This window comes from Rhizobium sp. Leaf453 (assembly GCF_001425605.1).
Taxonomy (GTDB): domain Bacteria; phylum Pseudomonadota; class Alphaproteobacteria; order Rhizobiales; family Rhizobiaceae; genus Pararhizobium.
On record NZ_LMRG01000003.1, the window covers coordinates 115,343 to 172,368 of the forward strand.

55 protein-coding genes and 1 riboswitch (1 of these 56 cut by a window edge) are annotated in these 57,026 nt (G+C 62.1%); of the genes, 19 read left to right on the forward strand and 36 right to left on the reverse strand.

Translation table 11 applies throughout. The features are described 5' to 3' along the window. On the forward strand, positions 1-486 hold the final stretch of the coding sequence (locus ASG68_RS06180) for a TraB/GumN family protein (protein ID WP_162243610.1). Its footprint begins 573 nt before the window's first position; only the last 486 of its 1,059 coding nucleotides appear in the window; its start codon lies beyond the left edge, outside the window; the stop codon is at positions 484-486. Between the two features lie 93 nt (positions 487-579). Next, positions 580-1,665 (forward strand): TraB/GumN family protein, encoded by a 1,086-nt coding sequence (locus ASG68_RS06185; protein ID WP_062577635.1) that lies wholly within the window; start codon positions 580-582, stop codon positions 1,663-1,665. A 423-nt stretch (positions 1,666-2,088) separates the two neighbouring features. Here ASG68_RS06185 and ASG68_RS30240 read toward each other — a convergent pair whose 3' ends face one another. Both ASG68_RS30240 and ASG68_RS06195 read right to left on the reverse strand, forming a co-directional pair. Then, entirely contained in the window at positions 2,089-2,589 is a 501-nt protein-coding gene (locus tag ASG68_RS30240; RefSeq protein ID WP_082478562.1) for a thermonuclease family protein, read from the reverse strand. A 514-nt stretch (positions 2,590-3,103) separates the two neighbouring features. Beyond that, positions 3,104-4,159, reverse strand: a complete 1,056-nt coding sequence (locus ASG68_RS06195; RefSeq protein ID WP_062577639.1) for an AraC family transcriptional regulator — start codon at positions 4,157-4,159, stop codon at positions 3,104-3,106. 195 nt (positions 4,160-4,354) lie between these two features. Here ASG68_RS06195 and ASG68_RS31715 point away from each other — a divergent pair, with 195 nt between their 5' ends. Further along, positions 4,355-4,783: a DUF1761 domain-containing protein gene (locus ASG68_RS31715; RefSeq protein WP_062577642.1), complete on the forward strand. Its 429-nt coding sequence runs from the start codon at positions 4,355-4,357 to the stop codon at positions 4,781-4,783. 324 nt (positions 4,784-5,107) lie between these two features. Further along, positions 5,108-6,112 carry a cell division protein FtsZ gene (gene ftsZ, locus ASG68_RS06205; protein ID WP_062577644.1) on the forward strand — a complete coding sequence of 335 codons (1,005 nt, stop codon included), beginning with the start codon at positions 5,108-5,110 and terminating at the stop codon, positions 6,110-6,112. 194 nt (positions 6,113-6,306) lie between these two features. On the opposite strand, the gene ASG68_RS06210 is transcribed toward ftsZ, so the two are convergent. From ASG68_RS06210 to sdhC, 19 genes are all read right to left on the reverse strand, one after another. Further along, entirely contained in the window at positions 6,307-7,575 is a 1,269-nt protein-coding gene (locus ASG68_RS06210; protein WP_062577646.1) for a CHASE3 domain-containing protein, read from the reverse strand. Between the two features lie 122 nt (positions 7,576-7,697). Beyond that, entirely contained in the window at positions 7,698-8,189 is a 492-nt protein-coding gene (locus ASG68_RS06215; RefSeq protein WP_062577648.1) for a DUF2867 domain-containing protein, read from the reverse strand. Between the two features lie 86 nt (positions 8,190-8,275). After that, a complete protein-coding gene (gene lpdA, locus ASG68_RS06220) occupies positions 8,276-9,679 on the reverse strand; it encodes a dihydrolipoyl dehydrogenase (protein WP_062577650.1) in 1,404 nt (467 codons plus the stop codon). A gap of 23 nt (positions 9,680-9,702) precedes the next feature. After that, positions 9,703-10,461, reverse strand: a complete 759-nt coding sequence (locus ASG68_RS06225) for an SDR family oxidoreductase (RefSeq protein ID WP_062577652.1) — start codon at positions 10,459-10,461, stop codon at positions 9,703-9,705. Further along, a complete protein-coding gene (locus ASG68_RS06230; protein WP_062577654.1) occupies positions 10,458-10,952 on the reverse strand; it encodes a hypothetical protein in 495 nt (164 codons plus the stop codon). Before ASG68_RS06230 ends, ASG68_RS06225 begins: the two co-directional genes overlap by 4 nt. Before the next feature lie 2 nt (positions 10,953-10,954). Next, complete coding sequence (locus tag ASG68_RS06235; RefSeq protein WP_062577656.1) at positions 10,955-11,596, reverse strand: LysE family transporter; 642 nt, start codon at positions 11,594-11,596, stop codon at positions 10,955-10,957. 26 nt (positions 11,597-11,622) lie between these two features. After that, on the reverse strand, positions 11,623-12,036 hold the full coding sequence (locus ASG68_RS06240) for an MAPEG family protein (protein ID WP_062603957.1): 414 nt from the start codon (positions 12,034-12,036) through the stop codon (positions 11,623-11,625). Positions 12,037-12,248: 212 nt separating this feature from the next. Beyond that, positions 12,249-13,487 (reverse strand): 2-oxoglutarate dehydrogenase complex dihydrolipoyllysine-residue succinyltransferase, encoded by a 1,239-nt coding sequence (gene odhB, locus ASG68_RS06245; protein ID WP_062577660.1) that lies wholly within the window; start codon positions 13,485-13,487, stop codon positions 12,249-12,251. A gap of 72 nt (positions 13,488-13,559) precedes the next feature. Then, complete coding sequence (locus ASG68_RS06250; RefSeq protein ID WP_062577662.1) at positions 13,560-16,556, reverse strand: 2-oxoglutarate dehydrogenase E1 component; 2,997 nt, start codon at positions 16,554-16,556, stop codon at positions 13,560-13,562. Between the two features lie 158 nt (positions 16,557-16,714). Beyond that, positions 16,715-17,617, reverse strand: coding sequence for a succinate--CoA ligase subunit alpha (gene sucD, locus ASG68_RS06255; protein ID WP_062577664.1), 903 nt, complete (start codon positions 17,615-17,617; stop codon positions 16,715-16,717). Positions 17,618-17,633: 16 nt separating this feature from the next. Next, on the reverse strand, positions 17,634-18,827 hold the full coding sequence (gene sucC / locus ASG68_RS06260; RefSeq protein WP_062577665.1) for an ADP-forming succinate--CoA ligase subunit beta: 1,194 nt from the start codon (positions 18,825-18,827) through the stop codon (positions 17,634-17,636). A gap of 30 nt (positions 18,828-18,857) precedes the next feature. Continuing rightward, on the reverse strand, positions 18,858-19,820 hold the full coding sequence (gene mdh / locus ASG68_RS06265; protein WP_060502748.1) for a malate dehydrogenase: 963 nt from the start codon (positions 19,818-19,820) through the stop codon (positions 18,858-18,860). 197 nt (positions 19,821-20,017) lie between these two features. Continuing rightward, a complete protein-coding gene (zapE, locus tag ASG68_RS06270) occupies positions 20,018-21,172 on the reverse strand; it encodes a cell division protein ZapE (RefSeq protein ID WP_082478564.1) in 1,155 nt (384 codons plus the stop codon). A 68-nt stretch (positions 21,173-21,240) separates the two neighbouring features. After that, positions 21,241-21,786 (reverse strand): protease inhibitor Inh/omp19 family protein, encoded by a 546-nt coding sequence (locus ASG68_RS06275; protein ID WP_062577670.1) that lies wholly within the window; start codon positions 21,784-21,786, stop codon positions 21,241-21,243. Between the two features lie 412 nt (positions 21,787-22,198). Next, positions 22,199-22,978 (reverse strand): succinate dehydrogenase iron-sulfur subunit, encoded by a 780-nt coding sequence (locus ASG68_RS06280; RefSeq protein ID WP_062577672.1) that lies wholly within the window; start codon positions 22,976-22,978, stop codon positions 22,199-22,201. Next, positions 22,971-23,435: a hypothetical protein gene (locus ASG68_RS06285; protein WP_062577756.1), complete on the reverse strand. Its 465-nt coding sequence runs from the start codon at positions 23,433-23,435 to the stop codon at positions 22,971-22,973. The genes ASG68_RS06280 and ASG68_RS06285 overlap by 8 nt, the downstream gene beginning before the upstream one ends. Positions 23,436-23,437: 2 nt before the next feature. After that, the gene (sdhA, locus tag ASG68_RS06290; protein WP_062577674.1) at positions 23,438-25,282 is read right to left on the reverse strand and encodes a succinate dehydrogenase flavoprotein subunit; all 1,845 of its coding nucleotides are present in this window, start codon (positions 25,280-25,282) and stop codon (positions 23,438-23,440) included. Positions 25,283-25,288: 6 nt separating this feature from the next. Beyond that, on the reverse strand, positions 25,289-25,669 hold the full coding sequence (gene sdhD / locus ASG68_RS06295) for a succinate dehydrogenase, hydrophobic membrane anchor protein (RefSeq protein WP_062577676.1): 381 nt from the start codon (positions 25,667-25,669) through the stop codon (positions 25,289-25,291). 14 nt (positions 25,670-25,683) lie between these two features. After that, entirely contained in the window at positions 25,684-26,076 is a 393-nt protein-coding gene (gene sdhC, locus ASG68_RS06300; protein WP_062577678.1) for a succinate dehydrogenase, cytochrome b556 subunit, read from the reverse strand. 303 nt (positions 26,077-26,379) lie between these two features. Between sdhC and ASG68_RS06305 the strand changes: the two genes are divergently transcribed. Then, on the forward strand, positions 26,380-27,009 hold the full coding sequence (locus ASG68_RS06305; protein WP_062577680.1) for a hypothetical protein: 630 nt from the start codon (positions 26,380-26,382) through the stop codon (positions 27,007-27,009). Here ASG68_RS06305 and ASG68_RS06310 read toward each other — a convergent pair. Together ASG68_RS06310 and ASG68_RS06315 are read right to left on the reverse strand one after the other, a co-directional pair. After that, positions 26,996-27,658 carry a class I SAM-dependent methyltransferase gene (locus ASG68_RS06310; protein ID WP_062577682.1) on the reverse strand — a complete coding sequence of 221 codons (663 nt, stop codon included), beginning with the start codon at positions 27,656-27,658 and terminating at the stop codon, positions 26,996-26,998. The genes ASG68_RS06305 and ASG68_RS06310 overlap by 14 nt on opposite strands. Before the next feature lie 96 nt (positions 27,659-27,754). After that, positions 27,755-28,300: a MarR family winged helix-turn-helix transcriptional regulator gene (locus tag ASG68_RS06315; protein ID WP_062577684.1), complete on the reverse strand. Its 546-nt coding sequence runs from the start codon at positions 28,298-28,300 to the stop codon at positions 27,755-27,757. 125 nt (positions 28,301-28,425) lie between these two features. On the opposite strand from ASG68_RS06315, the gene ASG68_RS06320 reads away from it, so the two are divergent. Continuing rightward, complete coding sequence (locus ASG68_RS06320) at positions 28,426-29,928, forward strand: MDR family MFS transporter (protein ID WP_062577686.1); 1,503 nt, start codon at positions 28,426-28,428, stop codon at positions 29,926-29,928. A gap of 42 nt (positions 29,929-29,970) precedes the next feature. On the opposite strand, the gene ASG68_RS06325 is transcribed toward ASG68_RS06320, so the two are convergent. Further along, positions 29,971-30,261 carry a type II toxin-antitoxin system RelE/ParE family toxin gene (locus tag ASG68_RS06325; RefSeq protein WP_082478565.1) on the reverse strand — a complete coding sequence of 97 codons (291 nt, stop codon included), beginning with the start codon at positions 30,259-30,261 and terminating at the stop codon, positions 29,971-29,973. Beyond that, positions 30,254-30,511: a type II toxin-antitoxin system ParD family antitoxin gene (locus ASG68_RS06330; protein ID WP_062577689.1), complete on the reverse strand. Its 258-nt coding sequence runs from the start codon at positions 30,509-30,511 to the stop codon at positions 30,254-30,256. The genes ASG68_RS06325 and ASG68_RS06330 overlap by 8 nt, the downstream gene beginning before the upstream one ends. Before the next feature lie 147 nt (positions 30,512-30,658). Continuing rightward, positions 30,659-30,772, forward strand: a riboswitch (TPP riboswitch). Between the two features lie 39 nt (positions 30,773-30,811). Between ASG68_RS06330 and thiB the strand changes: the two genes are divergently transcribed. The 4 genes from thiB (at position 30,812) to ASG68_RS06350 (ending at position 36,265) form a co-directional block, all read left to right on the forward strand. Then, entirely contained in the window at positions 30,812-31,822 is a 1,011-nt protein-coding gene (gene thiB / locus ASG68_RS06335) for a thiamine ABC transporter substrate binding subunit (protein ID WP_062609171.1), read from the forward strand. Positions 31,823-32,118: 296 nt separating this feature from the next. Further along, the gene (thiP, locus tag ASG68_RS06340) at positions 32,119-33,759 is read left to right on the forward strand and encodes a thiamine/thiamine pyrophosphate ABC transporter permease ThiP (RefSeq protein WP_082478567.1); all 1,641 of its coding nucleotides are present in this window, start codon (positions 32,119-32,121) and stop codon (positions 33,757-33,759) included. Next, the gene (locus ASG68_RS06345) at positions 33,749-34,477 is read left to right on the forward strand and encodes an ATP-binding cassette domain-containing protein (protein ID WP_062577691.1); all 729 of its coding nucleotides are present in this window, start codon (positions 33,749-33,751) and stop codon (positions 34,475-34,477) included. Before thiP ends, ASG68_RS06345 begins: the two co-directional genes overlap by 11 nt. A gap of 276 nt (positions 34,478-34,753) precedes the next feature. Next, the gene (locus tag ASG68_RS06350) at positions 34,754-36,265 is read left to right on the forward strand and encodes a M48 family metalloprotease (protein ID WP_062603959.1); all 1,512 of its coding nucleotides are present in this window, start codon (positions 34,754-34,756) and stop codon (positions 36,263-36,265) included. Positions 36,266-36,837: 572 nt separating this feature from the next. Here the strand turns inward: ASG68_RS06350 and ASG68_RS06360 are convergent. Continuing rightward, positions 36,838-37,701, reverse strand: a complete 864-nt coding sequence (locus ASG68_RS06360) for an RNA polymerase factor sigma-32 (protein WP_062609166.1) — start codon at positions 37,699-37,701, stop codon at positions 36,838-36,840. A gap of 484 nt (positions 37,702-38,185) precedes the next feature. Between ASG68_RS06360 and ASG68_RS06365 the strand changes: the two genes are divergently transcribed. Further along, entirely contained in the window at positions 38,186-38,692 is a 507-nt protein-coding gene (locus ASG68_RS06365) for a GNAT family N-acetyltransferase (RefSeq protein ID WP_062577699.1), read from the forward strand. 9 nt (positions 38,693-38,701) lie between these two features. Here the strand turns inward: ASG68_RS06365 and ASG68_RS06370 are convergent, their stop codons facing one another. Together ASG68_RS06370 and ASG68_RS06375 are read right to left on the reverse strand one after the other, a co-directional pair. Then, positions 38,702-39,313: a hypothetical protein gene (locus ASG68_RS06370; protein ID WP_062577701.1), complete on the reverse strand. Its 612-nt coding sequence runs from the start codon at positions 39,311-39,313 to the stop codon at positions 38,702-38,704. Positions 39,314-39,459: 146 nt separating this feature from the next. After that, the gene (locus ASG68_RS06375; protein WP_156373951.1) at positions 39,460-40,077 is read right to left on the reverse strand and encodes a hypothetical protein; all 618 of its coding nucleotides are present in this window, start codon (positions 40,075-40,077) and stop codon (positions 39,460-39,462) included. A 171-nt stretch (positions 40,078-40,248) separates the two neighbouring features. On the opposite strand from ASG68_RS06375, the gene ppa reads away from it, so the two are divergent. Continuing rightward, positions 40,249-40,785, forward strand: coding sequence for an inorganic diphosphatase (gene ppa, locus ASG68_RS06380; protein ID WP_062577703.1), 537 nt, complete (start codon positions 40,249-40,251; stop codon positions 40,783-40,785). 106 nt (positions 40,786-40,891) lie between these two features. Here the strand turns inward: ppa and ASG68_RS06385 are convergent, their stop codons facing one another. Continuing rightward, positions 40,892-41,185, reverse strand: a complete 294-nt coding sequence (locus tag ASG68_RS06385) for a YggT family protein (RefSeq protein ID WP_112408811.1) — start codon at positions 41,183-41,185, stop codon at positions 40,892-40,894. 135 nt (positions 41,186-41,320) lie between these two features. Here ASG68_RS06385 and ASG68_RS06390 point away from each other — a divergent pair, with 135 nt between their 5' ends. Beyond that, positions 41,321-42,562: an MFS transporter gene (locus ASG68_RS06390; protein WP_062577705.1), complete on the forward strand. Its 1,242-nt coding sequence runs from the start codon at positions 41,321-41,323 to the stop codon at positions 42,560-42,562. Between the two features lie 220 nt (positions 42,563-42,782). Here the strand turns inward: ASG68_RS06390 and ASG68_RS06395 are convergent, their stop codons facing one another. From ASG68_RS06395 to hemC, 6 genes are all read right to left on the reverse strand, one after another. Beyond that, complete coding sequence (locus tag ASG68_RS06395; RefSeq protein ID WP_062577707.1) at positions 42,783-43,526, reverse strand: glutamine amidotransferase; 744 nt, start codon at positions 43,524-43,526, stop codon at positions 42,783-42,785. After that, positions 43,523-44,005, reverse strand: coding sequence for a TerB family tellurite resistance protein (locus ASG68_RS06400; RefSeq protein WP_062577709.1), 483 nt, complete (start codon positions 44,003-44,005; stop codon positions 43,523-43,525). The genes ASG68_RS06395 and ASG68_RS06400 overlap by 4 nt, the downstream gene beginning before the upstream one ends. 28 nt (positions 44,006-44,033) lie before the next feature. Continuing rightward, positions 44,034-45,887 carry a heme biosynthesis protein HemY gene (locus ASG68_RS06405; protein WP_082478568.1) on the reverse strand — a complete coding sequence of 618 codons (1,854 nt, stop codon included), beginning with the start codon at positions 45,885-45,887 and terminating at the stop codon, positions 44,034-44,036. A 10-nt stretch (positions 45,888-45,897) separates the two neighbouring features. Then, positions 45,898-47,181, reverse strand: coding sequence for a mitofilin family membrane protein (locus tag ASG68_RS06410; RefSeq protein WP_062577713.1), 1,284 nt, complete (start codon positions 47,179-47,181; stop codon positions 45,898-45,900). Positions 47,182-47,326: 145 nt separating this feature from the next. Further along, positions 47,327-48,028: a uroporphyrinogen-III synthase gene (locus ASG68_RS06415; RefSeq protein WP_062603961.1), complete on the reverse strand. Its 702-nt coding sequence runs from the start codon at positions 48,026-48,028 to the stop codon at positions 47,327-47,329. 3 nt (positions 48,029-48,031) lie between these two features. After that, positions 48,032-48,961 (reverse strand): hydroxymethylbilane synthase, encoded by a 930-nt coding sequence (gene hemC, locus ASG68_RS06420; protein WP_062577717.1) that lies wholly within the window; start codon positions 48,959-48,961, stop codon positions 48,032-48,034. A gap of 76 nt (positions 48,962-49,037) precedes the next feature. Between hemC and tsaD the strand changes: the two genes are divergently transcribed. The 6 genes from tsaD (at position 49,038) to ASG68_RS06450 (ending at position 54,438) form a co-directional block, all read left to right on the forward strand. Beyond that, on the forward strand, positions 49,038-50,135 hold the full coding sequence (tsaD, locus tag ASG68_RS06425; protein ID WP_062577718.1) for a tRNA (adenosine(37)-N6)-threonylcarbamoyltransferase complex transferase subunit TsaD: 1,098 nt from the start codon (positions 49,038-49,040) through the stop codon (positions 50,133-50,135). A 1-nt stretch (position 50,136) separates the two neighbouring features. After that, positions 50,137-51,135: an NAD(P)H-dependent glycerol-3-phosphate dehydrogenase gene (locus tag ASG68_RS06430; RefSeq protein WP_062577720.1), complete on the forward strand. Its 999-nt coding sequence runs from the start codon at positions 50,137-50,139 to the stop codon at positions 51,133-51,135. Positions 51,136-51,151: 16 nt separating this feature from the next. Next, the gene (locus ASG68_RS06435) at positions 51,152-51,445 is read left to right on the forward strand and encodes a YciI-like protein (protein WP_062577722.1); all 294 of its coding nucleotides are present in this window, start codon (positions 51,152-51,154) and stop codon (positions 51,443-51,445) included. 1 nt (position 51,446) lies between these two features. Continuing rightward, positions 51,447-51,878: an EVE domain-containing protein gene (locus ASG68_RS06440; RefSeq protein WP_062577724.1), complete on the forward strand. Its 432-nt coding sequence runs from the start codon at positions 51,447-51,449 to the stop codon at positions 51,876-51,878. A gap of 86 nt (positions 51,879-51,964) precedes the next feature. Next, positions 51,965-52,615, forward strand: a complete 651-nt coding sequence (locus tag ASG68_RS06445) for a thiamine diphosphokinase (RefSeq protein WP_062577726.1) — start codon at positions 51,965-51,967, stop codon at positions 52,613-52,615. Between the two features lie 2 nt (positions 52,616-52,617). Then, entirely contained in the window at positions 52,618-54,438 is a 1,821-nt protein-coding gene (locus ASG68_RS06450; RefSeq protein WP_062577728.1) for an ABC-F family ATP-binding cassette domain-containing protein, read from the forward strand. A 326-nt stretch (positions 54,439-54,764) separates the two neighbouring features. Here ASG68_RS06450 and ASG68_RS06455 read toward each other — a convergent pair whose 3' ends face one another. Continuing rightward, entirely contained in the window at positions 54,765-56,414 is a 1,650-nt protein-coding gene (locus ASG68_RS06455) for an arylsulfatase (protein WP_413813991.1), read from the reverse strand. Between the last annotated feature and the right edge of the window lie 612 nt (positions 56,415-57,026).

A 57,026-nucleotide genomic window follows, 5' to 3' on the forward strand; every position in this document is an offset into this window, starting at 1 on the left:
TTTCCTGCCTGTGAGAAAAGACGGGCAGCCGCCGGGCTGGTGCCCCTCGATCTTTCGCTGATCCGCATCGCACTGGACCTGGACAAGATGGTCGTCGGCCTTGAAACCGTCGTTGAGCAGATGGAATCGATGAATTCCGTCGATTCCGCGCCGCTGCTTCGCACCGTCCTTCAGCAATTGGAGGCGGATGACAAGCTGAACGATATGTTCGCGACCATGACCGACATGTACCTTGATGGCGATGTGGGGATGTTCATGCCGCTGAGTTACCACGTACTTGGCACGACGGAGGCTGAAGATGCAGGCTATGCCGATTTCATGAAAAAGATGATTGTCGATCGCAACATCCGCATGGCCGAGCGTGCCGCACCTCTTCTCAAGACGGGCAATGCCTTCATCGCCGTCGGTGCCCTGCACCTGATCGGCGAACAGGGTCTGGTCGAACTCTTCCGCAAGGAGGGCTACACCGTCACCCGCCTTCATTGATCGGTGATCCGGAACAAGGTGAACGACTTCGTTAACGGATTGGGAAACCCGCCCCGTTATGGTGGCGACGATATCCGTGGAGAGCATGCCGCCATGAACCGTTTCATCCGACCGATCCATATGGCCGTCGCCGACCGCGTCACCGACAATATTCTGGCCCTGATCGCCACCCTGCATGTGCTGTTCGCGGCCACCCTGATCGCGACGCTACTGTCGCTCTCGCCGGCCCATGCCGCAAGCGATACCGCATGTGGCGGCAAGGATCTGGTGGCCGAGATGCAGGCGTCCGACCCGGCGCGCTATGCCGGGCTGCAGAAGGAGGCGGCCGCCATTCCGAACGGCAAGGGCACGTTCTGGAAGATTGAGAAGACCGGGCTTGCGCCCTCCTACCTGCTCGGCACCATGCATGTGACCGACCCGCGCGTTCTGGCCATGCCGAACGGGGCAACTGCCGCCTATGACACCGCCAAGACCGTCATCGTCGAATCAGACGAGGTCGTCGACGATAAAAAGGCGGCGGCGGCCATGATGATGCAGCCGCAACTGATGATGTTGACCGACGGCAAGTCGATCAAGGATTTCCTGGAGCCCGCGGAGGAAGAGAAGCTCGCCGCCGGCCTGAAGGAACGCGGCATTCCGCTCGCCGCCGTCTCCAAGATGAAGCCCTGGATGATCGCCAGCTTCGTTGCCCTGCCTGCCTGCGAACTGAGCCGCAAGGCCGCCGGCGCCTCCTTCCTCGACAAGAAACTGGCCGAAGACGCCGTGAAGCAGGGCAAGACGCTGAAGGGCCTGGAAACCATGGTCGAGCAGCTGCAGGCGATGGATTCGCTGCCGCTGCAGTTTCACCTTCAGGCCCTGATCGAGACGCTCGAACTCGGCGATGTCGTCACCGACGTGATGGCGACGACGACCGACCTCTATCTCTCCCAGGAGATCGGCATGATCATGCCGCTGATGAAATCCGTCTCCGAGGAGAAATCGGAGAGCGCCGACGATGGCTATGCCGATTTCGAACAGCGCATCGTCACCGACCGCAACAAGGTCATGGCCACCCGCGCCAAACCGATCCTCGACCAGGGCGCCGTCTTCATGGCCGTCGGCGCACTGCACCTGCCGGGCAATGACGGGCTGATCGAACTCCTGCGCAAGGACGGGTTCACGATATCAGCCGTGAACTGAGCCCGCCATTTCGACGAATGCAGGAAAGCAACCAGCCTTTTATCACGTTCGCGCGCCCGCATCCCATTCTTATAGGAAATTGAGAAAGCCCCTCGGGCATATCCGGCCTCGTGTGATACCCGGCACGGTAGCCATCCTATAATCCGTATACGACATAGCAGCTGCCTGCGCATATCACCGCGAAGGGTACTCGTTTCAACCATTTCGGCATATTCTACGCTCTGATGAGCAACATTTCGCCGTGCTTAGCTTCCTTGGGGCTTTCGGGCAGTCAGGCGGAAGCATCAAATGCCTACTCGCTGCCTATTCGCCTTTTTTGCGAATGCCTCCAAATTGGTCACCCTCATGGTCCGCAGCCCGCGAACAACTAGCAGCGAGACGAACGATTTCGATACCGACGGCCAAACAATACCGAGCGGAGTGCTAGCAACCGCTCTGCCCGCGAAAGCGCCCACGCTGCCGTGCATCGGCGCGCCACAGTTTCCGGCGTGCATCCGGCGTCTCGAGGTGGCGATATTTTCCGTCGGAGAATTTTGGCCAGTCTAAGGCAAGGCCGCATCGCACGAGTTCAGCCGCCAGATCGCGGCCATCTGGCAATGAGCACTCCGCGACGATGCGGTCATAAGAGAGCTCTGGCCTGAGTCGAGCCGTAATCATTTGCCCTTTGCATAGCTGAACCATTGCCCATTTTGCCTGCTTGCCCCATGGGTGATCGAGCTCGGGCGCATCAATTCCGGCGAGACGAATACGGACCTTATCAATTGCGATCGTGTCGCCATCGATTACCCAGCAGCGTCCGCGCAACACGGTTGGTGCTGGTGCGGGAACCGGAAGGATCACTGCCGGAGGCGGAGCATATTCTCGTTGCCTAGGCGGGCTGCCCCTTCGGGAAAACAAATGAACTAAAATCCGAAACAGTCTCATGCTTATCCTCAACGTGAAGATTCACTCCCGCTTGAGAGCCAATGTCAGCGGAGCGAACGTCTGGCATCGATTGTGATAGTGTCGACGGCAACAACCTTGACACCGGCTAGTGCGCGCCTGCCTGGCAGCAAAACTGCGGGCATGTGGGCGCGCCGGATGCAGACATCGCGGCGCGCCCTGGGTGGGGCCTCGCCATTGGTGGCATGGCACTTCACACCCGTGGCGGCTTTGCTCATGGACGTTGCCGCCTCCCCCCACCCATGAGCGTCCGCCGCTCCCTAGATAGAAAGCCCACCATGTCGCTGATTGCTGAAAGCTGCCGATTGCTTGCTTCCCGCTGCCAATGTCGACGCAATGGCATCATGCGTACGGCCGCAGTCGCGCCGAGCGCGTGGCGTGGATGCGTAAAGCCGATGCTGTGGTGATCATTGGGCCCTGCAACAGCGACGACAGTTGAAAGCCAAACACACGGGAGGCCGCACATCGCGGCGCCGCCAACGGGTGATTGGGCGTTTCAGGACGATGGTGTCAGTCGTCGTCGCCGAAGGTCCGACGGAGACTTTCCGGTCCAGCGGCGGCAGGCATGGCTGAAGGAACTCGGCTGATGGAAACCCAGCAGCCAGGCAATCTGTCGCGCCTGAAGATTATCATCGTCGAGATATCGGATTGCCATGTCGCGACGCATATCATCGAGGACTTCGCCAAACCGCAGGCCTTCTTCCGAAAGCCTGCGAGCGAAGGTCCGCTCACTCATACCCAATCGGTTGGCGACCAATCGCGCACTCGCCTGGGCATGGGGCAGCAGCGGGGCAATCGTATTTTCAACGATGGTGCGAAAGGGGCTTGAGTTCGACGTACGGCCGGAGAGAACCTCTTCAACCATCTTGACCATGATTTCGTTGAGAAACGGGTCAGCCTGGATCAAGGGAAGTGCCAACACTGCCTGATCAAAATGCATGTCATCGGCATATGCGCCAAATTCGACGTCACAGCCGAACAGCCGACGGATTCTGTCGAATTTGCCGGAACGATGGTGAGCAAAGTGGGTTCTCAGCGGCGCAAGCTTTCTTCCGGTCATCTCCCGGCAAAGGCGCAGAAGCGCAAACATGAGACATTCCATCTGGTGCCGGTCCCGGTGTCGTGGAATGCCGGCATAGGATAGCCCGATGCGGCATGCCGACGCCGTATCGACCTGAACGGTGAGTGCCTCGTTTCCGACGCGCGCATAGCGTTCGATCCGCCGCAGCGCATCACCAAGGGTTCGTGACGAGGCGGCGACGTAATAAAGCATGCCGATTTCGCGCATGTCGAAATCCTGCGCCAATGTCAGGCCCAACCAGACATCCTTCGTGTCGGCGGAAATCAGGTCCAGAAGTTCGATCTGCGAGGAGACGCTGATGCGCCCGTGGTTGGAAAGAGCAGACTGTGAAACCCCGGAACGGGACAGCAAGGGGACCGGATTGATTCCCGAACGCACAAGATGCGCCATGGCAAGCCGCGCAGCCAGGCCGCTCGCCGTGGGGACGGTCGCCAATTTTCGAATAACCGGATCGCCCTGACGAGAATCCATGTCCACCCACCGCCAAACTCACCCTCGAAACATCCTATTGTTGGCAGCTTGAAGCAAGGGACCCATCGAGGAAAACCAAGGACGGAGGACGTCCAGAAAGCCGGCCAGAGTGCGCCGGCAGGCAACTGCCACAAACTGTCAGCTGCACGGGGCTATACCAACCTCATCGACGAAGCAGCATCTAAAGGGAAAAGCATGATCGAGGCGTTTGCGGGCATTCACTGGGTCGCTGTATCAGCGGGGACGCTTGTCTTCATGGTCCTCGGGGCGACCTATTTCATGGTGCTCTTTCCGAAACAGTATCTGTACGTCACCGGGCGCGAAAACCTGCCGGAAGAGGAGCAACGGGTTTCCGGCGCGATCTTCATCGTCGGCCCGATGATCTGCTCGCTCGTCACCGTCATTGCCGACGCGGTCCTTGTCAGTGCACTCGGCATCACGTCCGTTCCCGATGCGCTGGCGCTAGGTCTTGTGGTCGGCTTGGGTTTCCTTGTGCCGATGACCTTCAACATCGCCATCAACCCGCTATTTCCACGACCGATCCTCTACGGGTTGTTGAACGCGCCGTACTTCCTTGTCGCCAATGTCATCGCATGCACCCTGATCGTCCTGATCCCGTTTTGAGAACTGCCGCATATGGGAAAGTCCCTTTCCCGCCCCCTCCCCACAAGGGAGGGCTCAACCTGCAGCGCCGCCCGAGTTGTGAAAACCGGGGGTAGCGGCCGGGTATCCCCCTTATGGGCGAAATGGCCGACAGGCCAGAGGGGCCTTACCCCTACGCGACAGCTCTGGCCTGCAGGGTGAGGACAAGCTCCGGCGCCCATATTTCCCACTCCCTCTTGCACAGGCGCCGCCTCTCTGCCTTGTTGCTGACCTAATCTGCTGGGCAATACTGATTCGTCCCAAGCAACCAGCCAGCCAGCCGCCTGATCCCGAGGAACACGACGCATGAATTTCAAGAAGCCCGAAATCTCGGAAATGAGGCCGAAGATTACCGTTATCGGTGTTGGCGGCGGTGGCGGCAATGCCATCAACAACATGATTACCGAGGGACTTCAGGGTGCTGAATTCGTCGTCGCCAATACGGATGCGCAGGCGCTCACCATGTCGAAGGCGACGCGGCTGATCCAGCTTGGCGCGCAGGTCACACAGGGGCTCGGCGCCGGTTCGCTGCCGGAAGTCGGCCGCGCGGCGGCAGAGGAATCGATCGACGAGATCATGGATCATCTCGGCGGCACGCATATGTGCTTCGTCACCGCCGGCATGGGTGGTGGCACCGGCACCGGTGCGGCCCCCGTCATCGCGCAGGCCGCCCGCAATGCCGGCATCCTGACGGTCGCAGTCGTCACCAAGCCGTTCAGCTTCGAAGGCAAGCGCCGCATGCAGTCCGCCGAGGAAGGCATCGAGCGCCTTCGCGAAGCCGCCGATACCGTCATCGTCATCCCCAATCAGAACCTCTTCCGCATCGCAGATGCCAAGACCACCTTTGCCGATGCCTTCGTCATCGCCGACCGGGTGCTCTATTCCGGCGTCGGCTGCATCACCGACCTGATCGTCAAGGAAGGCCTGATCAACCTCGACTTCGCCGACGTGAAATCGGTGATGAAGGGTATGGGCCGGGCGATGATGGGCACCGGCGAAGCGACCGGCGACGGCCGCGCCTCCAAGGCCGCCGAAGCCGCGATCGCCAATCCGCTGCTCAGCGAAGTTTCGATGAAGGGCGCCAAGGGCGTGCTGATCTCGATCTCCGGCGGCTCGGACATGACCCTGTTTGAGGTGGACGAGGCGGCAACCCGCATCCGCGAGGAAGTCTATGTCGACGCAGACATCGTCGTCGGCGCCATCTTCGACAAGAACCTCGACGGTGTCTTCCGCGTCTCCGTCGTCGCCACCGGCCTCGACGCGCTGGCCCCCGGCGCGGATGGCGGGATCACGCAGCCGGCGCAGGCGTAACGGGGCCGGCGTTTTCGAACAATTGCTGCTTGAGCTTGGGGGTTCCCCCCTCTGTCGGCTGAGCCTGTCCTCGGGCTTGCCAAAGGCAAGACCCGGGGGCCGACATCTCCCCCTCAAGGGGGAGATGTCCCGGAGGGACAGAGGGGGGTGAGCCTCCACGCCGTCCAAAGATCAATCGGACGCGGAATCCACCCTCAAACCACCGCCTCGACAACCGCCGCCGCCGGATCGAACCTAACTCGAAACGCGCTGACCGGATGGGCGATGTTCTTGACCTTGAGGAAACCCAGGTCATCGAAATTCAGGTCGCGCTGCTTGCGGATATGGTCGCGCACGCCGCGCGAGATGCAGATGCCGCCGGGCTCGGCCATCGGCTCCAGACGCGCTGCGACATTCACCGTATCGCCGAAGATATCGCCATCCTGGACGATGACATCGCCGACATTGATGCCCATGCGGAACAGAAGGCGCTCGTCGTCGGGTACGCCGGCGCTCTCGGCGATCATCACGCCCTGGATCTCGACGGCGCAATCGATCGCCGACAATGCGCTGGCAAAGGCGACGAGCACGCTGTCGCCCGCGGTGTTGACGATGGTGCCGCTATGGGAGGCAATGATGGGATCGACCCGGTCGCGCACGTCCTTCAGGCGCGACAGGGTCCGGCTTTCGTCCTCCTCCATCATCCGGCTGTAACCGACGATATCGGCGGCGAGGATGGCGAGCAGCTTGCGGTCGAGATGCTGCAGCAGCTCATCGCGCGAGGCTTCGGCCGAACGCGCGCGGCGCAGTGTCAGGCGCATGGCGAGCAGCCCCATCAGCCCGGCCAGAAGCGCCAGGCCGATGACCATGATTTCCTGGATGAAACCGGCGCGACGGGCCTGATCGGACCGCACGGCCATCAGGCTTTCCTCCTCCGCGCGCATCCGTTCAAGGACGTCGCGCACGCCGTCCATCAGTACCTTGCCTTGCCCGGTGCGAAGCACCGCCACGGCCGCGCCCTCGTCGCCGGCGCGGCGGCGCTCGACAGTCTGGCGCAGCTCCGACAGTTTCTGGGTCGCCAGCGAGCGCAGCACTGCGATATTTCCATCCTGCCGGCGATTGTCGGCAACACCTTCGCCGAGTGTCTCAACGCTGGTCGCGAGAGCACTCACAGCCTTTTCATAGGGCTCGAGATAGTAGGGATCGCCGGTCAGGAGATAACCACGCTGGCCGATCTCGGCATCTTGCAACTGGGACTGGACGACGGAAATCAGCCGTTCGTTGCGGACCGTATGCGCCACGGCCTCATCCGCCGCCTGCCCTTTCTTCGAGACCCAGAAGGAGGCGCCGAGCAAAAGGACGATGAAGATCACCGTTGCGGCGGTGATCAGCCGCAGATTCTGCCGAGCTTCGTAGCTGACTCTTCGAATGACTGTCGATGCCTTGCGTTTCTGCGATCTCGGCGCGCTGATATCGGATGCCACGGGTCCCTGCCATTCCACCCTCGGCACCCCTCGCGCCGTTTGCCGGAGATTGGCGCTGAAACGCGGCTTTTACAAGAGGCCTCCGCGTGTTTGCGCTGGGCCTAAGCTGGGGTGATCGGCGATTAGCCGGCAGCCGGTTTCGACCGAGCCAGCCGCGACAGCATCGTGCGGACGATCAACCGGTGAAACGGCGTAATCAACGCGATGTAGATACGGCCGAACAGGATCTTGCGGCGAACCAGCGTCGTGACGCTGACCCTTTGGGCCAGTTCGCCGGCCTGGCTGACATCGACGACGATGCGGAAATCCAGATGCGTATCGTCGAAACCGAGCACTGCCCGTTCGCTGGTCTGCGAAACGATCGGAAAGAAGCCGACCATCTCCGCCTTGCCATCCGCCCCGGAGCCCTTCAGGCCGAACGGGCTGACAATGGCGTTTCGCACCGCCAGCAGGGCACGAACCCAGCCCGGAAAACGGCCAAGCCCGCGTTTTGCAAACGAGATCGCCGTTGCAGACTGGCCCGGCACCAGACGCTCGTAACAATCCGCCCAATCGGCAAGCGGCAGGGCCGGATGCGGTAGGGTAACGGGAACTGAATGGGTGCGCTGGGGCATGGCGGGCTCCGTTGGATCAAGCAATCCTAAAGCGCCCGCCGAAACGCCGCAAAGGGGCCGATTGTCACGGCCCCCTGCATGTATTGTCACATATGGATCGGCTTGGCGAAGGTTGCCAGCGCTGCTTCTTTGACGGCTTCCGACATGGTCGGGTGGGCGTGGCAGGTGCGGCCGAGGTCTTCGGACGAGCCGCCGAATTCCATCAGGACGGCGATTTCGTGGATCATCTCGCCGGCGCCGAAGCCGATGATGTGGCCGCCGAGAACGCGGTCGGTTTCCTTGTCGGCGAGAATCTTGACGAAACCGTCGGTGGCCAGCATGGCGCGGGCGCGGCCATTGGCGGTGAACGGGAACTTGCCGACCTTGTAGGCAATGCCTGCCGCCTTCAGCTCTTCCTCGGTCTTGCCGACGGAGGCGACTTCCGGCTGGGTGTAAACCACACCCGGGATAACGTCATAGTTCACATGACCGGCCTGGCCGGCAATGATCTCGGCGACGGCGACGCCCTCATCTTCCGCCTTGTGGGCGAGCATCGGGCCGCGCACGACGTCGCCGATGGCGTAGATGCCGGCAACGCTGGTCTGGAAGTGATTGTCGATCTCGACACGGCCGCGCTCCAGCTTGATGCCGGCCTCTTCAAGACCGAGACCGGTAGTATAGGGACGCCGGCCGGTGGCGATCAGCACGACATCGGCATCGAGCGTCTGCGCATCGCCGCCCTTGACGGGCTCGAAGGTCACCTTGGCGCCTGCGCCGGACTTTTCGACGCCCGTCACCTTGGCACCGAGCTTGAAATCGATGTCCTGCTTGGCCAGCATGCGCTGGAACTGCTTGGAGACTTCGCCGTCCATGCCGCCGAGGATCGTGTCGAGATATTCGACGACGGTGACCTTGGCGCCGAGACGCGACCAGACCGAACCGAGTTCGAGGCCGATGACGCCGCCGCCGACGACGACCATGTTGGCCGGGACCTTTTCCAGCGCGATCCCGCCGGTGGAGGAGACGATGACCGTCTCGTCGATCTCGACCTGAACACCCGGAATGCCGGCAACGTCTGAACCGGTGGCGATGACGATGTTCTTCGTTTCGAGAACCTGTTCCTCGCCCTTGTCATTGGTGACGGAGACCTTGCCGGCGCCGAGCACCTTGCCGGTGCCCTGGAAAGCATCGATCTTGTTCTTCTTGAACAGGAAGGCGACGCCATCGACGTTCGACTTCACCGTCGCATCCTTGTGCGCCATCATTTTGGACAGGTTCAACGTCGGCGCGGCCACCTCGACGCCGAGCGCGTCGATGCCATGGGCGGTCTGGTGAAACACTTCGGAGGCGTGCAGCAGGGCCTTGGACGGAATGCAGCCGACATTGAGGCAGGTGCCGCCATAGGTGGCGCGCTTCTCGATGACACCGACCTTGAGGCCGAGCTGGGCCGCCTTGATGGCGCAGACATAACCGCCGGGGCCGGTGCCGATAACGATGAGATCATAAGACATGGAAAGGTCCTTCCTGAGAGCGGCTATCGTCCGCCGCTGACGTTGAGTATGGCGCCCGTGACATAGGACGACGAAGGGGAAAGCAGGTAGACAATGGCGTCGGCAACCTCTTGCGCGGTGCCCGGCCGTTTCAACGGAATGGTCGGCGACATTTCCCGCGCGCGGTCGGGAAGACCGCCGGATGCGTGGATATCGGTATCGATGACACCAGGCCGAACCGCGTTGACGCGGATGCCGTCGTCGGCAACCTCGCGCGAAAGCCCGATGGTGAAGCTGTCGATCGCGCCCTTCGAGGCGGCATAATCGACATATTGCCCGGCCGAACCGAGAACGGCGGCCATGGAAGACAGATTGACGATGACGCCGCCCTTGCCGCCGTGGCGCACAGACATGCGCCGCACCGCCGCCGCCGCGCAGAGGATCGAGCCGGTGACGTTGACGCGCAGCATGCGCTCCAGCCGTTCCGGTGTGATTTCATCGATCCGGGCTGGCATGCCGACGATGCCGGCATTGTTGACGAGGCCGTCGAGCCGGCCGAACGTCTTGTCGATCGCGGCAAAGATCGCGTCGATCCCCGTCTCGCTGCCGACGTCACCCTCGACGGCAACGGCCGTGCCGCCGGCCTTTGTGATGGCGGTCACGACCGCATCCGCCGCCGGGCGGTTGGAGGCATAGTTGACGACGACGGCCCAGCCTTGCGCCGCCGCCGACTGGCAGACCGCCGCACCAATGCCACGGCTACCGCCGGTGACGAGCAGAACGGGAAGATCGCTTGATGTCATGACGCACACCCCTTGAAGGTCAGCACATCCCAGGGCGCGACGGTTGCCTTGCCCCAGATGGACGAGTTGCGAATGGCGGGTCCGAAATCGGGCAGCAGCAGTTGCGCCACCGCATTCACACCCTCCGGCGGCAGGGACCCGACCGTGCCGTCGTTTCCGACCGAATAGATGACACCTTCCCAAACCGTGCAGGCGGCGATGTCATCGCCGGTAATGTCGCCTTCCGGGCAGTTGTTCATGATCATGCCATTGGCCCGAACCGGCTCGCCGGCTTGCATGACGATGCCGTCGAGCACGAGATCGGTCTTGGAGACTGCAACCTTGAAATGGTTGCTGGTGGCAGCGCTCTCCGACCCCACCGGCTCGAAACGCAATTCATAGGCACCGGCCGCATCACCATAGATTGCCCGCTCCTGCAGGCAATCCGCGGCCATGGTGGGCGAAACCGCCAGCAGGGCAACGAGAAGCGATGCGGAACCGGCGGGCGACATGATCAGGCAGCCTTCTCTGTGGCGAGCTTGAGGCCGAGGGCGATGAAGACGAGGCCGCTGGCGCGGTCGATCCACTGGCTGGCGCGGGAGAAAGCGGCACGCATCTTCGGCGTCGTCATGAACAGGCTGACGCCGACGAACCAGGCGATCAGGCAGCTTGCCATGATGAGGCCATAGCCGAACTTGATCATGATCGGCGTATGGGCACTGACCACCGTCGAGAAAATCGACAGGAAAAAGAAGACCGGCTTCGGATTGAGCGCATTGGCCGCAAAGCCCAGACCGAAAGCCTTGAGGCCAGACTGGCGCCTGTCGCTCGCTTCGGCACCGGCGGTCGCGGCCGTCATGTCGGTCTTGCCGGCGCGTAGCGCCTTGATGCCGATATAGAGAAGGTAGGCGACACCGCACCACTTGACGATGTTGAACAGGTAGATCGACTGCGAGATGATCAGCCCGAGGCCGAGGATCGTGTAGGTGACGTGGAACATCAGCGATGTGCCGACGCCGAACGAGGTGATGATGGCGGCGCGACGGCCGTTCATCAGCGACTGGCGCATGACCATGGCGAGATCGGCACCCGGCGAGACGATGGCGAAGGCAAAGATCGCCATCAGCGCGGCAAGTTCGATGAGGTAGGGATGCACGGTAGTCTCTCCGGTTTCGATATCCGTCAGAAGATAAGCACAGCCGTCATGACGAGCAAGCCGGCGAGCGAGCCGAGCCAGACCAGCGAGCGAACATATGGAATGCCCGCGAGATAAAGCGGAATATAGACGATCCGGCAGACCAGCCACATCCACGCGCCGGTCAGCCCCCAACCGGTGAGATCGCCGACGATGGCGAGCGATAGCGCCAGGCCGATAAAGGCGGGATAGGTTTCGCGGAAATTGGCAAAGGCGCGATCGGCGCGGCCGGCAAAGACGCCGGCCGGCTTCTTCTGCTCATCGCGCGGGCCGGCATTCCAGGCCGATCCGAGTTCCAGCGTCGCGGGAATGCTCTGGAGGCCGATATGGACGGCCAGCAGCACCACGCTCCAGGCGACCAGCATGACAAACGGCGATACGGCGAGAGTTGCTGCGTCCATTGAAGACAATTCCCTGTGAGATTCAGCGTCGGCTATCTCAGATCAAGAGCCAACTTCGCGTTGCGAGATTGCCCCTCACCCTAGCCCTCTCCCCGCACGCGGGGCGAGGGGACGATAGAGTTTGCCGCTTGTCCCTTCTCCCTGCGAAAGCGGGGAGAAGGTGGCCGACAGGCCGGATGAGGGGCATTAACCCCGAGGCTGCTCAGCTCAGATTACAGATCGAGAACCAGACGTTCCGGATCTTCCAGGCTTTCCTTGACGCGAACGAGGAAGGTGACCGCTTCCTTGCCGTCGACGATGCGGTGATCGTAGGAGAGCGCGAGATACATCATCGGACGGATGACGATCTGGCCGCCGACGACGACCGGGCGATCCTGGATCTTGTGCATGCCGAGAATGCCCGACTGCGGCGCGTTGAGGATCGGCGAGGACATCAGCGAACCGTACACACCGCCATTGGTGATCGTGAAGGTGCCGCCCTGCATGTCGCCCATGCCGAGTGCTCCGTCACGGGCGAGCTTGGCGAGACGGCCGAGTTCCTTCTCGACACCGGCGATCGACATCTCGTCGGCATCGCGGATGACGGGAACGACGAGGCCCTTGTCGGTGCCGACGGCCATGCCGATATGGCAGAAGTTCTTGTAGATGATGTCGGTGCCGTCGATCTCGGCGTTGACCGAGGGGATTTCCTTCAGCGCGTGGGTCACGGCCTTGGTGAAGAAGCCCATGAAGCCGAGCTTGACGCCGTGCTTCTTCTCGAAAATGTCCTTGTACTTGGTGCGCAGGCTCATCACCGCGCTCATGTCCACCTCGTTATAGGTGGTGAGCATGGCAGCGGTGTTCTGCGCATCCTTCAGGCGCCGGGCAATGGTCTGGCGCAGGCGGGTCATCTTGACGCGCTCTTCGCGTGGTGCATCCTCGGCCGAGGACGGGCCGCGGGTGACGGCCTTGACCGGCTCGGAAGCCGCAGGCGCCGAAATGCCCTTGGCAACGGCGGCGATCACATCACCCTTCAGCACCTGGCCACGCTTTCCGGAACCATCGACCTGATCGGCCGAAAGGTTGTTTTCAGCCAGCATCTTGGCGGCAGCCGGAGCGGCCGGCATGGCCGACGCAACGGGAGCGGCGGCGGCCGGGGCCGCAGGGGCTCCCGCAGCCGGAGCGGCGACCTTCTTTTCAGCGGCAACGGGCGCCGCAGCGGCGGTTCCTGCACCGGCGGCATCGACCTGACCGAGCAGCGCGCCGAGACCGACGGTCTCGCCGGCGGCGGCGACGATCTCGGTGAGAACGCCGGCAGCGGGCGCGGGAACCTCGATGGTCACCTTGTCGGTTTCGAGTTCGAGCAGCGGTTCATCGGCTTTGACGGTGTCGCCAACCTTCTTGAACCAGGTACCGACGGTGGCTTCGCTGACGGATTCGCCCAGAGTGGGAACGCGGATTTCTGTGGCCATGATATTTATCGTCCGTTGATCGGGTGTCTGTTTCTAATGGGGAGAAAGGGAGGCCCTGCGGCCTCCCGATCGTCAGCCGCCGAGCGCGTCTTCGAGGAAGGCCGCGAGCTGCGCCAGATGCTTCGACATCAGGCCCGTTGCCGGGGAAGCGGCAGCCGGACGGCCGGTGTAGCGAACGCGCTGGTACTTGGCGTCGATATGGGCGAGCACCCATTCCAGATAGGGGTCGATGAACGACCAGGCGCCCATGTTCTTCGGCTCTTCCTGGCACCAGACCATTTCCGCGTTGCGGAAGCGCGAGAGTTCGTTGATCAGCGCCTTGGCCGGGAACGGATAGAGCTGTTCGACGCGCAGCAGATAGACATCGTCAATGCCGCGCTTTTCGCGCTCTTCCAAGAGGTCGTAATAGACCTTGCCGGTGCAGAGCACGACGCGACGGATCTTGGCGTCCTTCTGTAGCTTGATCGGACCATCCTTGATCACTTCCGCATCGTCCCAGAGCAGGCGATGGAAGGACGTGTCGCCGGCCATTTCCGACAGCGAAGACACGGCGCGCTTGTGGCGCAGCAGCGACTTCGGCGTCATCATGATCAGCGGCTTGCGGAAGTCGCGCTTCATCTGGCGGCGCAGGATGTGGAAGTAGTTCGACGGCGTCGTGACGTTGGCGACCTGCATGTTGTCTTCGGCGCACATCTGCAGCCAACGCTCGAGACGGGCGGACGAGTGCTCCGGACCCTGGCCTTCGTAGCCATGCGGCAGGAGGCAGACGAGGCCCGACATGCGCAGCCACTTGCGTTCGCCCGACGAGATGAACTGGTCGAACACGACCTGCGCACCGTTGGCGAAATCGCCGAACTGGGCTTCCCAGAGGGTCAGCGCGTTCGGACGGGCCAGCGAATAGCCGTATTCGAAGCCGAGGACAGCCTCTTCCGAGAGCATCGAGTTGATGACCTCGTAGCGGGCCTGGGTCGGCGACAGGTTGGCGAGCGGAATGTAGCGCTCTTCGGTTTCCTGATCGTAGAGAACCGAATGACGCTGCGAGAAGGTGCCGCGTTCGCAATCCTGGCCGGACAGGCGGATCTTGGTGCCTTCCGTCGCCAGCGAACCGAAAGCGAGCGCCTCGGCCATGGCCCAGTCGATGCCTTCGCCGGTGGAGACCATGTTGGCACGGCCGTCCATGAAGCGCTGGATCGTCTTGTGGACGTTGAAGCCGGCGGGAACTTCCGACAGCTTGCGGCCGATTTCCTTCAGCGCCTTCATCGGCACGCCGGTCTTGCCACGACGCTGTTCGTCCTGGTTGTCGGCGGCACGCAGGCCCGACCAGGCTCCATCGAGCCAGTCGGCCTTGTTCGGCTTGTAGGACTGGCCAGCCTCGAATTCCTGTTCCAGATGGGCGCGCCAGTCGGCCCGCATCTTTTCCAGTTCGCCTTCGCTGATGACGCCTTCGCCGATCAGGCGCTCGCCATAGATCTGGACGACCGGCTTGTGGGCGCGGATAACCTTGTACATCTTCGGCTGGGTGAACGACGGCTCGTCACCTTCGTTATGACCGAAGCGGCGGTAGCAGAACATGTCGACCACGACCGGCTTGTGGAACTTCATCCGGAATTCGGTGGCGATCTTGGCGGCGTAAGTGACCGCTTCCGGATCGTCGCCGTTGACGTGGAAGATCGGCGCTTCGATCATCTTGGCGACGTCGGACGGATAGGGCGACGAACGCGAGAAGGCCGGATTGGTGGTGAAGCCGATCTGGTTGTTGATGATGAAATGCACGGTGCCGGCGACACGATGGCCGCGCAGGCCGGACAGGCCGAGGATTTCAGCCGTGACGCCCTGGCCCGCGAAAGCGGCATCGCCGTGCAGCAGCAGCGGCATGACCTGCGCCCGTTCCGACAGCGGGATGATGTCGCCTTCGAACACCTTGGCCATCTGGTCCTGCTTGGCGCGAGCCTTGCCCATGACGACCGGATTGACGATCTCGAGATGCGAGGGGTTCGCCGTCAGCGACAGGTGCACCTTGTTCCCGTCGAATTCGCGGTCGGAGGAAGCGCCCAGATGGTACTTCACGTCGCCCGAGCCTTCGACATCGTCAGGCGCGTAGGAGCCGCCCTTGAACTCGTGGAAGACGGCACGGTGCGGCTTGCCCATGACGTTGGTCAGGACGTTCAGACGGCCGCGATGGGCCATGCCGAGGATGATTTCCTTGAGGCCTTCCTGGCCGCCGCGCTTGATGATCTGCTCCAGCGCCGGAATCAGCGATTCACCGCCATCGAGGCCGAAACGCTTGGTGCCCTTGTACTTGACGTCGATGAACTGCTCGAAGCCCTCGGCCTCGATCAGCTTCTGCAGGATCGCCTTCTTGCCTTCGGGCGTGAAGTCGATGCCCTTGTCGGCGCCTTCGATGCGCTCCTGGATCCAGCCCTTGATCTCCGGATCGGAGATATGCATGAACTCGACGCCGAGCGTGGAACAGTAGGTGCGTTCGAGGATTTCGACGATCTCGCGCAGTGTTGCTTCTTCAAGCCCGAGCACGTTGTCGAGGAAGATCTTGCGATCGAGATCAGCGTCGCTGAAACCGTAGTTGGACGGCGACAGCTCGTGATAGTCCTCGACCGGCGCGGCAATCGCCAGCGGGTCGAGCTTGGCATGCAGGTGACCGCGGGCGCGGTAAGCGCGGATCAGCATGATGGCGCGCACGCTGTCGCGGGTCGCCTGGTGAACGTCGGCCGGCGTGGCGGCAACGCCGGTCGCGGCGGCCTTTTCCTCGGCCTTGGCCTGCACCTTCTTTTCGATGACCTTCTCGACCGTGCCCCAGTCGCCATCCAGCGCCGAGACGAGGTCGCCGCTGGCGGGGATCGGCCAGTTCGGCTTCTTCCAGGAAGCACCCTTGGCGGCGCGGATCACGTCGTCTGGCGAATCCTGCAGCGCCTTGAAGAACGACTGCCACTCGCCGGAGACCGATGACGGATCGTTTTCGTATCGCGCATAGAGCTGGTCGATATAGCCCGCATTGGCACCGTCGAGGAACGATGTCAGCTGGAATTGCTCGTTGGCTTCTTGCCTTGCCATGGTGTTTTGCGGACCTGTCCGTCCGCCTCCTGACTTGTTAACTCTGCCGGCTTCGGTCCCGGTCGACCTTTATCTGTGGCGTTCGAAACGCCGAACCATCCCGTAGATGGAGGTGATCTGGCGGGCTGCAATAGCCCGCCAGATCAAGTCTCGGTGTCTCAGCCCTTGAGGACTTCGACCAGTGTCTTGCCAAGGCGCGCCGGCGAGGGCGAAACCTTGATGCCGGCTGCTTCCATGGCGGCAATCTTGGATTCCGCGTCGCCCTTGCCGCCGGAAACGACAGCGCCGGCGTGGCCCATGGTGCGGCCCTTTGGTGCGGTACGACCCGCGATGAAGCCGGCCATCGGCTTCTTGCGGCCCTTCTTGGCTTCGTCGATGAGGAACTGGGCTGCATCTTCTTCGGCCGAGCCGCCGATTTCGCCGATCATGATGATCGAGGTCGTGGCTTCGTCGGCCAGGAACATTTCGAGCACGTCGATGAACTCGGTGCCCTTGACCGGGTCGCCGCCGATGCCGACAGCCGTCGTCTGGCCGAGGCCTTCGTTCGAGGTCTGGAACACGGCTTCATAGGTCAGCGTGCCGGAGCGCGAGACGATGCCGACCGAACCCTTGCGGAAGATCGAGCCCGGCATGATGCCGATCTTGCATTCTTCCGGCGTCAGGATGCCCGGGCAGTTCGGGCCGAGCAGTCGCGACTTCGACTTGTCGAGGCGGGCCTTGACACGGACCATGTCCATGACCGGGATACCCTCGGTGATGCAGGTGATGAACGGGATTTCCGCGTCGATCGCCTCGATGATCGCATCGGCGGCACCAGCCGGCGGAACGTAGATCACGGAGGCATCGGCGCCGGTGCGCTCCTTGGCTTCGGCGACGGAGGCGAAGATCGGCAGGCTTTCGCCTTTCGAACCGGTCCAGGTTTCGCCCCCCTTTTTCGGATGGATACCGCCGACCATCTGCGTGCCGTAGTAGGCGAGCGCCTGTTCGGTGTGGAACGTACCGGTCTTGCCGGTCAGGCCCTGAACCAGGACCTTGGTATTCTTGTTTACGAGAATAGACATCTATCAGGTCCCCAGATTAGGCGTTGATCGCAGCGACGATCTTCTTCGCCGCGTCATCGAGATCGTCGGCGGCGGTGATGGCCAGGCCCGAATCGTTGAGGATTTTCTTGCCAAGCTCGACATTCGTGCCTTCGAGACGAACGACCAACGGAACCTTGAGGCCGACTTCCTGAACGGCAGCGACAACGCCTTCGGCGATGACGTCGCACTTCATGATGCCGCCGAAGATGTTGACGAGGATGCCCTCGACCTTCGGGTCAGCGGTGATGATCTTGAAGGCAGCAGCCACCTTCTCCTTGCCGGCGCCACCGCCGACGTCGCAGAAGTTTGCCGGCTCCTTGCCGTAAAGCTTGATGATGTCCATCGTCGCCATGGCGAGACCGGCGCCGTTGACCATGCAGCCGATATTGCCGTCGAGGGCAACGTAGGCGAGGTCCCACTTGGAGGCTTCGATTTCCTTGGCGTCTTCCTCGGTCTCGTCGCGCAGCGCCTTGACGTCGTCGTGACGGAAGATCGCATTGCCGTCGAAGGACATCTTGGCGTCGAGAACGCGCAGATGGCCGTTCTTCATGACGATCAGCGGGTTGACCTCGAGCAGCGACATGTCCTTGTCGTTGAAGGCCTTGTAGAGCAGCGGGAAGAGCGACTTGGCGTCTTCGGCGGCCGCACCCGAAAGTTCGAGCGCCTTGCTGATCGCGACAACGTCCGCATCCGTCACGCCCGTTTCCGGGTTGATGGCGATGGTGTGGATCTTTTCCGGCGTGTCATGGGCGACAGCCTCGATGTCCATGCCGCCTTCGGTCGAGATGACGAAAGCGACCTGGCCGACGGAGCGATCGACCAGCAGCGAGCAATAGAGTTCGCGGTCGATATCGGCGCCATCCTCGATGTAGAGGCGGTTGACCTGCTTGCCGGCTTCGCCGGTCTGGGCGGTTACCAACGTGTTGCCGAGCATTTCGGCAGCATGCTTCTTGGCTTCCTCGATCGAGAAAGCCAGGCGAACGCCGCCCTTGGCATCCGGGCCGAGTTCCTTGAACTTGCCCTTGCCGCGGCCGCCAGCATGGATCTGGCTCTTCACGACGTAAAGCGGGCCGGGAAGCGACTTTGCAGCCGCTTCAGCTTCTTCCGCCGAGAAGATGGCGACACCTTCTGCCACCGGAGCACCAAAGGTCTTCAACAGAGCCTTGGCCTGATATTCATGAATGTTCATGGAGATAATCCTGATTGAGGCCGGAGGTGATTACTTCAGGCTCGGAGCGATGGCGACGCAGGCTTCGCACAGGCCGGCAACGGCTGCCACAGACTTGTCGAAGGCTTCCTGTTCAGCCTTGTTGAATTCGACTTCGATGATGCGCTCGACACCGCCGGCACCGATGATCGTCGGCACGCCGACATACATGTCCTTGACGCCATACTGGCCGGTCAGGTGAGCGGCGACCGGCAGAACGCGCTTCTTGTCCTTGAGGAAGGATTCAGCCATTTCGATCGCCGAAGCGGCCGGAGCGTAGTAGGCAGAACCGGTCTTGAGCAGGCCGACGATCTCGGCGCCGCCATCACGGGTGCGCTGGATGATTTCTTCGAGACGCTCCTTGGTGACCCAGCCCATCTTGACCAAATCGGTCAGCGGAATGCCGCCAACGGTCGAGTAGCGGGCGAGCGGCACCATCGTGTCGCCATGGCCGCCGAGAACGAAAGCGGTGACGTCCTGGACGGAAACGTTGAATTCCTGGGACAGGAACAGGCGGAAACGCGACGAGTCAAGAACGCCGGCCATGCCGACGACCATGTTCTTCGGAAGGCCGGAGAACTTCTGCAGTGCCCAGACCATCGCGTCGAGCGGGTTGGTGATGCAGATGACGAAGGCGTTCGGGGCATATTTCTTGATGCCGGCGCCGACCTGTTCCATGACCTTGAGGTTGATGCCCAGCAGGTCGTCGCGGCTCATGCCCGGCTTGCGGGCAACACCGGCGGTGACGATGCAGACATCCGCACCTTCGATGGCGGAATAGTCGCTGGCGCCGGTCAGATTGGCATTGAAGCCTTCGACGGGCGAGGACTGGGCGATATCGAGACCCTTGCCCTGCGGAATGCCGTCGGCGATGTCGAACAGGACGATGTCGCCGAGTTCCTTCAGGCCGGCGAGATGCGCCAGCGTGCCACCAATCATACCAGAACCAATGAGTGCGATCTTGTTGCGAGCCATGAAAGTGCTTCCTTTAGGATCCAAATCTGACAAGGCCTGAACGCGGCGCCTCCAAGCGCCCACCGTGGCAAACCTTTCGGCGCAAGGAATTAACCTTCAAAATCTAAAATATCAATAACTAGTTTTGAGTGGAACGTTTTCAATCGGTTAGATCATAAATTTCTTACGTAAACGTAAGAAATTATGTCGTCATCATGTCACGAAACAGCAGAATTTTCCCGATGAGCGCGGGCATATTCCTCGCTCTGGATCTCGATCAGCCGTGAAACCGTCCTGTCGAACTCGAAGCCCTCCGTGCCGCTCTTGGCCGTCAGAAGGTCGATTGGCGCGGCTGCGGCGGAAGCGAAAAGCCGGGCGCCGTGGTCGTAGATCGTGTCCACCAGCATGATGAACCGCTTGGTCTCGTTGCGGCGTTCCGGGCTCATATGCGGGATGTTTTCGACGAAGAGCGTGCGATAATGCGAGAGGATGGCGAGATAATCCGCCGCCCCCAGCGGCCTCTCACAAAGATCGGCAAACGAGAACCGCGCGCATTCGCCGGCTGACTGTGGCACGACGATCTTGCGCCCCTTGAACGCAACCTCGGCGGGGCGGACAGAATGTCCCGCCGTCGCCAGCGTCCAGGCCTTGTCCAACTCCGCGTCGGCCTGAGGTCCGAGCGGCGACGACCAGACCGGCAGCCCATCGGTCTTGGCCAGCCGGTAATCCGTGCCGGCATCGAGCGGCACGATATCGGCATACCGCCTCAAGAGATCGATAAACGGCAGGAAGAGATCGCGGTTCAGGCCTTCGCGGTACAGATTGACCGGCTCGACATTCGATGTCGCGACCAGAACGCAGCCCTTGGCGAACAGTTCGCTGAACAGCCGCGACAGGATCATCGCATCGGCGATGTCGGTGACCGAGAACTCGTCGAAGCAGAGCAGCCGGGCTTCGGCGAAGATCTCCGAGGCCACCGGCGGCATCGGGTCCGCTTGGCGCGTCTCGCCGTTCTTCAGCTTCTGCCTATGCTTGAAGATGCGCTCGTGCACATCAGCCATGAATTCATGGAAATGCGCCCGCCGCTTGCGCTGGATCGGCACCGTCTCGAAAAACAGGTCCATCAGCATGGTCTTGCCGCGCCCGACACCACCGTAGAGATAGAGCCCCTTCAGCGGCGGATGATCGTTCTTGCGCGAAGCAAACAGCCATCCGAGCGCATTCGACTTGCGCTGCGCCCGGCTGCCGGCCAGTTCGCTCGACAGATGATCGAGCCGTTTGGCAATGCCGAGCTGCGCCGGGTCACGCGTCAGCGCGCCGGATGCGATCATGGCTTCGAGTTTTCGGGAAATGCTGTCTTCGGGATTGGGCACGCGCTGAACCGGTCTGGTGTCGGAAACGACGGCAAGAAAAAGCCCGGCTCAGATGCCGGGCTGGTTCGTTAGCGGCTGAGGCTGACCGGCTGGCCGCCGTTGGTCGATCCGTCGAAGCGCGAATCGGCGCTCTTGTACAGGCGGGCCAGCGGATTGCCGCTGCGGTCCTTGAGAACGACCTGCTTGCCGGCTACTTCCCACGAACCCATCTGCGTCAACTCACCGGCGCAACCGCGCGTACCGCCACGCGAACCACTGCCCAAATTGGTGAGCGTCAGGAACATGTCGCAGGAACTGCCGGCATTCGAAACGCGCCAGTTGCCGACCATGGATTCCTTGGTGACATCGAGGCCCGTCGTCGCAGCCGCGACTTCCGTCGTACCCGGCGTCTGCACGCCGCCCACGGCAGCCGTGCCGCTGACGGGCGCTGCCGGGAACTGCGAGGTATCGCCCGACGGCGCAGGAAGCTGGTTGGACTGGACCGTCGCCACCGGCTGGGCCTGCAAGGGCGCCGGCTGCACGGAATTACCGCCGAAATCAGTCATGGACGTCCGCTGACATCCAGCCACTGCCAGCACCACGGCCAGTCCCGCAACCGCATGTATTGTCCGCATGTCTAAAGCTCCCGATCGTCTCTGCTATTGGCGTCTAAGGCGTTGTTCAGGGGAATATAGGCGGAATTAGCTTAAAACTAACTTTAAATTCAAGATGGGAATGATTCTTTAAGACTGTGGCATGATTGAAACGGTGGGTTTCTGCGCCGGGAGGTTGCCGACGGCTGGTGAGCGACAGCGAACCTCACCCGTTGTAATCGGACGACAGCAGCCCAACGATCTCCCTCTTCGCCCCAGCGGGGAGAAGTGCCGAACACAGTGAGGCGATGAGGAGGCGACGGCAAAGCCGGCGCGAGCGGCATATTAAAAGTGGCCTTCGCCCCCCTCATCCGCCCTTCGGGCACCTTCTCCCCGCTGGGGAGAAGAGGAAAAGACCGAAACATCCGTCAAAACCGACCCGGAAGGCTCGGCTTTAGACGCGGCGCTCCACCATCATCTTCTTGATTTCGCCGATCGCCTTGGCCGGATTCAAGCCCTTCGGGCAGGTCTGGGCGCAGTTCATGATCGTGTGGCAGCGATAGAGCCGGAAGGGATCCTCGAGATTGTCGAGGCGCTCGCCCTTGGCTTCGTCGCGGCTGTCGATCAGCCAACGATAGGCCTGCAGCAGCACGGCCGGACCGAGATAACGGTCGCCATTCCACCAGTAGCTCGGGCAGGAGGTGGAACAGCAAGCGCAGAGAATGCACTCGTAGAGGCCGTCGAGCTTCTGCCGGTCCTCGTGGCTCTGCTTCCATTCCTTGGCCGGGGTCGGCGAAACCGTCTTGAGCCAGGGTTCGATCGAGCGATGCTGGGCGTAGAAATTGGTGAGGTCCGGCACCAGGTCCTTGACAACAGGCATATGCGGCAGCGGATAGATCTTCACCGTGCCCTTCACCTCGTCCATGCCCTTGGTGCAGGCCAGCGTGTTGGTGCCGTCGATGTTCATGGCGCAGGAGCCGCAGATGCCTTCGCGGCAGGAGCGGCGCAGCGTCAGCGTCGGGTCGATCTTGTTCTTGATGTAGAGCAGCGCGTCGAGCACCATCGGCCCGCAATCGTCGATATCGACATAGAACGTGTCGATCGACGGGTTCTTGCCGTCGTCCGGGCTCCAGCGATAGATGCGGAATTCGCGCGTATTGGTGGCCCCGGCCGGCTTCGGCCAGACCTTGCCTTCGGTCATCTGCGAATTCTTGGGGAGAGCGAGTTCAACCATACGACCTGTCCGTTCTTTCCTTGCGCCGATCCTTGCGGATGACCAGTTTCAGCCCCGACCATATGACGTCGATCGCTGCGACCTTCACATCCACCAGATCCAGACCGAGGGCCGCGTTGCGTACGACATCCTCGGTCACATCCGTCCTAACCTTCGAAGCTTTCTTCGGCCATGAGACCCAGATCATACCATCCGGCGTGATCCGGTCCTGCAGGCCGGAAAGCTCGTTCTCGATCTCCGCCCGCACTGATGTGAAAGCATGGATCGCATCATATGTTTCCTTCGCCGCCCGCAGCGCCTCCCAGCTTGGAAAGCGGTCGCAGACGGCAAAATCGGCCGAAGCCGCAAGGTCCGCCAGACTGTCCGGTAGCGCGATGAAGGCTACCGTCATTCCGGGCTTGAACCCGAGCTTCCTGACAAGCGGCGTGCCGGAATATCCCGCACCCACCGCCGCCATCATCAATATACGCGCGCCTTCGGCTCGATCTTGTGCGGATCGATGCCGTCAGCCAGGAGTTCGGTGTGAACCGGGCGGTAGTCGAGCTTGACTTCGCCGGTCTCGCTGACCCAGGACAAGGTGTGCTTACGCCAGTTGACGTCGTCGCGGCCGGAGAACGGGCCGTCGACAAAATCCTCGCGGGCGTGGGAGCCGCGGCTTTCCTTGCGGGCTTCGGCGCCGAAAACCGTGGTGATGGCGTTGGCCATCAGGTTTTCCAGCTCCAGCGTTTCGACCAGGTCCGAGTTCCAGATCATCGAACGGTCGGTGACCTTGATATCGCTGAGGTCCGACCAGATGGCGCTCATGCGCTTGCAGCCGCTTTCCAGCGATTCCTGTGTCCGGAACACGGCGGCGTCGTCCTGCATGGTGCGCTGCATCTTCTCGCGCAGCACCGCCGTCGGCGTGCCGCCATTGGCGTAGCGCAGCTTGTCGAAGCGGGTCATGATCTTTTCGCAGGCGTTCTCGTTGATCGCCGGGATCGCCGAGGCGCGGTCGATGACCTCGCCAGCACGGATGGCGGCGGCGCGGCCGAAGACCACAAGGTCGATCAGCGAATTGGAGCCGAGGCGGTTGGCGCCGTGCACCGAGGCGCAGCCGGCTTCGCCGACGGCCATCAGGCCCGGAATGACCCGCTCCGGATTGGCGCTGTCGGCGTTGAGCACCTCGCCCCAATAGTTCGTCGGGATACCGCCCATGTTGTAATGCACGGTCGGCAGGACCGGGATCGGCTCGCGGGTCACATCGACGCCGGCGAAGATCTTGGCGCTTTCGGAAATGCCCGGCAGGCGCTCGTGGAGGACGGCGGGATCGAGGTGATCCAGATGCAGGTAGATATGGTCCTTGTTCTTGCCGACGCCGCGGCCTTCGCGGATTTCCAGCGTCATGCAGCGGGAGACGACGTCGCGCGAAGCGAGGTCCTTCGCTGACGGGGCATAGCGCTCCATGAAGCGCTCGCCCTCGGAATTGACGAGGTAACCGCCTTCGCCGCGCGCACCTTCGGTGATCAGACAGCCGGAGCCGTAGATGCCGGTCGGGTGGAACTGGACGAATTCCATGTCCTGCAGCGGCAGGCCGGCGCGGGCAATCATGCCACCGCCGTCGCCGGTGCAGGTGTGGGCCGAAGTCGCCGAGAAATAGGCGCGACCGTAACCGCCGGTCGCCAGAACCACCATCTTGGCGGCAAAACGATGGATCGTGCCGTCGTCGAGGTTCCAGGCAATGACGCCGGTGCAGCGGCTGCCGTCATCCGACATGATCAGGTCGAGCGCGAAATACTCGATGAAGAATTCGGCGTTGTGGCGCAGCGACTGGCCATAGAGCGTGTGCAGGATGGCGTGGCCGGTACGGTCGGCAACGGCGCAGGTGCGCTGGACCGGCGGGCCGGCGCCGTAGTTCTGCATGTGGCCGCCGAACGGCCGCTGGTAGATCTTGCCTTCGGCATTGCGCGAGAAGGGAACGCCGTAATGCTCAAGCTCATAGACCGCCTTCGGCGCTTCCATGGCGAGATACTGCATGGCATCGACGTCGCCCAGCCAGTCGGAGCCCTTGACGGTGTCATAGAGGTGCCACTGCCACGAGTCCGGCGTCATGTTCTGCAGCGAGGCGGCAATGCCGCCCTGGGCGGCAACGGTGTGCGAGCGCGTCGGGAAGACCTTGGTGATGCAGGCCGTCTTCAGCCCCTGCTCCGCCATGCCCAGCGTGGCGCGAAGACCGGCGCCGCCGGCACCGACGACAATCACGTCGAAGGCGTGATCCACATATTCATAGGCGTGGCCGTTAATGTTCGGCGATGTATTGGGTGCCATTTTGAATTACCCTGCAAACGCGATCTTCAGGATGGCGAAAAGACAGAGCCCGCCAACCGCGATCGCAAAAAACGTGTTCAGCATGAGGGTCACGATCTTCAGCCCCTCCCCATGCACATAATCCTCGATGATCACCTGCATGCCGATCTTCATGTGAATGATCCCGGAAATCACCACCAGACCCATGATCACGGCGACGAACGGGTTCGACAGGGCGGCGACCACCTCAGCATAGGGCGCGCCGGCATATTTCACGAGGAAGAGAATGAAGAAGATGATCAGCGGCACATTGGCAACGGCGGTCAGCCGCTGGCGCCAGAAATGATCGGTGCCCTCCTTGGCCGAGCCGAGGCCGCGAACCTTGCCGAGGGGCGTGCGCATATCCATGGAAGTCTGTCCTCTCAGCGAATGACGTAGCCGACAATCCAGATGAGCACGGTGACGACGACCGAGCCGATCAGATTGGCAATGGCAAGCTTGGTGGCGAAATGCTTCTCGTAGCCGTAGCCGAGATCCCAGACGAAGTGCCGGATGCCGCCAAACAGGTGGTGGACCAGCGCCCAGGTATAGCCGAACAGAACAAGTTGGCCGATGATCGTGCCGAAGGCCCACATCGCCCAATCATAATAGGCCGGACCGCTGGCCGCGGCGATCAGCCACCAGGCAACCAGGATCGTACCGAAGTAGAGCGCGCCGCCGGTGATGCGGTGCACAATCGACATGGCCATGGTGGGGATCAGCTTGTAAACTTGAAGATGCGGCGAGAGCGGCCGGTTTTTGGTGACATTCGTCATCTGAACCTCACGGAAGAAACCGGTCGAATGCCCAAAAACTGGACCATTTTTCTCCGGTATTGCACCTGATTGTGCACAATTCAGTCTGCCGACCTTTAATCACCATATTCATTAACGACAAGTGTGTTTGCAGTGCAAAATGATTTTAATCGATTAGACGAAACTGTGTCGTCGCGACCGGGGGAATCCCTGCCGCGTTAACGATAGAAATCGAAAAAATCGGCAAAAACCGTGACTTTTTGACCCCGTTGGCCCAGATTGCCTCTTAAGGATTTGTTAAGAGTTATCCGGAGGGTCCGCGACATGCGTGCATTCACCTTGCTCAATGCGACGAAAGTCTCGATCGCGGCTCTGGCCATGATCGTTTCCCTGACGGGTTTCGTTGAGGCCCGCGACCGTCACGGCGACCGCAACCATCACCGGCGGCCGCAGCATCATGCCCAGCAACATCGCGACCGGACCGAGACGCTTTCGGGCGTCACCGCCGGTCATCGCTATCATCATGATCGCCGCGACCGCCGCCACGTCAAGCGGAAGGGCGAATATCGCCTGGTCGGCCACACCGACTATCATCATCGTGGTGAGTATCGATACGGCGAAACCCGGTTTTCGCCCGATCGCCGACCGAACCGCCGCATCGTACCGAGGGAATACCGCGTCGATAACAGCAACTACTGGGAACCGGCCTATCGCTACGACAATTTTCCGAGCGACGGCATGGCCGGTGCCTATCTCGGCGGGCTTGAGGCGTGGCGCGATCCCGGCAACGGCACCTACATCAATTCCGACCAATATGGCTATGACTATGGATATCAGCCTTATGACGGCAATGGTGTCGACCGCAGCCATCGCGCCAAGATCATCCGGGTGAACCCGTCCACTGCCGGACGGGATTGCTCGTGGGAAGCCGGCGTCTGCGTCATCCGCCGCTGACAGCCGGTCCGAACCGCCAGACCGTGGTCTTCTTGACCTCGCTGTCCTCCAGCGCCCGGGTCACGGGCACCTGGTAGGTCGCCAGCATCTGCAGCCGGTCGCGCGGGCAATAGGCGCGGCCGGGATCGCCGACGAAGACATCGGCCCCTTCATCGACAAGCGCCGAGAACCACGGGATCAGCCTGTCGGCAAATGCCCTGTCGTAGAAGACATCGCCGGCCAGATAGACATCCGCGTCGCACGCGCCGCCGATGACATCCTTAGCCGACGAAACAACATCAACACCGTTCAGTTCGGCATTGAGCCGGATGGCGGTCGCCGTCCACGGATCGATATCGACAGCCAGCACCGATGCGGCCCCCGCCTTCATCGCCGCGATCGCCACCAGCCCTGAGCCCGAGGCGAAATCGATCACCCGCTTGCCGGCCACAAGCTCCGGATGATCCAGCACATGCCGCGCCAGCCCCTGCCCGCCTGCCCAGGCAAAAGCCCAGAACGGCGGCGGCAGGCCGATCTCCTCCAGCTCCTCCTCCGTCTTCAGCCAAAGCTCATGCGCCTCGCCGGCCAGATGCAGCCGTACCTCCGGCACATGCGGCGGCACCATGATGTCTGTATTGGCGCGGATGAAGGTTTCGGGATCGGTTTTCAAGAATAATTCCGGTCGGCGTCGGGGGAAACAAGGCGGCGAGTGAAGGCGTAAAGCGACGTGCCGATAATGGGGAGTGGCAGATGTCCCGCACGACGATTACGGATGGGCCACCCCCGGCTTCTGCCCGGCATTTTCCCGGTTTTGATAAAACGCCTCGAAATCTCCGACGAAGCGGTCGAACAGATGGGCGAACGCTCCGACATCCTCCTCCGGCCAATCGGCGAGTATGCTTTCGATGACGCCGCGCTTGACCGCCTTGATCTCGCCTATCAGCCTGGTGCCGAGTTCGGTCATGACGACGATGATGCGGCGGGCGTCGGCCTGTGAGGCTTCGCGCTTCAGCGCGCCGCGCGTCACCATGTCGGCGACGATGCGGCTGGCGCGGGACGGATCGATCCGCATGATCTCGGCGATCGTGCCGACGGTGACCTCGCCCTCCCCGCGCGCGCGCCAGACGGCGTCGAGCACATCGAGATGGGTGATTTCCAGGCCCGGCGCGACATTGTCGATCGCCAGGCGCGCCAAAACCCGCCGCCCGACCATCAACCGCCAGCGCCCCATGGACCGGCCAATAGAGGCGCGGTTCGCCTCCTTCTCGGTCAGGTCCTCGTTTTGTTCGATATATGCCGTCGCGTGTTGCATGCGGGCGACAATAGCAAGACTTCGGCCATTCAGAAAGCGGCAATTTGCTGTTATCACAAATATGCGATTGACAATTATATGCTAACAGCACATAAATTGCCCAAAGCAACCGGATACCTCCCCCGATGGATATGCACGCGACCCCTGCGCCGCTCGTTTCGAGCCATGCGCTCCGCCTGACGCTTTTCTTCTTCCTGATGACAGCGCTGTTCATGGCGACGCTCGATCACCAGATCGTCGCCACCGCCCTGCCGACCATCGTCGGCGAATTCGGGCAGATGGAGCGGTTCGGCTGGATCGGCTCGGCCTATCTGCTCGCCACCTGCGCGGTCATGCCGGTCTATGGCAAGCTGGGCGATCTGTTCGGCCGCAAATATGTGATGATCGCCGCGATCACGATCTTTACGCTCGGCTCGGTCGCCTGTGGTCTCGCGGTGTCGATGAACACGCTGATCGCCGCCCGCGTGCTGCAGGGGTTGGGCGGCGGCGGCATCATGGTGTCGATCTTCTCCATCAATGCCGATCTGTTCGAACCGCGCGAGCGGGCGAAATACCAGAGCTATTCCAGCCTGGTGCTGATGGCATCCGGCGCCGTCGGCCCGGTGCTGGGCGGCACGATGAGCGACCTGTTCGGCTGGCGCTCGATCTTCCTGATCAATATCCCGATCGGCATTGCCGTTATTGCCGGCCTGATGGTCTTCCTGCCCTATCGCCGCCCGACCCGGCGTCCGAAGATCGATTATGCCGGCGCGCTGCTGCTCGCCACCACCGTCACCTGTATCGTGCTCTTGGGCGACAGCGCCGAATTGTTCGGTGCTCTGGTCTCGACGGGGAGCCTTGTCGTCCTGGCGATCGCGATCGTCTCAGCCGTGGCCTGGGTTTCCGTCGAGCGCCGCGCGCCGGAGCCGGTCGTGCCGCTCAGCCTGTTTGCCAATTCCACCTTCAGCCTGATGCTGGTCATTTCGCTGGCCAGCGGCGCCATCGGCATCGGCATGGTCAATTATTACGCGCTGTTCCTGCAGACGACGACCGGCCTGTCGCCCTCCGTCGCCGGCCTGATGTTCATCATGCTGACCGGCGGTATCGTCTGCGGCTCGCTGACGGCGGGCCGGCTGATCTCGATGACCGGCCGCTACAAGCCGTTCTCGATCATCAGCGCCGGTCTGATGATGCTGGCTTTGGTGCTGTTTTCCCAGGTTCATCCCGGCACGCCGTTGTTCCTGATCTGCGCCATCATGGGCCTGCACGGCATCGGCGTCGGTTTCGGCCAGCAGGTGCCTGTTATCGCGGTGCAGAACCTCGCCTCCCGCGGTGACGTCGGTGCCGCCACCGGCGCCATCACCCTGTCGCGCATGGGCGGTGCCTCGATCGCCATCTCCATCTACGGCGCCATCATCGCCAGCGGTCTGGTGCGCGGCGCAACCCCGATCCCCGGCGTCGCCGATATCGAAAAGCTGACCCCATTGGTGCTCTCTACCCTGCCGGAAGCGACCCGCCAACTCGTCGCCGAAAACTACACGGCCGCCTTCCATCCGCTGTTTCTGACGGCGGTGGGGATCGCGCTGGTGGCGCTGGTAGCGGCGGTGAGTTTGAAGGCGGTTCGGCTGCCGCAGAAGGCGGCGGGGTGAGGGGCGGCCCCCCGATTATCAAAGTCCAATGGTAAGCAAAGATCAGTCGAGCCAGCTTGATGGCTCGCGCATTCCATGGATCACAACCACGATTTCGATTCCGTAGCTCGTGGGTTCGTAGATTGCGATGTAGCGTCCTTCGACGAGAATGCGTATCGTCGGACCTAATTCGGGACGGGCACTACCCATTTCCGGATGCTGTGCAGCCAGCTGGAATTTTTCAAAGAGGCGATTGAAAAGCCTGTCGGCCGCCGGCTCGTTGTCGGCGGCGATATGACGCCAGATGTCGCGCATTTGGCGCTTGGCACGCGGCGATAGCTTGTAGTCAGGCACGGCGGGCGCGTTCCGCTTTCAGCTCCTCCAGGAATTCCACGGGATCGACCTTTTCAGGTTCGCCGCTGGCCTTGCCCTCGGCATATTCCCGCTTGAGCATTTCCAATTCAAGGGCACGGACCTCTTCACGCTGTTCCAGCAGGCGGAGACTATCGCGCATGACTTCGCTGGCGCTGGCATAGCGCCCGCTTTCAACGAGATCGCGCACAAAACCTTCGTAGCGCGGACCGATATTGTAGCTGGAGGGCATAGTTGGCTCCTTTGTTTTAGCCAAGATTATCAGGTTTTGATAATTTTAACAAATAGGGCCGTTGACCTGACAAGCCGGCTGAAGTTGCTCTTGTTGCCGGCGACATGTTGCCCCTTGCCAAGCATATCACCCGCGTCTAAATCTCATCCCGCTCTAACGGGGTGCCCTTTGTCTTTCGGGATAAATGGCTGAGAGGCTTCATGCCAACCCGAAGAACCTGATCCGGTTTGTACCGGCGGAGGGATTAGACGGCACGGTTCAGCGCCCTATTCCCATTTTTTGGATTTGAAGGAGGCGCTGATGCGCAAGGCAATTATTCCATTCATGGCGGCACTGGCTGCCTTTTTCATCTCGTTTTCGGCCCGTGCCGAAGACAAGTTGCTGACGGTCTATACCTATGAGAGCTTCACCAGCGAATGGGGGCCGGCCGCCAAGGTGGCCGAGGCGTTCGAAAAGACCTGCGCCTGCAAGGTGAACTATGTCAGCGTTGCCGATGGCGTCGAGCTGCTGACGCGGCTGAAGCTTGAGGGTGCCGCCTCCAAGGCAGATGTGGTCCTGGGTCTCGACACCAACCTGGTTTCGGAAGCCAAGGCGACCGGTTTCTTTGCACCGCATGGGCTCGATCTTTCGGCGGTCAAGGTGCCCGGCGGCTTCAGCGACGATACGTTCGTGCCCTACGACTACGGCCATTTTGCCGTCATCTACGATACGCAGACCCTGAAGGAACCGCCGAAGAGCCTGAAGGAACTGGTCGAGGGTGATGCCGCCCAGAAGATCGTCATCGAGGATCCGCGCACCTCGACGCCGGGTCTCGGCCTGCTGCTCTGGGTCAAGTCCGTCTATGGCGACGAGGCGGGTGCGGCCTGGGCCAAGCTCAAGGATCGCGTGCTGACGGTGACGCCCGGCTGGTCGGAAGCGTACGGCCTGTTCACCAAGGGCGAGGCGCCGATGGTGCTGTCCTACACGACCTCGCCGGCCTATCACATGGTTGCCGAAAGCACCGACCGCTATCAGGCGGCCGCCTTCTCGGAAGGGCATTATATCCAGATCGAAGTGGCCGGCATGACCAAGGCCGCCAAGGATCCGGCGCTTGCCAAGAGCTTCCTGTCCTTCGTTACCGGCCCGGAGTTCCAGTCGATCATTCCGACGACCAACTGGATGATGCCGGTTGCCGCCGGCAAGGAGCCGCTGCCGGACGCCTTCGGCAAGCTGGTCAATCCGGAGAAGACATTTTTGATGTCGCCCGATGAGGTTGCGGCCAACCGCAAGGCCTGGATCGACGAGTGGCTGGCTGCGATGAGTGTGAATTGATAGGCTTTTACGCACTTCTCCCCATCCGGGAGCGACCAAGTCGATGCGATATGGAGGAATGGCCGGGAACTCGACGGAATCCAGGGTTTCCGTCATTCCTGTGCTTGTCACAGGAATCCAGCCAGCCCAAGTCCTTGGGCTGAAAGAGTCCTTCGGCCCGACGGACGTCGGTCCACTGGATCCCCGCCACAAGGGCGAGGATGACGGAGATTGTGGATGCCACCTCGCCCAGGAACCATATTCAAGGCTGCCACCAGCTTGAGGGACCGGGCGTGGAATGAGGCGGTAAGGACAGCATGATCGGTCGTATCGAAAGACGTTTGACGCTTGCCGCCGGCAGCCTTTGCCTGAGCGGCATCGTGCTGTTTGTCGTTCTCGCGGCGGGGGCGCTGCTGGCCTTCGATGAGCCCGGCACGGTGAATGAAGGCGCCACCTTCGATGCCTATGTCTGGCGTGTTGCACGGTTCACGCTGCTGCAGGCATGCCTATCGACTGGGCTCTCCATCCTGTTTGCCATTCCGGTGGCGCGCGCGCTGGCGCGGCAGACGGCCTTTCCCGGCCGGGTCTGGGTGTTGCGGCTGATGGCGTTGCCACTTGGGCTGCCGGCGCTGGTGGCGGCGCTTGGGTTGATCGGGATCTGGGGGCGGCAGGGTGTGCTGAACTCCGGATTGGCCTGGCTGGGGCTCGGGCAGCCGGTCAGCATTTACGGCCTGTCCGGCATCCTGATCGCCCATGTCTTCTTCAACATGCCGCTGTCGGCGCGGCTGATGCTGGGTGGGCTGGAGCGCATTCCCGGCGAATACTGGCTGGTCGGCGCCAATCTCGGCATGCGGCCACTATCGATCTTCCGCTTCATCGAATGGCCGGCGATCCGCGGATTGCTGCCGGGCATTGCCGGGCTGATCTTCATGCTCTGCGCAACAAGTTTCACCCTGGTGCTGACGCTCGGGGGCGGACCGGCGGCGAGCACGATCGAGGTGGCGATCTATCAGGCGCTGCGTTTCGATTTCGACCCGCCGCGGGCCATTGCGCTTTCCATGCTGCAGATCACGGTGACGGCGGCGCTGCTGGTCGCCATCCGGCTGCTGACGCCGACCGTCGATGAGGGCCATGGCAGCGGACGCCTGGTGCGCCGCTTCGACGGGAGGCGGGGTTTCAGCAAGACCGGCGACGGGTTGGTCATTGCGCTTGCCGTTGTGTTTCTGGTGCTGCCGCTCGCGTCCGTCGTTTCCTCAGGCTTGCGCTCAAATCTGGTGCGGCTGGTGACGGATCCGCTGGTGCACCGGGCCTTCCTGACCAGTCTCGTCATCGCCGTGGTTTCGGGCCTGTTCTGTGTCCTCGCAACAGCGGTGATGATCCGGGCGCGGCAGACCGCGCTGTCGTCGCGGCATCCGGCAGGGCTGCCGCGCGGTTTTGCCGCCGGCATTTCGGCCAGCACCTCGCTGATCCTGCTGGTGCCGCCGGTCGTGCTGGGCGCCGGCTGGTTCCTGCTGCTCAGACCCTTTGGAGACGTCGCGCTGTTCGCGCCGCTTCTCGTCATCCTCATCAACATGCTGATGGCCATGCCCTTCGTCCACCGGGTGCTGGAACCGGCGATCTCAACGCATTCGGCCCGGACAAGCCGGCTTTCGGCCAGCCTCGGCCTCGGCGGCTGGAACCGGCTGCGTTTCATCGACTGGCCCGGACTACGCAAGCCGTTCCTGATGGCGCTATCCTTTGCCTGCGCCCTGTCGCTCGGCGATCTCGGCGCCGTCGCCCTGTTCGGCTCGCAGGACATGGTGACTTTGCCCTGGCTGCTTTACAGCCGCATGGGCAGTTATCGCTCCACCGATGCGGCCGGACTGGCGCTGTTTCTCGGGCTGATCTGCCTGATCCTGACGATCGCCGGCACACCGGCGGCGGCCAAAGACGATAAAAGGAAACCGGATGCCGACTGAAACCGATCGAACGGAGATCGCTGTCCGCCTGCGCAATGTGCTGGTCCGGTTCGACAGGACGGAGCTGCGGTTCGATTGCGCCCTGCCGAAGGGGCAGATCATCGCGATCACAGGGGCATCCGGTTCCGGCAAGTCGACGCTGCTGAATGTCATTGCCGGTTTCGAGAACCCGGATGCCGGGCGGGTGGAGATTCTCGGCGAGGATGCCGCCGGTCGCGATCCCGCCGAGCGGCCGGTTTCGGTGATCTTCCAGGAGCATAATCTGTTTTCGCATCTGGATGTCGCCACCAATATCGGGCTCGGCATCGATCCGGCGTTGAAGCTCGGCGTCAAGGAACGGGCGCGCATCGCGGCCGCGCTGGGCCGGGTCGGGCTCGATGGTTTCGCCAAACGCATGCCGCCGACGCTGTCGGGCGGCGAACGCCAGCGTGTGGCGCTGGCGCGCGCTCTCGTGCGCAAGAAGCCGATCCTGCTGCTCGACGAACCCTTCGCGGCGCTCGATCCGGGCCTGCGCGCCGGCATGAGCAGCCTACTGCTCGACCTGCATCGTCAGGAAGGCAACACGATGCTGATCATCACGCACCATCCCGACGATGTCCGTGCGCTCGCCGACAGTGTCCTTTTCCTCGACGAGGGCCGCATCCTGTTGCACGAGCCGACCGAAAACTTCCTCACCCATCGCGATATTCCCGCTGTCGAGCGTTTTCTCGGCCGGTGAGCATCGCAGGCGATGCTTTTGCCACAATTTGAACGCCGGCCCATGCGAGGGGCGTTGATGTGCCTGGTGGCGTCATGTTCGCGTATACGTTGCCGGGATACAACGGGGCATTTATTTCTGAATATCAGCTAGGCACGTAAGGCGCGAATAGGCTACAGCAGGCATTGCTGAAACGGTCGCCTGGCCTATGTACGTGGCTGTAAAAACATGAATTTTCGCGTGGTGTTAGCCTGAAAATTCGTGGCGTTGGCATCAAGACTGGAGACGAGCTGAGGCATGACGAGAGGGACGGGCACGGATAGGCAATCTGCGGAGAAGCGCTCCGGCCTGCGCGTGCATACGGTCGTGGCGCTGTTGGGTACGCTGTTGCTTTCCGGCTGCCAGACGGCGATCGAGCAGAGCTACGAGCCCAGCGTCTCGCCGTCGTCCAATCCGCAGATCGTCGAGGAAGTGCAGAAGAACGATCCGCGCGCCCAGGTCGGCGCGCGCGAGCATCCGCGCATCGTTGCCAGCTATGGCGGCGAATATCAGGATGCAAAGACCGAGCGGCTGGTGGCCCGCATCACCGGCGCGCTGACGGCGGTTTCGGAGAATCCGAACCAGTCCTATCGAATCACCATTCTCAATTCGCCGGCGATCAACGCCTTCGCGCTGCCGGGCGGTTATCTCTATGTGACGCGCGGGCTGCTGGCTTTGGCCGACGACGCTTCGGAAGTGGCCGCCGTGCTCAGCCACGAAATGGCCCACGTCACCGCCAATCACGGCATCGAGCGGCAGCAGCGCGAGGAGGCGGAAGTCATCGCCAGCCGCGTCGTCTCGGAAGTCCTGTCCAGCGATCTCGCCGGCAAGCAGGCCTTGGCGCGTGGCAAGCTGCGCCTCGCGGCCTTCTCGCGAAACCAGGAGCTGCAGGCCGACGTGATCGGCGTGCGTATGCTGGGCGAGGCGGGCTATGATCCCTATGCGGCGGCGCGCTTCCTCGATTCGATGGCGGCCTATGCCCGCTTCTCCTCGGTCGATCCCGACAGCGACCAGAGCCTGGACTTCCTGTCGAGCCATCCGAGCGCGCCGCAACGCGTCGATCTCGCCCGCCGTCATGCCCGTGCCTTCGGTGCGGAGGGAACCGTGGGGGATCGTGGTCGAGACTATTATCTCGCCGGGATCGACGGCCTGCTCTATGGCGATAGCCCGCAGGAGGGTTACGTCCGTGGCCAGACCTTCCTGCATGGCAAGCTGGGCATCCGTTTCGATGTGCCCTCGGGTTTCCAGATCGACAACAAGGCGGAAGCGGTGCTGGCCACCGGTCCCGGCGAAGTGGCGATCCGCTTCGATGGCGTCGCCGACACGCAGAAGCGCAGCCTGACCGATTATATCGGCAGCGGCTGGGTGACCGGCCTGCAGCCGGACACGATCCATGCCATCACCGTCAACGGCCTTGAGGCTGCCACCGCGCGCGCGACCGCCGAGCGCTGGGATTTCGACGTGACGGTGATCCGCATCGACACGCAAATCTACCGTTTCCTGACCGCCGTGCCGAAGGGTACACCGAGCCTCGAGCCGACCGCCGATGTTCTGCGCGCATCCTTCCGCCGCATGACCCCGCAAGAAGCCGCCGCCCTCAAGCCGCTGCGCATCCGCGTCATCACCGCCAAGCCCGGCGACACGATGGCCACCCTGTCGGCGCGAATGATGGGCACCGACCGCAAGCTCGACCTCTTCCGTATGATCAACGCGCTGCAGCTCACCTCGACGGTGAAGCCGGGCGACAAGGTGAAGATCATTTCGGAGTGAGACTGCTCGCGGTGTGTTGGCGTCGTGAGAGGCTATTGAAAATCCACGGTCCCAGCTGGCGTTTTGTCCCGTGCTAAGTCGAGTTCGACACCGCCAACCTGCCGACCGATCGCAGCAAGTTCGGAACCCAGACGGATATCTTTCGGCGAGTGTATTGCATTTTCGATGATGTGATGAATTTCTGCTTCGAGGCTGCGGCCATGTCAGGCAGCTTGCTTTTCCAGCGCTCGATAGGTGGCGTCCGGCAAATCCTTGATGATTATCGTGGTCATCGCTTCGCCCCACGCGGTCGACTGGCAACATAGAGCCTGGCATTGCCGATGCAGACTGATGACAGGCACAGAAGCTGGTTGTTTGACGAAAGCCGCACCCCACTCTCCATCATGCTCGCCCTTGTGGCGGGCATCCGGCGACCCGACGTCCGTCGGGTCAAGAGACTCTTTCAGCTCAAGGACTTGAGCTGGCTGGATTCCTGTGACGAGCACAGGAATGAGGGAGGGGATGGTAATCGCCCAATGCCTCAGCCGACTCGGCCCGACATTGCCGCGCCTTTATTCGGCATATATAAGCCCTCAGCCCGCCATCGCCAGCACGGGCGCTTCCGCCACCAGTGCGATCCGGAGCTTTTCCAGCGCCCGGGTTTCGATCTGGCGGACGCGTTCCTTGGAAATGCCGAGATCGGCGCCGAGTTCCTCGAGCGTCGCACTGTCTTCCGAGAGGCGGCGGGCGCTGATGATCTTCATTTCGCGCTCGTTCAGCTGGCAGAGCGCGTGGCTCAGCCAGACGCGGCGTCGTTCGCCGTCGATCATGTCGCAGACCTGCTCGTCGGGCAGAGGGGCGTCGCAGGCCAAGAGGTCGAGGCGTTCGCCGCTGTCGGAATCGCCGGATGAAATCGGAGCCTGCAGCGAGGCGTCGCTGCTGGAGAGACGCGCATCCATCGTCTGGACATCGGCGAGGCTGACGCCGAGTGCAGTGGCGATTTCCTCATGCACGGCGCGTGCGGTGAGCTGGCGGTCGCCCTGGGCGAGTTTGGCGCGCAGACGGCGCAGGTTGAAGAACAGCGCCTTCTGCGCCGAGGAGGTGCCGCCGCGCACGATCGACCAGTTGCGCAGCACGTAATCCTGCATGGAGGCGCGAATCCACCAGCTGGCATAGGTGGAAAAGCGGACCTCGCGGCTCGGCTCGAACCGGGCAGCCGCCTCCAGCAGACCGATATGACCCTCCTGGACCAGATCGCTCATCGGCAGGCCGAAATTGTGGAATTTCGAGGCCATTGAGATCACCAGACGCATATGGGCCATGGCGATCTTGTTGCGGGCGTCCTGATCGTGATGATCTTTCCAGGCCAGCGCCAGCGCATGCTCCTCATGTCTTTCGAGATAGGGGGCCGCCATGGCGATCTTGATCATGCGTCTGTCTGCTGAGAGGTTCTTCATCGGCTACTCCATGACGGGCACGAGAGTGTGCCGCTGAACGATAAGTCGATCCTGTTTTCGGGAATTCCGTCTCTGAAGGTTGACCAGCACGCGGAACGCCCTACTTCCTGATGAGGAGCTGATCCCGACCCGCAGATCGTTGCGATGGGAGCAGACGTGTTCAAACGCGTGACAATGAGAAAAGTTCCATGCTGCCCTCATATTTTGTGAGGACGGCACGTTTTTTTGCGCCTGCGGCGCGAATCACTAAAAATGTCGGAAAATCAATGTCATGCGGGGCGTGCGAAGATGATTCGCCGGGATTTCGCTGTGATTGCCGAGGGTTGCGCCGCATTTGTTGTGCGGCGCACTTTTTGTCGCTTGCCCGAAAAGTTAAAAAAGCGTTAACTTTTGACTGTTGTCCCCATATGTAGCCTGTGAGTTCGCAAGGACTTGAGGTTGCGCCGGGATTACTGTTTGCACGGCATCGGTCTAGAGTTGCGCTATGAAAACATTATCCATCGAGGTGCGGCCCGGCGAGCCGAGAGATGCTGCCTCCATCTCGGACGTGCACCGCGTCTCCTGGCTGCAGGCCTATAGCGGCCTCATTCCGCACAAGCCCCTGACCCAGATGGTCAACCGGCGTGACTTCAACTGGTGGCGCAAGGCGACGCGCGGACCATCGACCCTGCTCGTCATCGAGGTTGCCGGTGTCATCGCCGGTTATGCCACGCTCGGCCTTAACCGTGCCCGCGCTTTGCCGCAGGAAGGCGAAGTCTATGAACTCTACCTGCGTCCGGAATATCAGGGCATCGGTCTCGGCCGCATCCTGTTCGGCGAAGCCAAGAGCCTGCTGAAATCGCTGGGCTGCCAAGGCCTCGTCGTCTGGTGCCTGGAAGACAGCCACCATGCCGACCGGTTCTTCCGCATGGCCGGCGGCCGCGACATGTGCGAGGGCATGGAAGATTTCGGCGAGAAGAACCTGAAGAAGATCGGCTATATCTGGGACTGAGTTCCCGCCCTACTGCGGGAAGTTGCGCATGGGGTCGCTGGTCCTGTCACCGCGCTTTCCGTGGAAGAGAGCCTCATCCACCGCACATTTGAAGCCCGGCGCAATCTCGTCCGCCACCTGCCGTGCCAGCACGTTCGTCTCGGGATTGGAGAGCGCATCGACATAACCGGCGATGCAGCCGATGCCGTCTGCTTGCGCGACCTTGGAAACGACGAGAACCTGGCCCCGGAGCGCTTCGCTCGGCATGCCCGTGTCGGGATCGGCATTCTCGATGAACCAGCGCAGGATCGCCGAGACCGGCACGCCCTTGTCATCCACCCGCCATTCGATCTTCCGGCCGGCATGGTTGAACGGCCCGAATGTTTCGAAAGCGCCCTCTGTATAGGCCTTGCCGAGCTTGCCGAAGAACACGCTCTGGCGCAGGTCGCCTTCCTTGAAGGTGACCGGATAGTCCTTGAGGCCCTTGCACAACAGGGTAATGCCGCCGCCTTCCTCGTCCTCCGGACCGATCGTCTTGCAGTGATCGGTATCGAGATCGGTATAGGTGCTGTCGTTGGCCGTCGCGGGCAGGGCCGTTGCTGCCAGCAGCAGCGAGGCGATCAGGACGAAGCGTTTGGGCATGCGGGGTTTCCTCAGTCAGAATGTCTTGTCATGGTCACCAGGACGACTGCAAGTCACCAGGTGACCATGACGGTAACCGCTTGTTTCCCTGAAACATCCCATTTTCAGGCCTTCGCCGAAAGTCCTGTCGCATCCGAAACCATCGCTCATTCCGGAAAGACATGGGTGGGTTCTGCCGCCTTGTCGCCGCGTGTGCCGTGGAAGACGGCTTCATCGACCCCGCATTTGAAAACCGGTGCGATCTCGTCGGCCACCCGCCGCGCGATGACGTTCGGCTCCGGATTGGCGAGCGCATCGACATAGCCGGCAACGCAACTCGTGCCGTCATTTTCTTGCGCCACCTTCGAGATCACCAGAACCTCACCCCGGCGGGCTGGCGTCGGAACATAGGTTTCGGGGTCCAGGTTTTCGAGGAACCAGCGCAGGATCGTCGCAACAGGCACGCCATTCTTGTCGATACGCCACTCGATCTTGTTTCCCGTGTGATTGAATGGCTCGAAACTTTCGAACGTGTTGTCGGTATAGGCCTTGCTGATCTTGCCATATGAAAAGCTTTGGCGAAGGTCGCCTTCCTTCAAGGTGACCGGATAGCCCTTCAGCCCCTTGCAGAGCAGCATGGCACTGCCGCCTTCCTGCTCTTCTGTAGTCAATAGCGATTTGCAGTGCTTCGTGTCGAAATCGGTATAGGTACTGTCATTGGCGGCGGCGGGCAGCGCGGTAGACACGAACAGCAGCGGTGCGATCACGGCGAAGGATGTGCGCATGCCGGTTTCCTCAGTCGGGCGGCTCGTTATCGATCACCGGATAACGCATCGCGGTAACCTCTTATTCGCCGAACGATCCCATTTTTAGGCTCGCAACGAAAGTCATGTTGCATCGCGTTATGTTTCCCGATATCGGGAACGCCAGCCAAACATTAGCCCTTGGGGGGATTTATGCGTATTGATGCAATTTCCACCGGCAAGAATCCGCCGGAAGATATCAACGTCATCGTCGAGGTTCCGGTTGGCGGTCATCCGATCAAGTACGAGATGGACAAGGAAGCCGGCACGCTGGTTGTCGACCGCTTCCTCTACACGCCGATGACCTATCCGGGCAATTACGGCTTCGTGCCGCACACGCTGTCGGAAGATGGCGACCCGATCGACGTTCTGATCGCCTCGACCCGTCCGCTGGTTCCGGGCTGCGTCATCAATGTGCGCCCGATCGGCGTGATGATGATGGAAGACAATTCGGGCAAGGACGAGAAGATCGTCGCCGTTCCGAACTATCATCTGACCAAGCGTTACGACAAGGTCAAGGAATATACCGACCTGCCGGAAATCACCCTGCAGCAGATCGAGCATTTCTTCGAGCACTACAAGGATCTGGAGCCCGGCAAGTGGGTGAAGATCTACGGCTGGAAGGATTCCACCGTTGCCCAGCAGCTGATCGTCGAAGCGATCGAGCGCGCCAAGGCAGAGAAGAAGTAATTCCGCTCCGGCCGCAAGGCCGGTGCATTGTCTAATAAAAAACCTCCGGATCTCGATGATCCGGAGGTTTTTTATTGGAAGTTCAAAGGCCCTGACGAGCGTACGATCAGCTCAGCAGCGCTGTCGCGATCGTCGTGTTGAGCAGGTACCAGAAGAAATAGAGGATCACGAGCACGACCAGCGGCGACAGGTCGACGCCGCCCATATCCGGCAGCAGGCGGCGGATCGGACGGTAGAGCGGCTCGGTCAGCTGGTAGAGCGAGCGGCCGATCATGTTGATTGCCTGGTTGTTCACGTTGATGACGTTGAACGCGTAGAGCCAGGAGAAGATCGCCGAAGCAATGATCAGAAACCACGCAATGTTGATGATGAAGTTCAGGGTCTGAATGACAGCAAGCATGCCGGGCTCCAATTCGTTGTTGACAGACATGTAGACATTGACGCGTTCACCGGCAAGACCAAGCTTTGCGCAGCGCCGAAACATGTTTAATACGGCAGGCCTGACGCAGTGTCAGCCTATTGGAAAGATCGCAGCATGTCCGTCATCCAGAGTGCCGACCGGTTCGCAGCCTTCCGGCATGTGTCCTACGCACGCTTCTTCTTCTCGCGCTTCCTCGCATCCTTCGCCATCCAGATCATCAGTGTCTCCGTCGGCTGGCAGATGTACGAGCAGACACAGAACACGCTCTATCTCGGCCTGATCGGCCTGTTCCAGTTCCTGCCGTCGCTGGTGCTGATCCTGATCACCGGTTCTGTCGCCGACCGGCATTCGCGACGCATGATCATGGCCATCTGCATGGTGATCAGCGCGCTCTGCGCTGCGGCCCTGCTGGGGCTGACCGTCGCCGATGCATTTTCGCCCTGGCCGGTCTTCGCCATTCTCATCGTCTTCGGCATCGAGCGCGCCTTCATGGCGCCGGCGGTACAGTCGCTGGCGCCCAATCTCGTGCCGGCGCAGGATCTGTCGAATGCGATTGCCTGGAATTCCTCGTCCTGGCAGACGGCGGCTATCCTCGGCCCTGTCGCCGGCGGCCTGCTTTATGGGCTGGGCGCAGTCGTCGCCTATTCCGTGGCGCTGGGTTTCCTCGTGCTTGCGTCCCTGCTTGTTGCACTGATCGAAAAGCCGGCGCAGCACAGCCTCAGCGAGCCGCGCGACTGGACTTCGGTTCTGGCGGGATTCCGGTTCATCCGATCGGAAAAGGTGGTGCTGGGCGCCATCTCGCTCGATCTCTTTGCCGTTTTGCTCGGTGGTGCCGTCGCGCTGATGCCGGTCTTCGCCAGTGAAATCCTGGTTCTCGGCCCGCTCGGTCTCGGCCTGTTGCGCGCCGCACCGGGCATCGGCGCCATTGTCGTGGCGATCACCCTTGCCGCCTATCCGATCCGTCACAATGCCGGCATCCTGATGTTTATCGGTGTTGCCCTGTTCGGCATCGGCACTGTGATTTTCGGACTCTCGCACGTCGCCTGGCTTTCGATCGCCGCGCTGATGCTGATGGGCGGTTCGGACATGATCTCGGTCTATGTGCGCGAAACGCTGATCGCGCTGTGGACGCCGGACGCCGTTCGCGGTCGCGTCAATGCTGTCAACATGGTGTTCGTCGGCGCTTCCAACGAACTCGGCGAATTCCGCGCCGGCACGATGGCGCATGTCATCGGCGCCGTCCCGGCCGTCGTCATCGGCGGTGTCGGCACGCTCGCCGTTGCAGTCATCTGGGCGCTCGGCTTCCCGCAGTTGCGCAAGATCGATTCGCTGGATGCGCCGGAGCGGGGTAACTGAGGGAATACCGAGACGTTTGAGGTCGGGGATGTCACCCTCTCTGTCGGCTACGCCGACATCTTCCCCTCAAGGGTGGAGATGAGGCGCGAGCCTTTAAGGCCACATTATTACGTAAGGGAGGCAATGCCCGTTGTTGTGATCTCCCCCCTTGTGGGGGAGATGTCACGGAGTGACAGAGGGGGGTAAGTTTCTCCGACCTCAAAAGTCCCGTTGCTCCTCTTCAGGCAATCACCTTCTCACCCTGCCGCTGGAAGATGTGCGTCAGGAAACGATCCATCCAGGCGCGCAGCGGCGCGTCGTAGTCCATGCGGCCTTCCAGATGGGCGCGGCCGATCTGGGCGCCGGGGAGGTCGAAGCGGTGGGCGCCGTGGACGACCCAGCGGTGCATCATCACTCGCGTCAGTTCGCCGTGAAACTGGATGCCCCAAGCGTTTTCGCCATAGCGGAAAGCCTGGTTGGGATAGGTGCTGCCGGAGGCGAGCAGTTCGGCGCCCTTTGGCAGGTCGAAACCCTCGCGATGAAACTGGTAGACCATCGAGGGCCATTCCATCAGCGCGCGGCCTTTCTCGGTCGTGTGCAGCGGATACCAGCCGATCTCGGTCATGCCGTCACGATGCGGGGCGACGATGCCGCCGAGATGGCGCACCAGCATTTGCGCGCCGAGACAGATGCCGAGAAACGGCTTGTTTTCGGAGAGCGGCACGGACAGCCAGTCGATCTCGCGGCGAACATACTCCTCGTCGTCATTGGCGCTCATCGGCCCGCCGAAGACGACTGCGCCGGCATGGTTTTCCAATGCTTTCGGCAGGGGATCGCCCAGCACCGGGCGGCGGATATCGAGGCTCAGCCCCTTTTCCAGCAGAAGCTGGCCGACCCGGCCGGGGCTGGAACGCTCCTGATGCAGGACGATCAGGACGGGATTACCGCTCTTGCGGGTACATGCGGTCGTCGAAGAGCATGTCACTGTTCCTGTTCGGCGGTCGTCTCCTCCACGACGTCCAGCTTCGCGGCTACCTCCTGCCGCTTGATGATCCTGTCCCTTCCGGAAACGCCCAGAAGGTCGGCGATGCGCCAGATGACGTGATCCTCCATTTCACTGCGCTTGCCATCGGCATAGACAATCTCCCACAGCATGCCGATCAGGTCTATCCGCTGCTCCTCGGAAAAATGCCGCTTGATGTCGGAGGTGAAGCGGAAATAGTCGATCGCCTGGCTTTCGGCTGCCTCGCCGGCAACAATCAGCGCGTCGAGCGAGGCGTCGTCGAGCTGGTAATGCTCCTTGACCATCGAGCGAATCTTCTTTCGCTCCTTCTCGTGGACCTCGCCATCGGCCTCCATCACCTGGATGCAGAGCGCCGCGATGGCGATGCGCGGATCACCCGGCTCGATGTGAGGTCCATGGCCGGTGAGGCTGTCGAGAAAACTGCGAAATCGTTCAAACATGTGGGTCCGTTAAAATCGGGTTCGGTCTTCAAAACAGTCGGAATGTCGTCTTTTCCAGAGGTTTGGCGCTGTCCTTGCGAACGCCCGGATCATCCGGGGGGCGGCCGAAGAAGGGCTCAACCACGGGTTCGTCCGCCTTTGCCGTCGGCGACTTCGTGGCTGCTTTCGTTGTCTGGGGAACGACGGCCGTTTCGGCTGGTGCCGCAGCCACGGTCGTCTTTTCCTGGGGCTTGGCACTGCGGTCGCGCACGCCCGGATCATCCGGCGGACGGCCGAAGAAAGGCTCGGCAACAGGCTCGTCCATCTTCGTCGATACCGGCTTTGCGGCAGCCTTCACCGTCTGGGGAACGATCACCGATTCGGTCGGAACCGGAACGGCGATCGTCTTCACGGCCGGCTCTTCGGCGACCTTCTCCACCTTCGCCGGTTCGACAGACTTTGCCGGTGTCTCGACAGACTTTGCCGGGGTCTCGACCACCTTTTCAACGCGCTTTTGAACCGGCTCCTCGCGGTGATGGGCAATCGCCACCGGCGGCAGGCTGCGGATGGCTTCGTCGGCAATATCGGCGCTGCCTTCCTCGACGGGGCCTGAAATCTGCGCAACCGGCATCTTCCATTCGAAGGCGTCGAGACGACCGCTGACCGGCGACACCGGCAGCCATTCCGGAGAGGTGATGCCATCGGCGGTCCAGGCCGGATCGCGTGGGCTTTTCAGCGCCTGGTTCATCCAGTGACGTATACGGCCGTCATCGCCGGTATCGGCTTCCTCGATATCGGCCAGCAGCAGGAAGATGCCTTCGCTCGGCTGGATGCGGGCGGCGGCCTCGGCTTTCGCGCGGGCCAGCTGCAGCTCGCGGGCTTCCAGCGCGCTTTCGGCGACGGTGGCGAGTGACACGACATTGTTCGGTTTCAACGCTTCCAGCTTGTGGGCGCGCTTCAATCGGTCAAGCGCCGAATCGCCGCTGCGGGCACGGACATAGGTGCGGGCCACTTCCGGATGCGGGTCGTGCTTCCAGAGCTTTTCGAGGATGGAGGCGGCCTTGCGCAGATTGTCCTCGCGAAACAAAGCCTTGGCGGCGATCAGGCCCGCGGGCACCAGGGTTTCGGAAAGTTTCAACGCCGCCTGCGCATCGTCGCGGGCACCCTTCGGGTCCGATTCCAGCTTTTCGCCGGCGCGGGCGGTCAGCAGCACGGCCTTCTTGCGGTCGGCTTCCTTCTTGTCGATGACATGAGCGGCGCGGCTCTGGTCGATGAGGCGGATGGCTTCATCCCACTGGCCGGACTGGCTGCGATAATCGAGCGCGGCGAGCGTTGCCCAAGGAAGGTGCGGCGCCTTGTCGGCGGCACGCTCGGCGTATTGGCGGGCAGCCTCGTTGGCGCCCAAACGCTTCGCCTCGAGATAGAGGCCGCGCAGGCCGAGTTCCCGGGTTTCGGGATCGTCGGCCATCAGCTCGAATTTCTTGCGGGCGTCGTTGTACTTGCCTTCGATCAGTGCCGTCTGTGCTTCAAGAAGATGGATCAGCGGCTCCTGGTCGGCGCTCAGGAGGCCGCGGGTGCGGGCCGTCATCTTGCGGGCGAGTGCGGAATCACCGGCGCCGGCGGCGATGAGGCCGGTCGACAGCGCCTGATAACCGCGGTCACGCTTGCGAGCGCGGAAATAGCGAGTGATCGAATGCGGCGACAGCCAGACGACGCGGACCAGCCAGACGACGATCAGGATGGCGGCGATCAGCGAGGCCAGAAGCGTCGCGGCCACCATCAGGCTCATCTCGATGCGCTGCCCCTGCCAGATCAGCGACAGTTCACCGGGGCGGTCTGCCAGCCATGCAAAACCAGCACCAAGAGCCAGAACGATGAGGACATAGAACAGAATGCGGATCATGAAATCTTCCTCAGCCCTGATTGGCCGTCATGGCGCCGGAAACGGTGGCGTCGATCAGCCCCTCGACCCGGATGCGCTGGTCAAGCTTCGTCTTGAAATCGGCACCCGCCGCCTTTGCCGGTTCCGGTAGGCCTTCCCACTCCAGGCTTGCGCCCTTCAGATCGCCATTCACCAGCTTGTCCTCGATGCGGGCAACCACGGCTTCCGGGCCTTCGCCTTCGACGCTGCCGACCGGGCGGATGCGGATTGCGGAGGTGGCGCTGTCCATCAGCCGCGAGAAGACGCCCTGATTGGGGTCGCTATGCTGCGTGGCTTCCAGCATGGCATCTGCCACGGCCGGGAAATCGCGGGTGAGATCGGCGCGCGGCGCGACGCCCAGCGTTGCGTCCTTGGCAAGGCCTGTGACGGCCGGATCGTCGGCCGCGATGCTTTTCAGGGCGTCGAGTTCGGCCAGGAACGGGCCACCGCGATCGATTGCCGTCTTCAGCGCCGTCACGGCGATGGCGCGGGCCAGCTGGATGTCACTGGCTGGCTCGTCGATCTTCTTTTCTGCCGCGTCGATGCGGGTCGAAAGTTCGGATTTCGCTGCCTCGGTCGATTGCTGTGCGTCGGCCAGCGCCGATTTCAGGCTGGCGACTTCACCGGTCAGGTTGCTGATTTGAGCCTCCAGACCGGAAACGTCGGCGGCCGTGCCGTTGCCGCCTTCCGCCGCGCTTTTTTCCAACGCTGCGAGACGGGTTTCCAGCGGGCCGAGATCGGCGGTCTGCGACGAGGGTGCGGCCGCCAGCTGGGCCTTGATCGATTCGATATCCGCCGACAGGCTTTGTTCGATGGTGCTGTTATCCGTTGCAGGACCAAGCGCCGGCAGGACGCCGGCATATTGTAGGCCGCCGGCGGCAAGAAGGGCGATCAGGCCGCCGAGAATGCCGGCCGCGAGCGGTCCGGCATTGGACGGGCGCTGATAGGGTGGCGGTGCAGACGCAGCAGGCTGTTCCGTGTAGGTGGTGGCGGCCGGTTCTTCGGCGAAGGCGGCGGCTGCCGCCTCGGCGCGGGCGTCCTCGTCCGCCGGTGCGGTGGCTTCCACGGGGTCTCCGGTTCGCGCGGATTCTTCAACCTCTACAGGCGTTTCGGTGTCCGACGGGCGTGCGTCATCCGCCGCCTCTATCGGGGTCTCGGGCTCAGCCTTCGTGTCGCCGGTCGCGGCATCGGCCGCCGGGGTCGCGTTGGCTTCCAGATCGATCGTCAAAGGTTCCTGTTCGGACTTCGAGCGGCGCGGAGGGTTTTCCGGTCCCATGATGATCTCTTTCCGTTATCGCATGAACTGAAGGCACTCTGTCAGCTTAAACCTAGACACGGACTAGGCATAGGGAAAGCCCCCAAGCGACAATTCCTTGACTGGGTCACGACGCGTTTTGGTCACGAGGCGGCTTGCGGCGGGTTCAGAGAAGCGCGAGTAGGCTCTCTTCACTGGGGGCTGCCGCAACAGCGATCTCGCCTATACCGTCGGGCACGGCATCTGCTATCTGGCTGCTCATGCACAACAGGCGGATATCAAAGTCGGTGAGCATCGCGGGCGTCACGATACGGAAAAAATGCCGCACCGTTTCCTGCGAGTAGAACAGGATGGCATCTGGCCTCAAAGCCAGCTGCGCGCGTATGTCGTCCGGCGTGTGTTCGATCGGCTGCATGCGATAGACTTCCACCACGCGGCAGACGATGCCCGCCTGTTCAAGCGCGGCCTCGAAATGCGGGGAGCGGGGCTGGCCGGCGAGATAGAGGAGCCCGCCTTCTGCCCCTCCTGTGCCGTCCCGGATGATCAGCTCGGCAAGGCTTGCGCCGGTGCCGGCTCCAGCGATGACCGACTGGAATCCGGATTGCCGCGCAATGTCTGCGGTGGCTGAGCCGACACAATAGAGGGGGGTGGCGACGTGCGGCGTCAGGTCGTTCCCGCCCAGAGCGCGGATCGCTTCGGCGCTGGTGGTGGCAATGGCCGTGTGCGGCTGCGCCAGCGCGTCCAGCGCCGCCCGGGGATCACGGATCGCCGCCATCAGCGGCACGAGAATGGCCTTATGCCCCAAGGCTTCCAGTCTTGCCGCCGTTGCCGCCGCTGCCGGTTGTGGGCGGGTGACAAGAACGCGCATGGATCAGGTCCAGCTCGAGAAGAAATCCGGTCCCGCGTCGATGCGGATATCGTTGCCGGCGTGGGCGCCGAGCTGCTCGGCATCGGACGCCTTGCCTTCGCTCGAAACGCGAAACGACTGGCTGCCATCCGGCGTCAGGATCATGCCCGAAAAGCGGATGGTCTCGCCATCGGAGACGGCATAGCCGGCGATCGGCGTGCGGCAGGAGCCATCAAGCGTGCCGAGAAAGGCGCGCTCGCAGGTCACCGCTTCGTGGGTGCGGATGTCGTTGATGGCTTCGAGCAGCGCATTGACCTTCTCGTCGCCGATCCGGCTTTCGATACAGATCGCGCCCTGCGCCGGTGCCGGCGGGAAGATGTCGGGATCGAGCAGCTCGGTCGGCACATCGTCCTTGCCGAGACGCTTCAGGCCGGCAAAGGCGAGCAGGGTGGCATCGACCTGGCCTTCTGCCAGCTTTCGGAGCCTCGTATCGACCAGGCCGCGATAGGTGACGACGTTGATATCGGGCCGCAGCCGCTTGATCAGCGCCTGACGGCGCAGCGACGAGGAACCGATGGTGGCGCCCTCAGGCAGGTCCAGCAGTTTTGCGGCGGTGCGTCCGACGAAGGCGTCGCGTGCATCTTCCCGCGGCAGGTAGGCGGAGAGAAACAGTCCGGTTGGCAGTTTCGTCGGCATGTCCTTGGATGAATGTACGGCGAAATCCAGCCCGCCGGAGGTCAGCATGTCCTCCAGTTCCTGGGTGAAGAGGCCCTTGCCGCCGATCTCCGACAGTGAGCGGTCCGTAATCCGGTCGCCCATGGTGGACAAGACGACGATCTCGAACATTTCGGATGGCAGGCCATGCGCCGCCATCAGGCGGTCCCGCGTTTCATGGGCCTGCGCCAGCGCCAGCGGGCTGCCCCGCGTGCCGATCCGGAAAGGTTTTGTTTGCATCCACTGCGATCCGTTGTTACCGGAGTTCCTGTATCCGCCTTTCCCCGCGACCGCAATATTCGAGTAAACCTGCCCCATGTCCGCCCGCCTGCGCATTCTCGGTATCGAAACAAGCTGCGATGAGACCGCCGCTTCCGTGGTGTTGCGTGAAGAGGACGGCCGGGGCGAGATCCTTGGCGACGTGGTTCTCAGCCAGCTGGAAGAGCACAGCGTTTATGGTGGCGTCGTGCCGGAAATCGCCGCGCGCGCCCATGTCGAGGCACTGGACACGCTGATCGAGGAAGCGCTGTTGCGCGCCGGCGTCACGCTGTCGCAGGTCGATGCGATCGCGGCGACCAGTGGTCCCGGTCTGATCGGCGGATTGCTTGTCGGCTTGATGACCGGCAAGGCGATGGCGCGCGCCAGCGGCAAGCCGCTCTATGCGGTCAACCATCTCGAAGGCCATGCGTTGACGGCGCGGCTGACGGATGGACTGGCCTTTCCCTATCTCATGCTGCTCGTTTCCGGCGGCCATACCCAGCTGATCCTCGTCAAGGATATTGGCGTCTATGAGCGCTGGGGCACGACGATCGACGATGCACTCGGTGAAGCCTTCGACAAGACGGCCAAGCTGCTCGGTCTGCCCTATCCGGGCGGCCCAGCCGTCGAGCGTGCGGCGAAAAGCGGCAATCCGGACCGCTTCTCGTTTCCCCGCCCGCTGGTCGGTGAGGCGCGGCTCGATTTCTCCTTCTCGGGGTTGAAGACGGCCGTCCGGCAGGCGGCGCAGTCGATCGCGCCGGTGACCGAGCAAGACATCGCCGATATCTGCGCCTCGTTCCAGAAGGCGATCTCGCGCACGCTGAAGGATCGCATCGGCCGGGGGCTGGTGCGGTTCAAGGAACAGTTTGCCGGGTCCGTCGAGCATCCTGCGTTGGTCGTTGCCGGCGGTGTCGCGGCAAACCAGGTACTTCGGGCAACGCTGCAGGAACTGTGCGACAAAAACGGTTTCCGCTTCATCGCACCGCCGCTGCAATTGTGCACGGACAACGCCGCGATGATCGCCTGGGCTGGGGCCGAGCGCATGGCGGCGGGCCTGCCGGCGGATGATCTCGATGTCGCGCCACGCTCGCGCTGGCCGCTGGATGCGGATGCCAAGGCCCTGATCGGCTTCGGCAAACGGGGAGCGAAGGCTTGATATGACTGAGATTGCTGATGCGGATCGTATCGTCGTTGTCGGCTCCGGCGCTTTCGGGACGGCGCTGGCGGCCGTTGCCGCCGCATCCGGCAAGGCGCGAGTAACGCTGCTCGCCCGGCGCGAAAGTGTCGTCGAGGATTTCCGGCAGACGGGCCGCAACGACAGCGCGCTGCCGGGTATCGACCTGCCGGAAACGCTTGTCGTCACCGACGATCCGACGGTACTGGAAGGCGCCGGCATCGTGCTGTTCGCCATGCCGTCGCAGGCACAGCGCGAGGCGGCCGTTTCCTTGCGCGGTTTCATCGGCAAGGGCGTGGATGTCGTCATCTGCGCGAAGGGCATGGAGCGCGGCGGCGGTCGGCTGCTGACCGATGTCGTCGGGGAAGAGTTGCATCAGCAGAATGTCGCTGTGCTCTCCGGTCCCGGTTTCGCTGCCGATATCGCCAAGGGCCTGCCGACCGCGATGGTGATCGCCGCCGGCGATATGGAACGCGCATCGCGTCTCGCAGAAGTGCTGTCCGGTGCGACCTTCCGGCTTTATCCCTCTGCGGACCGGATCGGTGTGCAACTCGGTGGCGCGCTCAAGAACGTGCTGGCGATCGCCTGCGGCATTGTCGAGGGCGCCGGTCTCGGCGATTCGGCGCGCGCCGCGTTGATCTCGCGCGGCCTTGCGGAAATGTCGCGCTTCGTTGCGGCGCGCGGGGGTGAGGCAGATACGGTGCGCGGGCTTTCGGGGCTCGGCGATCTCGTGCTGACGGCGACCAGCCACCAGTCGCGCAACCTGCGCTACGGGATCGCGCTCGGCCGCAGCGGCAGCGCCAAGGGCCATAGCGGCGAACTGGTGGAAGGCGCGTTTGCGGCCTCCGTTGCCGCCGATGTTGCCCGCACGCTCGAAATCGACATGCCGATCACCGATGCGGTGGCCGATATCATCGACGGACGAATGGACGTGAAGACGGCGCTGGAACAGCTGATGTCCCGCCCCATCACGCAGGAATAATCATCAGGAGAAAACCATGCTTTTTGCCGTGTTGTGCACCGACAAGCCGAATGCCCTGCAGCTCAGGATGGATACCCGTCCGGAGCATGTCGATTTCCTCAACGATCTCAACGCCAAGGGCGTTCTGACGTTCGCCGGCCCCTTCCTCGACGATGCGGCAAAGCCGAACGGCAGCCTCGTGGTCATCAAGGCCGAAACGATCGAGGAGGCCCGCGCCATCGCGGCCGCAGACCCCTATGCCAAGGTCGGCCTGTTCGCCACTGTCGACATCAAGCCCTGGAACTGGGTCTTCAACAAGCCGGAGGCATGAGGTGGGGTACTGGCTTTACAAGTCCGAGCCGTTCAAGTGGTCTTGGGCAATGCAGAAGGATGCGGGCGAGAAGGGCACCGAGTGGACCGGTGTGCGCAACTATCTGGCGCGCAACAACATGCGGGCCATGCAGATCGGTGACAAGGGCTTCTTCTACCATTCCAATGAGGGCCTCGAGATCGTCGGGATCACCGAGGTCTGCGCGCTCTCGCATCCGGATTCGACCGCTGAAGGCGATCCCAAATGGGACTGCGTCGATATCCGCGCCGTCTGCGACCTGCCGGTGCCGGTCTCGTTAAAGGACATCAAGGCCAATCCGAAGTTCGAAAAGATGGCGCTGGTGACGTCGATGCGGCTCTCGGTACAGCCGGTGACGGAAGACGAGTATCTCGAGATCTGCCGGCTGGGCGGATTGGAGGATCCGCCGCGGTAAAGCGGCTGGAAGCTTCTTATCCGCCCCTCTTTTCATGAAGGCGTCCCCTTCCCCTCATCCCCCTGTTTACGCTATGGCCTTGCGCCATGGACGAACGGGCTTTTGCAATCCTGATGGGCGGCGCAGTGATGCCGACGGAGCGGCTGGCGGCGCAGCTTGATGGCGCGCGCGTCATCGCGGCCGATGGCGGCATGCGCCATGCCGCAACCCTCAGCCTCACCCCCGAACTCTGGGTCGGCGATTTCGATTCCACCCCGGACGCCCTGATCAGTGAATGGCCGAACGTCCACCGCGAGCCTTACCCACCCGCCAAGAACGAAACCGATGGCGAGATCGCGGTTGCGGCAGCGCTGGAGCGCGGCGCGAAACGGCTGATCCTGGCCGGCGCGCTGGGTGGGGAGCGCAGCGACCATGCCTTCATGCACCTGCTCTATGCGGCCAAGCTCGCCGAAGACGGCTTCGACGTGCTGCTCACTTCCGGCGAGGAAGAGGCCTGGCCGCTGCTATCAGGCAGCCGCGCCATCGACCTGCCGAAGGGCAGCCTGTTTTCCATCCTCGGGCTCGACACGCTGACCGGCCTCTGCATTACCGGCGCGCGTTACCCGCTTCATGATTTCCATCTGCCGTTCGGTTCCTCGCGCACGATTTCCAATGTCGCCGAGGGCACCGTCCGCTTCACCCTGTCCTCCGGCCGGGCGCTGATCCTCGCCCGCCCCTTTGATCTTTCGGGAGCCTGATCATGGCGCCGCCCATTTTGAAACTCGACGATATCTTCCTGTCCTTCGGCGGCACGCCGCTGCTTGCCGGCGCCAACATGCAGGTGGAGCCGGGCGACCGCATCTGCCTCGTCGGCCGCAACGGCTCGGGCAAATCGACCCTGATGAAGATGGCGGCGGGCCTGGCCGAGCCGCAATCCGGCGAAATCTTCCGCCATCCCTCCGTGACGCTGCGCTACCTGCACCAGGCGCCGGATTTCGACGGTTTTTCCACCGTGCGCGCCTATGCCGAGGCCGGCCTCGGACCGAGCGACGATCCCTACCGCGTCGCCTATCTGCTCGAACATCTGGGCCTCACCGGCGACGAGGACCCGGCGCAGCTCTCTGGCGGCGAGGCGCGCCGCGCAGCGCTTGCCCGCGTCATGGCGCCGGAGCCGGATATCCTGCTGCTCGATGAGCCGACCAACCATCTCGACCTGCCGACCATCGAATGGCTGGAAGGCGAGCTGGTGAAGAGCCGCTCGGCCCTCGTCGTCATTTCCCACGACCGCCGCTTCCTCGAAAAGGTATCGAACGCCACCGTCTGGCTCGATCGCGGCCTGTCGCGGCGGCTGAACCAGGGCTTTGGTCAGTTCGAGGCCTGGCGCGACCAGATCCTCGAGGCGGAAGAGCTGGAACAGCACAAGCTCGGCAAGGAGATCGAGCGCGAGGAGCACTGGCTGCGCTATGGCGTCACTGCAAGGCGCAAGCGCAACATGCGCCGCCTCGGCGCGCTGCAGGACCTGCGCTCGAAATATCGTGGCCACAAGGGGCCGCAGGGTTCCGTGCAGGCAAGCGCCAGCGACGCGCAGGAGAGCGGCAAGCTGGTGATCGAGGCGGAAAAGATCACCAAGGCCTATGGCGAACGCACGATTGTCTCACCCTTCTCGATGCGCGTCCATCGCGGCGATTGCATCGGCCTTGTCGGCCCGAACGGTGCCGGCAAGACGACGCTGCTCAAGATGCTGACCGGCCAGATCGAGCCGGATTCCGGCACGGTCAAGCTCGGCACAAACCTCGAGATCGCCACGCTCGACCAGCGCCGCGAGGACCTGAACCTCGAGGATACGCTCGCCCATTACCTCACCGACGGGCGCGGCGAAAACCTGCTGGTCAATGGCGAGCAGCGCCATGTCACCGGCTATATGAAGGAATTCCTGTTCCAGCCCGAACAGGCCCGTACCCCGATCAAGAACCTGTCCGGCGGCGAGCGCGCCCGCCTGATGCTCGCCCGCATCCTGTCGCGCCCGACCAACCTCCTGATCCTCGACGAACCGACCAACGACCTCGACATCGAGACGCTGGACCTGCTGCAGGAAATCGTCGCCGGCTTTTCCGGCACCGTCATCCTCGTCAGCCACGACCGCGACTTCCTCGACCGCACCGTCACCTCGACCATCGCGCCCGCCAACCCGGATGCGCCTGACGGCCGCTGGATCGAATATGCCGGCGGCTATTCCGACATGATGGCCCAGAAGAAGGGCGCCGCCGACGAAAAGAAGCGCGCCGAAAAAGCCGAAAAAGCCAGATCCACCGACACCACCACCCAGGCCCCCAAGGCGGCCAAAGGCAAACTCTCCTTCAAACAGAAATTCGCGCTCGAAAACCTGCCGAAAGAGATGGAAAAAGCCGAATCCGAAATCGCCAGACGCGAAAAGGAAATGGCCGACCCCAACCTGTTCACCAAGAACCCTACCCGGTTTTCAACGCTCGCCAGCGAACTGGAAAAGCTGCGGGATTCGGTGACGAAGATGGAAGAGGAATGGCTGGAATTGGAGATGCTGCGGGAGGAATTGGAGGGGTAGAATTGGTGAAGGGAGGTCAGCTTCTCGCCCCCTTCTCGGCCATTAACGTTAGCTCGGTCACTGACTTAAGGCGGACATACCAGCGACACGCAAGCACCATTTGGAGTCGAAGAGAACTACTGCATTAGGCACTGAGCTAAGCGAGTAATTCCACCTCGCCGAGAATATCCTCTGGCCGAAAATTCCTTCGCAAGAATTGCGTCCTCGGCGCTCGCGACGTCGGCAACGAACATCACGCTGGCCAAGGGAGAGTGTCGTCGCGACCGGTCATGTCACTGCCCAAGAACTAGAAAAGAAGAGGCGGCGTGTGCCGCCTGTTCTTGGTCTTATTTCTCGATGCCACGATCCCTAAAGGACTGGTCGATCGCCTTGTCGACCTGTTCGCGTACGCCCTCGATGTTGAAGCTTGCCACCCGTTGGCTGGGCGGATATTTGACGAAGGTCTCGAGGAAAGCCGCCGCCTGGAGCTGGCCCTTCACGAGCAAATAGTCATTCCGAGCAAGAAAATCGTTGTATTGATCGGAAACGATGTCGGCCCGTTCATACGGATCCATCCGCAAATTGAACAGTTTCGGAATGCGCCAGGTGATCAATGGTGTCTGCCAGACGGCGAAGCCTCCCGGCGCGGGCTGCTCGTGAAACACGACCTTCCAGTCGTCGAACCGGGTCGCCACCAAGGCTCCGTCGTCGTCAAAGTAGTAAAAGTCCTTGCGGGCGCTCTTGTCCGTCTTGCCGGTGATGTAGTCGAGCTGGTTATAGCCATCGAGATGGTTTTTAAAACTGACGGTGCTGCCTTCGGGCTTCCAACCGCTCAATAGGCGGCTCTTGATGTCGGGGTCCCCCGCAGCGGCGACAAGCGTCGGGAACCAGTCGAGACCCGAGAAGATCTGGTTGGAAACCTGGTTGGGTTTGATGTGACCGGGCCAGCGAACCATTGCTGGGACACGGAATGCGCCCTCCCAGTTGGTATCTTTCTCTGAACGGAACGGCGTTGTTGCGGCGTCCGGCCATGACCATTGATTTGGACCATTGTCGGTGGTGTAAACGACGATAGTGTTGTCTGCGATCCCAAGCTCGTCTAGCTTCTTCAATAGTTTGCCAACGTCGCCGTCGTGCTCGACCATGCCGTCGGCATAATCGTTGCCGCGCATGCCACTTACGCCTTTCATCGATTCCCGAACGTGGGTGAAGGCGTGCATACGCGTCGTGTTCATCCAGGTGAAGAACGGCTTCTTCGCCTTGGCCTGACGGTCGATGAAGTCGATAGCTGCCGCGGTCGTCTCGTCGTCGATCGTCTCCATGCGTTTCTTGTTCAAAGCCCCAGTGTCCTCGACCTTTCCGTCAGCGGACGCCTTCAAGACCCCGCGCGGCGAATAGGCCTTCAGAAACTCTTCGTCATCTCTAGGCCAGTATGGCGCTTCCGGCTCTTCCTCGGCGTTCAGGTGATAGAGGTTGCCGAAGAATTCGTCGAACCCGTGATTTGTGGGTAGGTACTCGTCCCTGTCTCCAAGGTGGTTCTTGCCGAACTGGCCTGTTGCATAGCCCAGCGTCTTGAGAGCCTGAGCGATCGTAATATCGCCGTCTTGGAGACCCACGGACGCGCCGGGCGCACCAACCTTGCAGAGGCCTGTCCGAAGGCAAGTCTGCCCTGTGATGAAGGTGGATCGTCCCGCCGTGCAACTGTTCTCGGCGTAGTAGTCCGTGAACCTCAGGCCTTCGTTGGCAATGCGGTCGATGTTAGGGGTCATGTAGCCGACAACCCCGTCCGAATAGGCGGAAATGTTCGTCTGGCCAATGTCGTCGCCGAAGATGACAAGGATGTTCGGCTTCACAGCCGCCGCGTCCTGTGCATTTGCGGTCTTGGTGGCGATTGTACCTACAGTCAACGATATCGCTGCGGCAACGGTCGCGCTTAACAGCCTGCGGGAGAGTCTAGTCATGGCCCCCCATCGTGTCGTGTCTAAGGCTCCAGACATTGCAGTCTCCTCTTTCGCGGATCGGATAGACCTGCCTATTGGCAGGTCATGTCGTTGACGCGCTACTCTCGTTTGAAACCACGTAAATGGAAGTACGTTACGGTAACAAGGCAGGAGTTCATTTTAACAGAAGCGTAAATTGCTAACTCACGGCGTTTGCATTTCACACGTCCAAAACCTTCGAACCCAACTCGAATGTCGGTTCGAGGGCAAAGCCTCAGCAGGGGACTGTCTGCAGTCGGCCCCCTCCCACTAAAAAATTCATCCCCATTCATCCCCGCCCCCATCACCTGTGCCACAATCCACTCGTCCCGTCACGGATACACCGGTTTGCGTTGCCGGCGAGGCGGGGTCGGTGCCCGGATGGTCTGGCGGAACGCGCGCCGGATATCCGGGGCCGCGTGAAAGGCGGTTCTCCTCCGGTTCGCGAATGAACCGGGCGTGCCGGGTAGAAAGGCCCAGCGGATAAGCAGCGGGCCGGGGCATTGGAGGCCTCTCCGTCAAACGGGAGGCGCAGAAGAACCTGAGAAGCGCGGCAAAAGACACCGAAACGGGGCACATCGCGTGTCACCTACTACTATACCCTGATGCACTCGATGTGTCCCGGCCGGA

Coding starts and splice junctions, on each gene's coding strand:
- ASG68_RS06455 (WP_413813991.1), bottom strand. CDS start 56,414: ATGTCTGGAGCCTTAGACACGACACGATGGGGGGCCATGACTAGACTC.
- sucD (WP_062577664.1), bottom strand. CDS start 17,617: ATGTCTATTCTCGTAAACAAGAATACCAAGGTCCTGGTTCAGGGCCTG.
- ASG68_RS06405 (WP_082478568.1), bottom strand. CDS start 45,887: ATGATCCGCATTCTGTTCTATGTCCTCATCGTTCTGGCTCTTGGTGCT.
- sdhC (WP_062577678.1), bottom strand. CDS start 26,076: ATGACGAATGTCACCAAAAACCGGCCGCTCTCGCCGCATCTTCAAGTT.
- ftsZ (WP_062577644.1), top strand. CDS start 5,108: ATGAATTTCAAGAAGCCCGAAATCTCGGAAATGAGGCCGAAGATTACC.
- ASG68_RS06365 (WP_062577699.1), top strand. CDS start 38,186: ATGAAAACATTATCCATCGAGGTGCGGCCCGGCGAGCCGAGAGATGCT.
- ASG68_RS06230 (WP_062577654.1), bottom strand. CDS start 10,952: ATGTCGCCCGCCGGTTCCGCATCGCTTCTCGTTGCCCTGCTGGCGGTT.
- hemC (WP_062577717.1), bottom strand. CDS start 48,961: ATGCAAACAAAACCTTTCCGGATCGGCACGCGGGGCAGCCCGCTGGCG.
- sucC (WP_062577665.1), bottom strand. CDS start 18,827: ATGAACATTCATGAATATCAGGCCAAGGCTCTGTTGAAGACCTTTGGT.
- ASG68_RS06305 (WP_062577680.1), top strand. CDS start 26,380: ATGCGTGCATTCACCTTGCTCAATGCGACGAAAGTCTCGATCGCGGCT.
- ASG68_RS06345 (WP_062577691.1), top strand. CDS start 33,749: ATGCCGACTGAAACCGATCGAACGGAGATCGCTGTCCGCCTGCGCAAT.
- ASG68_RS06415 (WP_062603961.1), bottom strand. CDS start 48,028: ATGCGCGTTCTTGTCACCCGCCCACAACCGGCAGCGGCGGCAACGGCG.
- tsaD (WP_062577718.1), top strand. CDS start 49,038: ATGTCCGCCCGCCTGCGCATTCTCGGTATCGAAACAAGCTGCGATGAG.
- lpdA (WP_062577650.1), bottom strand. CDS start 9,679: ATGTCTTATGATCTCATCGTTATCGGCACCGGCCCCGGCGGTTATGTC.
- ASG68_RS06430 (WP_062577720.1), top strand. CDS start 50,137: ATGACTGAGATTGCTGATGCGGATCGTATCGTCGTTGTCGGCTCCGGC.
- ASG68_RS06225 (WP_062577652.1), bottom strand. CDS start 10,461: ATGACATCAAGCGATCTTCCCGTTCTGCTCGTCACCGGCGGTAGCCGT.
- thiB (WP_062609171.1), top strand. CDS start 30,812: ATGCGCAAGGCAATTATTCCATTCATGGCGGCACTGGCTGCCTTTTTC.
- ASG68_RS06445 (WP_062577726.1), top strand. CDS start 51,965: ATGGACGAACGGGCTTTTGCAATCCTGATGGGCGGCGCAGTGATGCCG.
- sdhA (WP_062577674.1), bottom strand. CDS start 25,282: ATGGCACCCAATACATCGCCGAACATTAACGGCCACGCCTATGAATAT.
- ASG68_RS06215 (WP_062577648.1), bottom strand. CDS start 8,189: ATGCCCCAGCGCACCCATTCAGTTCCCGTTACCCTACCGCATCCGGCC.
- ASG68_RS06285 (WP_062577756.1), bottom strand. CDS start 23,435: ATGGCGGCGGTGGGTGCGGGATATTCCGGCACGCCGCTTGTCAGGAAG.
- ASG68_RS30240 (WP_082478562.1), bottom strand. CDS start 2,589: ATGAGACTGTTTCGGATTTTAGTTCATTTGTTTTCCCGAAGGGGCAGC.
- ASG68_RS06450 (WP_062577728.1), top strand. CDS start 52,618: ATGGCGCCGCCCATTTTGAAACTCGACGATATCTTCCTGTCCTTCGGC.
- mdh (WP_060502748.1), bottom strand. CDS start 19,820: ATGGCTCGCAACAAGATCGCACTCATTGGTTCTGGTATGATTGGTGGC.
- ASG68_RS06250 (WP_062577662.1), bottom strand. CDS start 16,556: ATGGCAAGGCAAGAAGCCAACGAGCAATTCCAGCTGACATCGTTCCTC.
- ASG68_RS06320 (WP_062577686.1), top strand. CDS start 28,426: ATGGATATGCACGCGACCCCTGCGCCGCTCGTTTCGAGCCATGCGCTC.
- ASG68_RS06195 (WP_062577639.1), bottom strand. CDS start 4,159: ATGGATTCTCGTCAGGGCGATCCGGTTATTCGAAAATTGGCGACCGTC.
- ASG68_RS06350 (WP_062603959.1), top strand. CDS start 34,754: ATGACGAGAGGGACGGGCACGGATAGGCAATCTGCGGAGAAGCGCTCC.
- sdhD (WP_062577676.1), bottom strand. CDS start 25,669: ATGGATATGCGCACGCCCCTCGGCAAGGTTCGCGGCCTCGGCTCGGCC.
- thiP (WP_082478567.1), top strand. CDS start 32,119: ATGATCGGTCGTATCGAAAGACGTTTGACGCTTGCCGCCGGCAGCCTT.
- ASG68_RS06185 (WP_062577635.1), top strand. CDS start 580: ATGAACCGTTTCATCCGACCGATCCATATGGCCGTCGCCGACCGCGTC.
- ASG68_RS06275 (WP_062577670.1), bottom strand. CDS start 21,786: ATGCGGACAATACATGCGGTTGCGGGACTGGCCGTGGTGCTGGCAGTG.
- ASG68_RS06390 (WP_062577705.1), top strand. CDS start 41,321: ATGTCCGTCATCCAGAGTGCCGACCGGTTCGCAGCCTTCCGGCATGTG.
- ASG68_RS06330 (WP_062577689.1), bottom strand. CDS start 30,511: ATGCCCTCCAGCTACAATATCGGTCCGCGCTACGAAGGTTTTGTGCGC.
- ASG68_RS31715 (WP_062577642.1), top strand. CDS start 4,355: ATGATCGAGGCGTTTGCGGGCATTCACTGGGTCGCTGTATCAGCGGGG.
- ASG68_RS06410 (WP_062577713.1), bottom strand. CDS start 47,181: ATGGGACCGGAAAACCCTCCGCGCCGCTCGAAGTCCGAACAGGAACCT.
- ppa (WP_062577703.1), top strand. CDS start 40,249: ATGCGTATTGATGCAATTTCCACCGGCAAGAATCCGCCGGAAGATATC.
- ASG68_RS06240 (WP_062603957.1), bottom strand. CDS start 12,036: ATGGACGCAGCAACTCTCGCCGTATCGCCGTTTGTCATGCTGGTCGCC.
- ASG68_RS06375 (WP_156373951.1), bottom strand. CDS start 40,077: ATGCGCACATCCTTCGCCGTGATCGCACCGCTGCTGTTCGTGTCTACC.
- ASG68_RS06370 (WP_062577701.1), bottom strand. CDS start 39,313: ATGCCCAAACGCTTCGTCCTGATCGCCTCGCTGCTGCTGGCAGCAACG.
- ASG68_RS06315 (WP_062577684.1), bottom strand. CDS start 28,300: ATGCAACACGCGACGGCATATATCGAACAAAACGAGGACCTGACCGAG.
- ASG68_RS06435 (WP_062577722.1), top strand. CDS start 51,152: ATGCTTTTTGCCGTGTTGTGCACCGACAAGCCGAATGCCCTGCAGCTC.
- ASG68_RS06400 (WP_062577709.1), bottom strand. CDS start 44,005: ATGTTTGAACGATTTCGCAGTTTTCTCGACAGCCTCACCGGCCATGGA.
- ASG68_RS06385 (WP_112408811.1), bottom strand. CDS start 41,185: ATGCTTGCTGTCATTCAGACCCTGAACTTCATCATCAACATTGCGTGG.
- odhB (WP_062577660.1), bottom strand. CDS start 13,487: ATGGCCACAGAAATCCGCGTTCCCACTCTGGGCGAATCCGTCAGCGAA.
- ASG68_RS06360 (WP_062609166.1), bottom strand. CDS start 37,701: ATGAAGAACCTCTCAGCAGACAGACGCATGATCAAGATCGCCATGGCG.
- ASG68_RS06280 (WP_062577672.1), bottom strand. CDS start 22,978: ATGGTTGAACTCGCTCTCCCCAAGAATTCGCAGATGACCGAAGGCAAG.